Here is a 57671-nt window from a genome sequence, read left to right on the forward strand (position 1 = left end):
TAACTTCCACTACAGAATACAGATTGAATTCAATATTCGGGTCCAAAAAAGAGGCCCAATTCGTAAGTGAATTGAACCTCTCAAATTCTCCCCATCAACACCGGTTGACAAAGAGCCTATAAAACTACCAGCAGCCATTCTGTGGTGTTCTCCGCTGGCATTTTTGACTGACGAGGACAGCGCGTTTCCACTTAATTTTAGACACAAAAAAACCGTCACCCACAACAGGCAACGGTTCGTTTTTGAGTACGTAATTACTTCAAAGTAACGGTACCACCAACGGCTTCAAGTTTTTCCTTGATGTCGTTAGCTTCGTCTTCAGAAACGCCTTCCTTGATGACAGATGGTACGTTGTCAACAAGACCCTTAGCGTCCTTCAAACCTAAACCAGTGATTTCACGGACAGCCTTGATAGCCTTAACCTTGGCGTCACCAGATTCAGTTAATTCAACGTCGAATGAATCCTTGGCAGCAGCGTCGCCACCAGCAGCACCGGCTGCAGCAACTGGGGCAGCAGCGGATACGCCGAATTCGTCTTCGATACCCTTAACTAAGTCGTTAAGGTCAGTAATGGATGCTTCTTTAAGAGAAGCGATGATAGCATCTTTATCAAAAGCCATGTTATTTTCCTCCAATAATTGGGTTTTATATTTATGTTTCAATCAGGGACTTAGGCTGCGTCGCCTTCGTCACCCTTGTCAGCAATCGCCTTAACAGCGTAAGCCACGTTCCGTACTGGTGCTTGTAAGACATTAGCCAGCATAGAGAGCAGGTCTTCACGGCTAGGCAACGTTGCGTAGGTGTTGATTTCGTCGATAGACATGATCTTGTCTTCGATGTAACCACCCTTGATTTCAAGGGCGTCAACACTATCTGCAAACTTCTTCAAAACCTTAGCTGGGGCGATTGGATCCTCGTCAGAGAAAGCAACGGCAGTAGGACCAGCGAAGAGTTCGTTTAAACCTTCGTAGCCAGCCTTTTCTGCAGCCCGAACCAAAATCTTGTTCTTGATGACGCTCATTTGAACGCCGGCTTCACGCAATTGCTTCCGTAAGTCCGTTACTTGTTCAACGGTTAAACCACGGTAGTCAACGACGATAGCACTGGTGGCGTTGTTGAACTTTTCAACAACCTCATCAACCTTTTTAGCTTTAATTGCAATAGCTTGTTCACTCAAATTGTTCACCTCCCGGAGTAGTTTGGTGGGATAAAAAAATCCCTATGCCACCAAGACATAAGGAGTCAAAAGTTTAAGTAAACTTCTGCCTCGGCAGGAAATTAAGACCATTAGGCCACCTGAGTCTTAGGTAGATCTATTAAATACAACTTCAATAGTATACAATACTTCGACATTGCTGTCAATGCATTGCTAGGGATTTTTTTAGTTTTGCTTTAACTTAGGCTAATAAAGAAGCCAAGTCAACGTTGACACTAGGGCCAAACGTTGAAGCAATTGAAACGTGTTGTACGTAAGTCCCACGCACAGCGGCTGGGCGAATACGAACAATCGTTTCGGCAATGGTCTTCAAGTTGCCGGCAAGCTTGTCAGCATCAAAGGAAACCTTACCAAAAGGAACAGCGACGTTACCGTCACGGTCAGTCCGGTAGGTAACTTGACCATTCTTAGCATCGGAAACGGCCTTTTCGACGTTCATCGTCACCGTACCCGTCTTAGGGTTAGGCATTAAGCCCTTAGGACCTAAGACCCGACCTAAACGACCAACTTGGGCCATCATGTCTGGCGTTGCAATGGCAACGTCAAAGTCTAACCAGCCGTCTTGGATACGTTCAACTAAGTCTTGGTCGCCAACAACGTCAGCACCGGCAGCTTGAGCAGCCTTAGCTTGATCACCCTTAGCGAATACGATTACCGTGGTTTCCTTACCGGTACCATTTGGCAATACTAATGCGCCACGGAGTTGTTGGTCCGCTTGCTTCGTATCAACGTTAAGCTTGAAAGCAACTTCAACAGTTGCATCGAACTTAGCGAAATCCATCTTCTTAACTAAATCAACAGCTTCGCCCATGGCGTAGACCTTGTCAGCCTCGACCATCTTGGCAGCGTTTTGATAATTCTTACCTCGTTTGTGAGCCATTTTTGTGTATTCCTCCTTGCAAATGTGGTTGTAACGGATAAACCTCCCACTTGACACATTTCATTTTCGTGAAGTGTCCGACTATCCGAAAACTGAGCTTAACCTTCGACCGTGAAGCCCATGCTCCGGGCAGTACCTTCAATCATGCGCATAGCTGCTTCAACGTCAGCTGCGTTTAGATCTTGCATTTTAGTTTCAGCGATTTGCTTAACTTGATCCTTGGTTACAGTAGCAACCTTCTTCGTGTTAGGTTCGCCGGAACCACTTTCAACACCAGCAGCCTTCTTCAACAGCGTTGCTGCTGGCGGAGTCTTGGTGATGAAATCAAAGGAACGATCTTCATAGACACTGATCACAACAGGAATGATCATACCAGCTTGGTCAGCGGTACGAGCGTTGAATTCCTTAGTGAAGCCCATGATGTTGATACCTGCTTGACCTAAAGCTGGTCCAACTGGGGGAGCTGGGGTTGCTTTACCCGCAGGAATTTGTAATTTAACGACATTAGCTACTTTTTTAGCCACGAGACAATACCTCCTTGAGTCCGTGTGTGGTAAGTGGGGCTGTTAGTTTGCCCCTCCCACTTTGTGCATATGCGTCACGCATACCTGAGAATCATACCACATTTTACTAACCGCAACAAGTTATTTTCTGAAAACATTGGCGAAACTGGTCCGTGACCAGCCGCGGCACTACTTCAGAATGGGGTCGACTTGGTCGAAGTTCAGTTCCGTGCTGGTTTCCCGGCCGAACATGTCGATGTTGACCTTCAACTTCATCTTTTCGTTGTCAACTTCGGTAATCTTACCGACTAAGCCACTGAAGGCGCCGTCCACGATGGTGACAGAATCGCCAGGGGCCACGTCCAGATCGGCGTGCCGCGCAGAAATCCCCACGCGCCGCAAAATCCGTTCGACTTCATCTGGCAACAGCGGCGTTGGCTTACTCCCTTGCCCATGGGATCCCAAGAACCCGGTCACACCTGGCGTGTTCCGCACGATGTACCAAGCTTGGTCACTCATGACCATTTCCACTAAGACGTAGCCAGGGAAGGTCTTTTCCATCGTGACCTTGTCCTTACCGTTCTTAACTTCGTGTTCCTCTTCTTCCGGCACAACCACGCGGAAGATGTTGTCTTGCATTCCCATTGATTCGGCCCGGGATTCCAAGTTTGCCATAACCTTGTTCTCGTACCCTGCGTAGGTGTGAAGAACGTACCATTGCTTTTCAGCTGACTCAACCATGTTTGGTGCACTCCTTTTAATATCATTGACTTTTCGAGCAAAATAAAAAAACTCCGCGTACACGAAGTTCCCTGTTACCAACTAATATAGCATATTTTACGTGATTTGACTACCGACAATTCCACTAGGCGAGGAACTTTAAGCCATATTGAACGACCCAGTCAACGACCGCAAAGAAGATTGCGAACAAAACTGAGATGCCAATTACAGTACCGGTATCGTGCCGGGTCTGCTTAACGCCGGGCCAAGAAACTTGTTTCATTTCGGCACCGACCGATTTGAAGAAACGGATTAAACGCATGGTGTTGCCTCCCTAAAATTAGTGTTTGTCATTGTTGTCAAAATTAACGGGTCTCACGATGTAAGGTGTGTTTCCCACAGTATTTACAGAACTTCATAACCTCTAGTCGCTTCGTGCGGGTCGCACTCGCGGTGATGGTGTAATTCCGCGACCCACAAACTGAACAAGCTAAAGCAATCTTTCGTTGAGCCATTTTGCCACCACCTTCTATTAAAACCTAGCGCTACTCATACTGTAGTAGCTTACCATCGTTTGCCCCCGCCGTCAATCATTCCGCGAGCAGTTCCCGCAACTTGGCCTGGCTGCGGTGCGACGCGGCCTGAACTTGCGGGACGGTCAAATTTTGTTCCTGACTGATGGCGTGCAACGATTGCCCGGTCAAAATGCCGTGAAAGACGCTGTGTTCGACCGCCGATAGCCGCGGCAAGACCTGATACACGGCCTCCTTGGCCTCCAACTGCTCGCGCAAGAGCCACCGCTGATCCGGTAGCGTGTCCGCAAAGTAAGCCGCCTCGGCCTCCAGGGACAACGATTCCCGCGCTAACCGCCGCTTTAAGGCCTGGCTTTGGCGAATCAAATCAAAGACTCGGTGACGCAACCGTAGCCGGTAAAATGCCCCAAAGCTGCGTGACAGGTCGTCTTTGAAGCGCTGCACCGTGCTGCAGAGCACCAACAGGGCCTCTTGGTCCCAGTCTTCCTGATCGAAGCCGGGGATAAAGTACTGTTTTTGTAGTCGCTGGAGCACGGGGTGGTAACGCTCAAATAAGATCAGCAATGCGGGGGAATCCAGGTCGCGGCGGAGCAAGTCAATCAGGTCGTCATCGGACATATCAAACACGGGTAACGCCTCCCTTTTCGTAGTCCTTTCAGTCTACGGGAGACCCGCGCCCTGCCATAGCGAACGCTCGTTTAACCGGAAATTTATTTTGTTATAAACCGGTTGGTTCTGGCGACATCGTGTTAACTGGTCGCCTGCCGTTGCGTGAAATTCTAGGCCGGAACGCTGGGGGAGGACGCCCCGAGCCAAAGCCCGGTCTCGGCGCTTGCTTTGAGCCAGAAGACCACTGTCTCAAAGTCACCAATTTGCCAGCAAAACCCACTGGCAAATTCCCCGGCTGAGCCTAGATTTCACTCCACTCTCGGCTACGGTGGTGATTGCCAGTAACCACTTGTTTAAAGATTTCCAGCTTGACCTCCCAGTTAAATCTGCGGCGATGGCAGCTGCTTTACCATCACTTGTGGACATGCATTACTGAGGGGGAGCTGCATTGGCGGGACTGGCAAACCCCTCGGCTGAGCGCAGATTTTACGCCACTTTCGGCTACGGTGGTGGTTGCCAGTGACCACTTGTTTAAAGATTTCCAGCTTGACCCCCAGTTAAATCTGCGGCGATGGCAACTGCTTTACCATCACTTGTGGACATGCATTACTGAGGGGGAGCTGCATTGGCAGGACTGGTAAATTCTTCGGCTGAGCCTGGATTTCACGCCACTTTCGGCTCCGAGGATGGTTGCCAATAACCATTACCAGCGGTGGTTCCTGATAACCATAGACAACTGGCTAGGTAACGTTCCAGCCCATATTGGACGGACGGCAAGGCCACCCCAGTGTATGCAAAAAAAGCCTGGGAGCTTCCCAGGCTTTCAGACGTTACCCTTAAATAACCGAAACGTGCGCCAACGGGCAGCCGGCTTCGCTTAACACCGCTCGCCGGCTAATCGCCCTTGGGCCCACGCTTTTTCTTTGCCTTAGACCGCTTGGCCGCCTTTTCCGGTTGCGCCATCATTTGGTCACGCAACTTTTCCAGCTTGTAGAGCTGTTGGTCGTTCCATGGCGACTTGCGGACGATGCCGCGATCCGCGAATTCACGGGCCGTTTGCTTCACTTCGTTTTGGGCGCGCTCGATGTCTCTCAGGAGTTCGCCCGCCGGAATCCGCAAGGCCCCTTCCGAAAAGATGGTCCACTGCTCGGCTTGGTCACTGGTGGCTACCGTCACTTGGGTGAAGCGCGTCTGCCGTTCCTTCGCTAATTTTTCAATATAACTATCCGCCGTCTCGTCACGATTGGTCCAGACGACCTCCAAGTCGAACTGCTTGTAACTCTTGGAGATGCCCGGCACGTACATCGCGTCAAAGACCACGGTGATTTTGGCATCACGTAATTTCTTATAATTGGCCAGCATGTTCAGCAACTCGTCGCGGGCCTCGGGTAACCGGTCCGTTAACTTGAGCCGATTGAGTTTGGGCCAGTTGCCAATCATGTTATAGGCATCAACAATTAAAATGTCCTCTTTCATTGACTTGCTCCCTCGCTCATGCCGTTAGCTCAGTGTTGCACGGGATGCCGTGAGCTAAACCCTTGATACATCAACAGGCCCGCGGCCACACTGGCGTTTAAGCTTTGGACTTGGCCGACCATCGGGATCGTCAACATCTCATCGACCGTTTCCTTCAAGAGTCGGGAAATGCCCTTGCCTTCATTGCCGATGATGAGCGCACTGGCGCCCTTGGCGTTCCAGTCGCGGTAATCGGTCCCGGCCATGTCGGTCCCGAAGACCCACAAGCCGCGGTCCTTCAGTTCCTTGACCGTGTTGACCAGGTTGGTGACCCGCGCAACGGGTACCCGTTCAATGGCTCCAGTCGAGGTCTTGGCCACCACGGACGTCAAGCCGACCGCTCGGCGCTTGGGGATAATGATCCCGTGCACGCCACTGGCATCGGCCGTCCGCAAGATGGAGCCCAGATTGTGGGGATCTTCGACGCCGTCCAGGATCAAGAAGAACGGTGCTTCGCCGGCCTTGTCGGCGTTGGCGAAGAGGTCATCGATCGTGGCATAGGCAAAGGCCGCCACGCCCAGTGCGACGCCTTGGTGATTTTGGTGGTCCGTCAAGAGGTCTAATTTTTGCTTAGGCACCTCGGAGATGACCAAATGGCGCTTCTTGGCCAACTGGCGAATCTCGTCGATGGCCTCGGCCTTGAGCCCGCTTTGCAAGAAGACCTTGTTGATGGCCTGTTGGCTGCGCAGAGCGGCGACGGCTGGGTGCCGACCGATCACAAAGTCGCTGCTGGTTTCCGTGTTTGCTTGATTTTCTGTCATTATTCAGTCCGCCCCGCTTCTACTTGTTCAATGCACCACTGGCCGAGTTCATCCACCCGGTCTTGCTGTCCGCTCAACGCCAGATAGCCCATCAAGGCTTCAAACCCGGTGGAGATGCGGTAGGTCACGACATCCGTGTTCTTGGCGTGGGTGTAGCTCTTGGCATTGCGCCCGCGCTTGAACATGGTCCATTCGTCCTCACTCAAAATCCCGTCTTGTTCCATCAGGTCGATCAACGCCGCTTGGGCTTTGGCCGAGACGTAATGGGTCGCCTTCTTTTGCAAATGATTGGGCTTGGCTAAACCAGCCGCAATCAGGTGCCGCCGAATGATGACCTCGTAAGCGGCATCCCCCATGTAGGCCAGTGCCACCCCGTTTAATTGTTGATAATCTACTTCAGTTGTCATTAATTTCCCTTTCGCCAACGCGTCCCTTGGGGCGTGTCTTCCAAAATAATTCCTTGATTCTTCAATTGTTCCCGAATCTCATCACTGCGTTCAAAGTTGCGGGCCTTACGTGCAGCCAACCGCTCGTCGATCAGGCCTTGAATCCGGTCGTCATCTAATTCAGCGGCGGCCGTCAGCTTCACGCCAAAGACGCTCAACAATTCCGCCAGCGTTTGCCGCATGAATTTCAACGTACCGGCAAAGACCACGGGCCGTTCCGCGTAAACGTTGCCGAGCCGGGAGAGTTCGAAGACTTCCGCGACCCCATTTTGCACATTAAAGTCGTCATCCATGGCGTCGATGTAGTCGGCCACGATTTGCCGCGTTTCTTGTTCCACCTTGGGATCATTGCCGGCTTCGGCATCCTTGAGCCGGTAGCCCATGTTGTCATAGGCCGTCTGTAGGCGTTCCAGGTTACGTTCCGCAGTGTCCAGGTTTTGCTGGGTGTATTGAATCGGCCGGCGATACTGCGTCGTGGCCATGAAGAAGCGCAGCGTTTGGGGATTGACGGTCTTCAAAATGTCGTGGACCGTCACGAAGTTCCCCAGCGACTTGCTCATCTTCTCATCATCATCCCCCACCGTGACGAAGCCGTTGTGCAGCCAGTAGTGGACAAATGGCTTGCCGGTCTTGGCCTCACTTTGGGCAATTTCGTTTTGGTGGTGTGGGAAGATCAGGTCTTCGCCACCGCCGTGGATGTCAAAGGTATCGCCCAGATAGTGCGTCGACATGACCGAGCACTCAATGTGCCAGCCCGGCCGCCCGGCACCCCATGGGGAAGGCCAGGAGATTTCCCCCGGCTTGGCGCCCTTCCACAGGGCGAAGTCAACGGGATCTTCCTTACGCGCCGTCTCCTCATCGTTGGTGTGCTGCGAAGCGCCCTCTTCCAAATCATCCAGGTTCAAATGGGCCAATTCCCCATAGTGTGCAAACTTGTGGGCGCGGTAGTACACGTCCCCATCGACCGGATAGGCATAGCCCTTATCGATCAGGTCCTGGACAAAGGCCACGATTTCGGGGATGTGGTCCGTCGCCCGCGGATTGACCGTGGCGGGTTCAATGTTTAGCGCCGCCGTATCTTCCTTGAAAGCCGCAATAAACTTGTCCCCTAATTCCGGCACCGTGATGCCTTCCTTGCGGGCTTCGTTAATCATTTTATCATCGACGTCGGTGAAATTAGACACGTATTTCACCTGGTAGCCTCGGTATTCAAAGTACCGGCGAATAGTGTCAAAGGCAATGGCACTACGCGCATTCCCAATATGAATGTAATTGTAAACGGTCGGGCCACACACGTACATGTTGACCACTCCCGGAGTAATGGGTTCGAATGTTTCTTTTTGGCGAGTCATGGTATTAAAAACTTTGAGCATGCCGAAGCTCCTTTCGCTTCATTAGTTAAATTCAGCCTGGGCCCTAACCAACACCGACCAGGCCACCCGACTAAATGAGTTAGGTCCATTGTAGCATATTCCGGCGACAACAAAGAAGCCGAATGAAGCGCCAATTGGCCCTCATCCGGCTTCTTTACCAAATCATTAGCCTTCTAATTGGGCTAAGGTCTGGTGAATGTGTTGTAAGGCGGTCTCCCGTCCCACTAATTCAATGGATTCTGGTAATTCTGGCCCGTGCATTTCGTGGGTCACCGCAATTCGAATCGGCATCCATAATTGCCGACCCTTGATGCCCGTCTTGGCTTGAACAGCCTTGATCACGTGGAAGATTTCCACGGAGTCAAAGAGGTCGAGCTTTTCGATCTGCGCAGCGAATTCCTTCAAAACGACGGGTGCCGTTTCGTTATTGATTTCATCAAAGGCTTCCCCGCTGACTTGGTCGGGTTCTTCAAAGAAGACCGAGGCCATGTCGTTGATTTGCGCCATGTAGCTCATTTGCCGCTTGTACAGGTTGATCAGTTGACGTGCCCATTCAATCGTTTGGTTGTCTGGGTTAGCCGGAATGTTGCCAGCCTTGATCAATTGCTTCAAGGCCAGGTCCATGATCGTACTGTCATCGGCATCCTTGACGTAACGGTTGTTCAACCATTCCAGCTTATCACTGTCAAAGGTGGCTGGTGAAGAACTCAACCGCGTTTCATCATACATCTTGATGAATTGCTTACGGTTAAAGATTTCGTCTTCACCCACTGGTGACCAGCCCAACAACAGAATGAAGTTGAACATGGCTTCTGGCAGGTAACCCAATTCGCGGTATTGTTCGATGAATTGTAAGACGGATTCGTCACGCTTGGATAACTTCTTACCGGTATCCTTGCTGATGATCAAGCTCATGTGCCCAAACTTAGGGGCTTCCCAGCCGAATGCTTGGTAGATCATCAATTGCTTAGGCGTGTTGGCCACGTGGTCATCGCCCCGGAAGACGTGACTGATGGCCATCTTGTGGTCGTCAACAACCACGGCAAAGTTGTAGGTTGGCATGCCATCGCGCTTGGCAATGACGAAGTCTCCCCCGATGGTATCGGAGTTGAAAGAAACGTGGCCCTTGACCATGTCGTCCCATTCAAAGACTTCATCCTTTGGCACGCGGAACCGAATCACTGGCTTTAAGCCTTTAGCCTTGGCGTCAGCGATGGCCGCAGCCTTTTCATCTTCGGTCATCCCAGCGTATTCGTATTCGTAGTGTGGCATTTCTTTGCGGGCTTTTTGCGCTTCCCGGTCGGCTTGCAGTTCTTCTTCTGTCCGGTAAGATTCGTAAGCCTTGCCTTCGTCCAACAGTTGTTGGATCAGTGGGGTGTAAATGTCACGGCGTTCAGACTGACGGTAAGGACCGTAGTCGCCACCGACGTCAGGACCTTCGTCCCAATCCAAACCAAGCCACTTTAAGTTTTCTAATTGGCTCCGTTCACCATCAGCAATGTTCCGTTTCGTATCCGTATCCTCGATCCGAATGATGAACTTACCCTTGTTGTGACGGGCAAATAAATAGTTAAAAATGGCTGTCCGGGCATTACCAATGTGTAAATGACCGGTTGGGCTCGGTGCGTACCGAACCCGAATTGAATTTTTCGCCAAAACGTTTGCGCCTCTTTCTAAAAGTTTTATTCATAATCAATAGTCAATTATGACAGAATGTCTTAATTTTACAATGCTCAAGCGGAAAAAGAAAGGACTCACTCCTAATCCGCTGGAAAAATTTGTTTTTGGGGGACTTTCTGGCGGCAATACGGGCTTGTGCTGGCCGCCTAGACAACTGGCGTCTTTGAAATGCGACCTTCGGCTCAAAACGAGGTGTCGAGACCGCTCGTTGGCTCGATCCGCCCCAGCGTTCCAATCCATATTTGGCGAACGGTAGGCGGTCAGTTTCCGCTGTGAAGCTGTCAACGAGCAATCTTAACGCCACGAGTCGCATGATAACAATGATTCCAACTGATTTTCGTCCTTCAACCTTCCGTTAATAAAAAGAGCCTGGACAACACTTGGTCCAGACTCTTGCGTGTTAACTTTAAATAACTGAAACGTGCGCCAACAGGCAGCTAGCCAATCGCCTTTCGGCCCACTCTCTTAGGCGTTAACGCGATGACTTCGAATTCTTTCCCGTCGTGGCGTTGCCCTTGTTCGCTTTCTTTTGGTCTTCGATGTTCTTCGTTGAATGCAGCGGCTTGGCGAAGATCATACGACCAGCATCCGTTTGAATGGCACTGGTGACGACCACATCCAATTGCTTGTTGATGAAGTAACGACCGTCTTCGACCACGACCATGGTGCCGTCGTCGAGGTAGGCCACCCCTTGTTGCCGTTCCGTCCCGTTTTTCACGACCATTACGTGGAGATTTTCTCCCGGAATGACCCGTGGCTTCAAGGCGTTGGCTAAAGAGTTGATGTTTAAGACCTGGACGTTTTGGAACTGGATGACCTTGTTCAAGTTGTAATCATTGGTCACGATGACCCCGCCGTTTTGCTTGGCCAAGGCAATCAATTTACTATCGACCTCGGGGATGTCTTCGAAGTCGCCTTCGTACATCTCGATGGGCATGATGTGTTCATTTTGTAACTTGTTCAAGATGTCCAGCCCGCGCCGACCCCGGACGCGTTTGATGGAGTCGCTGGAATCCGCAATGTACTGCAACTCGTACAGGACAAAGTTGGGCACCAGCAGCGTGCCTTCCAGAAAGCCCGTCTTGGCCAAATCGTAAATCCGTCCGTCAATTAAGATGTTGGTATCCAAAATCTTATAATGGTGGAAATTCGGTTCGGTCTCCTTGTCCAAGACCTTCTTGTCAGCCTCTTCTTCGGCCTTTTTACCCCGCGGTTGGAACAGCTTGCGCCACTCTTCTAACCGAATCTTGCTCAAGCGGGCCCCAATGCGGAAGCCAAAGTAGCCAAACAGAAGCATCAAGATCCACGGAATCACCGTGCCAATGAAGAAGGATGGCACGTGAAACAGAAATTGTGAAATCAATAAGGCTAACGCCAGCCCCACGATGGTGAGTAAACTCCCAAAGATAATGGTCATGGGGTTTTGCTTGTTCAGGTAAGTCTCAATCCGATTGATCAACCGCAAAATCACGCCCGCGAAGAGTAATCCGAGAATGAGGAAAATAATGGCTCCAAGCAAAATATTCACGAAGACGTTGTCAATCAAGCGGTTGGTCATCCCCATCAAGAGCCAGAGCCGGGAGAAGTACGCCGCTCCCATGACTCCACCTAAGATGGCGAAGATAATTAAAACAACCGTTTTTTTACGCATATTTGTTCACCTCCCTTCAAGGTCCCTGACGCTACACGCCGAGGGCTAATTTTAACGTCTGCCGTAACGTGGACACGCCAACGACTTCGATGCCGTCTGGTGCGGTCCAGCCCTGCAGATTATTCTTAGGAACAAAGATCCGTTTAAAACCGAGTTTCTTGGCCTCGGCGACCCGGGATTCGACCCGGTTGACCCGCCGGATTTCCCCGGTCAAGCCAACTTCTCCGACGAAACAATCGGTCGGCGCGGTCGCGGTATCCCGGTAACTGGAGGCAATCGCCAGCGCAATGGCCAGGTCAATGGCAGGTTCATCTAGCTTAACGCCCCCGGCCGCCTTCAAGAAAGCATCCTGGTTTTGGAGCATCAGATTGGCCCGTTTTTCCAGCACCGCCATCAGTAGTGAGACCCGGTTGCGGTCCAGCCCACTCGAGGTACGTTGCGCGTTACCGAAGACCGACGGCGTGATCAACGCCTGGACTTCGACCAAGATGGGCCGCGTGCCTTCCATCGACACGACGATGGCCGAACCGGTCGCATCCTTAAGCCGTTCCTCCAGGAAAATTTCCGACGGATTGGCGACTTCATAGAGACCGCCCTCGCGCATTTCAAAAATGCCCAGCTCATTGGTCGAGCCAAAGCGGTTCTTGACCGCCCGTAAGATCCGGTAGGTGTGGTGCAAATCGCCTTCAAAGTACAGCACGGTATCCACCATGTGTTCCAAGATCTTGGGTCCGGCAATCGCGCCACCCTTGGTCACGTGACCGACCACAAAGATGGTGATGCCGTTGGTCTTGGCAATCTGCATCAATTCACCGGTCACGGCGCGAATCTGCGAGACCGACCCAATGGCCGACTCGATCCCCGGGGCCTGCATGGTCTGCACGGAGTCAATGACCACGTAGTCCGGCTGCATCTGCTCGATGTTGGCCCGGATGCTGGCCATGTCCGTTTCCGGATACAGGTACAAATTGTCGCTGTTGACGACTAACCGGTCCGCGCGCATCTTGATCTGTGAGGCACTTTCTTCCCCGGAAACGTAGAGAACCTTGCCCCCCGTTTCGCTCAACTGACCAGATACCTGTAACAGCAGCGTGGATTTCCCAATGCCGGGATCCCCACCGATTAAAATCAAGGAACCGGCCACGATACCGCCACCCAAGACCCGGTTCAACTCTTCCATCTGGGTCTTGGTCCGTGTCTCCGTTGAATGTTTAATGTCTTTCATCAATTGGGGGCGGGACTGTTCGCTACCAATTGCGGTCCGCGTCGATTGCGGCTTGGCCTTAGCGGCAGTTGGTGTCACAACTTCTTCCACCATGGTGTTCCACTCGCCACAATTTGGGCAACGTCCCAGATAGCGCGGTGAACTGTAATCACAATTTTGACAAACATAAGTTGTTCTTGGTTTAGCCACGAAGATCCCCCTTTTTCTTAGTCTGAATACCTTTATTTTAGCATATCTAGCGGGCAATCCCCCACTAGTCTGTCAGGTCTATTTCTAAAGTTTTAGTTACGGTCCGAGGAGCCAAAGCCGCCGGTCCGTTGCTGTTGTGGTGCCTGCTCGTCATCCGCCAGCAGATAAGGCATGAACAGCCCTTGGGCGATGCGCTGACCTTTTTTAATGACCTGATCTTTTAGCCCCACGTTAATTAATTGAACGAAAATTTCACCCTCATTCTTTTCGTTGTTGTAGTAATCCGCGTCGATCACGCCAATACCATTGGGTAAAATCAAGCTGTGCTTCAACGGATTGCTGGAACGGTTGGCCAGAATCAACACCTCGCCCGGCTGCATGTAGGCCTTGATCCCCGTGGGAACCAACCAAGGCTTGAGGTCACTTTGCCCCGCCAACAGCTCTTCGGTGGTCAGCTCATCTTGGTGCCGCAACCGCTTGAAGGCGTGCAACAAGTCATGGTGCCAAATGGAAGGCAACGTGAAATCCGCCGCACACTCAAAGTCGTAGCCAGCGGCCTGTTTCGTGGTTCGGTACGGCAGCTTGATCCCCTGGTTGGCATATTTACTGACAATTTCAAATCCGCGTTGCATGACAAGCACTCCCTCGATAATATTTTACACTGTTATTTGTTAAAGCGAACGGCTAGTGACGCATTCAAATGGTTGACCACCTACCGACTGGTCTAGGCGGCAACCGTGAGTGTTTCATTTTACCATGAATCTGCCCAGACGCAATCCCTAAATTTACTGGTGAGCCGGTCGTTAAGCTGCACCGGTGGCCAAAACGATTTGCCGCCAGGTCCCTACTCGACAAGCAGGCAAATACCCGATTGGCCTAGGTCGCCACAGCCGCCGTTTACATTAACCTCTCTAAGCATAAGCAACCTGCCCGCAGATTACCAGCAAAAGTATGTTCGCCAGCCACATTTTTTCTGGGCAAAAGGAGTTGACAATCCCTCGCCGATAGACCAGAATTAAAAGTGAGACTGGTCATGAAAGGAGTTCACCCATGACGATTACGGAACAGCCTGGCCAATTACAAGTGGTGCAAGATGAACAGCTGTTGGCGCGCCTGCATTATTTGCGGTTGAGCAACACTAGCTGGGTGTTGGAACAAATCTTCGTCCGGCCCTCACAGTCTGCCACCACGTTAGCTGACCAGCTGATAAAACGTTTTACCGAACTGGCAACTGCCGCGCAGGTCACGGTTAAATTGCTCGATCCGTACGCCAAGCGATACTTCAGCCAGCATCCCGCCGACCAAGCACTCTTGGCGGATCATCAGTTACCCGTCACCGGTGACGCGGCGGTCAAACCAGTCGCCTTACACCTACACACAGAAGAGGAGTAGTTCACATGGATCAAAACGCATTGAAAGCTTTAGTGGGTCAAGAAGCCGTTAAGTACGTTCAAGACGGTATGATTTTAGGAATTGGAACTGGGTCGACCGTTCGCTACATGATCGACGCTTTGGGCGAACGCGTGAAAAACGAAGGCTTGAACATTGTCGGGGTCGCCACGTCCGACCGTTCTGCCAAGCAAGCCGAATCACTGGGCATCACCATCAAGCAATTGGATGAAGTCGACCACCTTGATTTGACCATTGACGGTGCCGATGAAATCGACGACAACTTCCAAGGTATCAAGGGTGGCGGGGCCGCTCACCTCTGGGAAAAGATCGTCGCCATCAACTCCACCAAGAACATGTGGATCGTCGACGAAAGTAAAATGGTCCACCACCTGGGCAAGTTCCCGTTGCCTTTGGAAGTCATTCCCTTTGGCTCCAGCCACGTCCTGGAAAAGCTGGACAAGATGGGCTTCAACCCTAGCTTCCGCATGAAAGAAGACGGTAGCCACGTGCTGACTGACTCCAAGAACTACATCATCGACCTGCATCTGGGTCGCATCGACCACCCCCACGAACTCGCCAACACCTTAAATGGTATCGTTGGCGTCGTGGAACACGGCCTGTTCTTAGACACGGTCAACACGGTCATCGTCGGCCGCCAAGACGGTCCGGAAGTCTTGAACGCCCGCGACTAAATTAAATTAAACTGATTTCTGGCGAGAGTGGGAGGTTTTGTCCCAAGCTCGCTTTTTTGTGTTCAGCTCCCACTACGCGGTCAATAAACCTGAACAACCACCGCCAGCGACAGCCAGCACCTCCCCTGTCACCCGGCTTACCCAGTAACTAACAAGCGTCAACCATGAAACCATTCGCACAGTAGTGTATCATATAAATATAAGTGATTTTAAAAATCTTAAATGAGCGAGGTAATTTCATGGAAACGACACAGTTAAGTAACGGCGTCACCATCCCCATGTTAGGATTCGGCACCTACTTAATCGACAGTAAGGACGTTCCGGCCGCCATCAAGACGGCGTTGGACGCGGGTTATCGGCATTTAGATTGTGCCCACATTTACGGCAATGAACCTGCCGTGGGTGCGGCCATCAAGGCTTCCGACGTCGACCGGTCCGACTTGTTTATCACGTCCAAAGTCTGGAACGCCGATCAAGGCTACGACAAGACGCTGGCCGCTTTCGATCAGACGTTGAACGACCTGCAATTGGACTACCTGGACCTCTACCTGATTCACTGGCCCAACGAAGAGAACTTTGACCTGACGTTAGACACCTGGCGCGCCCTGGAAACCCTGTATAAGCAAAAGAAAGTTCGCGCTATTGGGGTCTCCAACTTTTCCCAAGACCAACTGAAACAGGTCTTTGCCATGGCGACCGTTAAGCCCATGGTCAACCAGATCGAACGCCACCCGTACAAGGTGCAAGCCGAGCTGGGAAAATTCGACACGGACAACGGCATCGTCAATGAAGGCTACTCCCCAATTGGCCACGGCCATCTGATCCTCGAAGACCCGGTCATCACCAAACTGGCCGACAAGTATGGCAAGTCCCCGGCCCAAATCGTCTTACGGTGGCAAGTCGACACCGGCTTCGTGGTCTTCCCCAAGTCTTCCAAGCCAGCGCGGGTACGGGAAAACTTTGAAATTTCCGGCTTCAACCTGACCGCCGAAGAAATTGCGGCAATCAACGCCTTGGATCAAGACAAACACTTGAACTACGACTAATCTAATGAGAGAGATTGTTAACCAATTGGCCGACAATCTCTTTTTACTTAAGTATTAACGGTGAACCGGAAGACTGGCCGACGAGGCGTATCATCACGAGCCTGGGAGATCTTGTCCCAGGCTCGTGATGAAAAATCCCCAACTTTTCGTTTCCCTATACAAAAAATGAGAAGATTGGAGTACAATGAGAGAATAAGATAGGAGAGTGACGTCATTGAGTAAAGAAATCACGGCGGATCAAACCGCCCGTTATCAACAAGCTTTAGCTGCTGACCCCACCGCAAAGGTTTTGGAACGTGCTGTCAGCCACCAAGGTATCTTAGCAACCTCTGCCGATTACGCTTCTGAAACCGACATGACTCCCGTGTTCTCCATTGATTTGGACACTGGGAAAGTTGCCAACCAAAAGCAAAGTGGCCGTTGCTGGATGTTTGCCGCATTGAACACGATGCGTCATCACTTAGCCGACCTGTTTCATTTGAGCGATTTCGAATTATCGCAGAACTACACGAACTTCTGGGATAAATTTGAAAAAGCCAACTACTTCTACGAAAATGTGTTGGCCACTGCTGACCAACCAACGTCTAGCCGCAAGGTGGCCTTCTTAATGGCGACCCCGCAACAAGACGGTGGGCAATGGGACATGCTGTGTGCCATCATTCAAAAATACGGGATCGTGCCCAAGTCGGTCATGCCCGAAACCTACAACAGCTCCAAGTCTAGCGAACTGAACAGCACGCTGAACTTAAAACTGCGCAAGGACGCTATGACTCTGCGGAAGTTGGTCGCTGACAAGGCCAGTGATGCGGATATCGCCGCTGCCAAGGATAAGATGCTGGGTGAAGTTTACCGCTTACTGAGCTTCTCCTTGGGCCAACCAGTCGACAAATTTGACTTCGAATACCGCGACGATGACAAGAACTACCACATCGACAAGGGCTTGACGCCAAAGTCATTCTTCGACAAGTATGTGGATTGGGACTTAAACGATTACGTTTCCATCATCAACGCCCCAACCGCTGACAAGCCATACAACCACACCTACACGGTAGAAATGCTGGGTAACGTGGTCAGTGGCCGTCAAGTCAAGCACTTGAACGTTTCGATGAAGGACTTCAAACAATTGGCCATTAAGCAGCTGCAAGCCGGTCAATCCGTTTGGTTCGGCTGTGATGTCGGTCAATCTTCCGAACGGCAAAAGGGCATCATGGACACCAAGTACTACGACAAGGATGCCCTCTTCAACATCGACTTCTCCACGACCAAGGCTGAACGCCTGGACTACGGGGAAAGCTTGATGACCCACGCCATGGTCTTGACTGGTGTGGACTTGGTCGACGGTCAACCAACCAAGTGGAAGGTTGAAAACTCATGGGGCGAAAAGGTCGGTACCAAGGGCTACTTCGTCATGAGCGACGCCTGGATGGACGAATATTGCTACCAAGTCGTCGTCAACAAGCAATTCCTGCCTGACGACCTGAAGCACATCCAAGAAACGGAAGAACCAACGGTCTTAGCCCCTTGGGATCCAATGGGTGCTTTGGCTTAACATGAATTTTGCGTAAACGAAAAGGTATCGGAATCCTTGAGAGGTTCCGGTACCTTTTTTATGTTCAATACTGCCCTAGTCACTTGCTTTGACCACACCAATAACCTCTGGAGATGAAGTTAGCTTAGTTTTCGCGAGCGGCGTGATCCTTTGAATGGGCATTGTTTTGACCATAGTAAGCGTTAGCCCCATGCTTACGTAAGTAGTGCTTGTCTAACAAGTATTGTGGTAATTCGCGGTTAGCCCGCGTCAATTGTAACGTGTGATAGTCCTCTTCGGCCACAACTTCTAAGACCTTGGCGTTGTAAACTGCCTTGTCTGGGGTTGGTCCCCAAGCAAACGGTCCGTGTTGACTAACCAATGCAGCAGGAATTGCCTCATAATCCAGTCCCCGTTCGTTAAAGGTCTTAACGATGGTTTTCCCCGTGTTGCCTTCGTAATCTTCTTCGATTTCTTGCTTAGTCAGTGCATCCGCTGCGGGCACATCCCCATAAAAAGTATCCGCATGCGTCGTATTCATTGCTGGTACATCCATCTTAGCACCAGCAAATGAGACAGCCCAAGGGGAATGCGTGTGCACAATGCCACCGATCTTAGGAAAATGATTGTACAGGTACGTATGCGTTGGCGTATCGCTGGATGGGTTCATCTCCCCTTCAACAACTTTACCGTCCAAGTTCACAACTACCATGTCAGCTGGCTTCAAATCGTTGTAGTCGACACCCGATGGCTTGATGACATACAGGCCTTTTTCCCGGTCGATTCCGGAAACATTGCCCCAAGTAAATGAGACCAGACCCAGTTCTGGCAAACGCATGTTAGCGTCATAGACTTCTTGTTTTAATTTTTCAAGCATGTGATCATTCTCCTTTTAATTGGTGACTTTAACGGGTTCCTGCGTGATGCCAACCTTTTCAAATAGCTGGTCAAAGAAACGCTTAGCCGCCTTGACTTCTTCAACAGCATCATCAGTCGTTCCGGTCCACATTTCAATGGTGTAGCTTCCTGAATAATTTAGCCGTTCAAGCAAGCGTAAGCATCCCTCAAAATCCACGCAGCCTTCTCCAAATGGGACTTCCTTGAACTTCCCTTTAAAGGTTGGCGTAACCGGCAATGTATCTTTCAAGTGAACTGCCGCAACATGTTCGATGTTGTTTTCCAAATCCTCAACAACGTTATTTTCTGGCCAAGCTGAAATGTTACCTAAATCAGGGTACCCTTGCAAAAATGGACTCTTAATCATTGACTTATAATGCGCAATCTTAGTCATTGAGTTAATGAACGGGTCATCCATCGTTTCAATAGATAGCGTGACTAATTTTTCAGCGGCCATGTGCACACACTTCGCCAGATTTTCAGTGAAGTATTCTCGTGACTGGACAGTTTTCTTTTCGTAGTAAACATCGTATCCTGCCATTTGGATGTTACGGATACCCAAGTCCACTGCCAAGTCAATCGCCTTTTGCATCATTTCCAAAGCTTTGGCACGAACTTTGGAATCGGCTGATCCCAGTGGAAAACGACGGTGGCCGGACAACATCATGGTATTGATTCGGCTATTGGTCCGCCACATAGCTTCCCGAAAGGCCGTCCGCTCTTCCTTGGTCCAATCTAACCGGGCCAGACGTTCGTCACTTTCATCAATTGAGAATTCCAAAAAGTTAAAGCCCAATTCATGAACTAAATTAAACTTTTCTTCCCAAGTTAAATCTTGCGGTAATGCTTTTTCATAAATTCCTAGTGCATTCACTGTCACTTTGCTACACCCTCCTGAAAGTTCTTCAAGTCCTGCCAATGGCCATCTAACGCGGTTAACAAGCTGACGTAAGATCGGTACTTTTGGTCATACAATGCCACCTGATCAGGCTGTGGTTCATAACGCACCTTGACCCGCGACATCTGAGCAACCGCTGTTTCTAGGTCTGGGTATTGACCAACCCCTACAGCAGAAGTGATGGCACCGCCCAAGCCGCCTAATTCATTAGCCGTGACCAATTCAACTGGCAAATTCAAAATATTCGCAAACATTTGCACCCAACTAGGTGAATTGGTCCCACCGCCGGACATCCGAACGACCTGTGGTTGATGACCTAAGACCTTCAACAACTTCTCAACGTGGTATCGGTGGGCAAAGGCAATCCCTTCATAGACTGCCCGAATCATTTCTGATTTGGTTGTCGCACTGCGCAGTCCAATAAATGCCCCCGAAGCGTCAGGGTCCGCATTACTGCCGTACAAAAACGGGAAGTAAATCAATTTAGAAAATGTCGCATCCGTGTTCTCCAAGAAGACTTCCAAGTTGTCATAAATCGACTTGCCACTGGCCTCGGCATCTCGTTGCTCCGCTGTCATTAACATCTTAATGACGATAGCTAAGTTACCAGCTGAAGTGGGGCTGGAAGCTTCAATTAGCTTCTTCCCAGTAGGAAAGATAGAGTTCATCAGCCCACTATCTTCCGGTGCCATTTTGTCATTGGGAAAGATATTCATGTTCCATGTTCCGGCAATCAGGCTGAACTTATCGTTGTCTAAAACACCCGTTGCAATCGCACAGGCATCAATATCAAACATCCCTCCAAAGACGGGGGTTCCTGCTTGAATACCCGTGAGTTGCTGAGCTTCCTCAGAAACATGACCACAGAGATCCGTTGCCTGTACCAGTCGGGGCATCTTCTGTGTTATCTCCGGAATTCCGAAGAAGTCAAACAGCCGTGAATCATAAGTCTGCGTATCCAGATTAATCAAATTATTACCAGAGACATCGCCAATTTCCTGGCAAATCTCGCCGGTCAACAAGAAGCGCACGAAGTCCTTATTCGACAAAACTGTCCCAATCTTCTGATAACGCTGCGGATCATTATCCTTCAGCCATCGCAAGATAACTGGCGCTTGGCTAGCCATTACGTGTTGGTGACTAATGTCAAAGATTTCATGAACCCGTTGTTCGAATCCGATCGCCAGTTTCTCAGCGCGGTCATCTGCTGAGAGAATGCCGTTCATAAAAATCTGATGCTGCTGATCCAAGACGTACAAACCCTTACCATGCCCTACCGTCGAAATCCCCGTGATTTCATCACCGTTAAGTTGGGCTTTGTGTAATGCAGACTGAATGGCAACGCCTAGATCTTTTCGCAGTTCATTTAAATCAATTTCATGAAAGCCAGGATGCGGCTCCTGATTCTTCGTCGGAAATGCTGTAACCGCTACCTGGTTACCCTGCTCATCAAAGATTGCTACCTTTGTATTTGTTCCGCCGTTATCAATCGTTAAAAAGTGGTTTGCCATGGTTACAGCCTCCTAATCGATGTCGATGGCGTAAATAGCGACTTGATTGGCTTCACGGTTAGCGGACAACAGGTAAGTCTGACCATTCTTTTCGTAAACAGTTACGTTACTTGGGCCAACTTGTTGGTCGATCAATTGTGCATCCAGGTGATCACTGGTGATCAATTCCAGATTTTGCTTACCAGATCGCCACCCAAAGATGAAGTAGTCTCGGTTGCCTAACTTACCACCCCAAATGGCATGGCCAAACGGGGTGTCCGCTTCGCTGCGCGCGATAGAGTTGAAGTGATCATCTGACACGCGTAGATATGGGCCGTGGAAACCTTCAATCGTCAAGTATTCTTCTCGACCATCTTGGTTAATATCAGCACTGAAAATATCTGAAGTTTCAATGTCTGACAATTGTTCTAACTGCCAATCAGCTGTTGCCGTGGGTGGCGTTAATTTGAAAATCCCTTGAACGCCGGTAATCAGCGAATAGCCGTTCATCCGCTTGTAACCATGGTTCTTTGTCAATGTGAAGTCAGGCAGAGCCCGCAAATTATCCACTCGAGCAGCATCATCGTCATAGTCACCGACCCAAACCTTGCCAGGATCCGTCCAGTCGTCAGTATCCTTTTTGGAGTTGGCAATAGAGCAGCCCACGTACCAGTAACCTTTACCATCGGCCTTAGGAAGAATGTCAAAACGGTGGATGTATGGGAAGTCCCCAACGATCGTTTGATCCCAGTCCTGACCGTTAAAGGTTTCCTTGACGATCCGGCAAGCCGCTGAATTAAAACCAGGATAGAACTTCTGGGTGGCCAAAAAGTTTAATGTCCCAGGAATTTGAACCATCGTCATGGTTCCTCCAACATCGGGCCAGACGGTCGTTCGTTGATAATCATTATTCAAATCGTAGGCGTAACAAGGCTTGTTTTCTTCCGAAGCCACCACAATAAAGTCGTGGTCGCCCTGCTGTAACCGCATAATGGCGTAACAGTGATCTAACTCATCTTTGAAAATCTTTTCGAACTTCAATGTATTTCCTCCAGATTCTTTGTTAACCGGTTAACCAAAACTGTAAAGCAGAACCACTCCTGTAACAGAGTGGTTCACTTGGACCAGTTTCAATTAACTATCTTCATTGAGACGATGCTTACTTAGGCGTTCACGTGATTCAAAGGCTTGCCGTCGCGGATGAATGAGATCAAGTTGCGAGAAGCTTCTTGAGCAATCGCAACTCGCGCTTCTAAAGTCCCAGTCCCAGCGTGAGGCGACATGATGACGTTGTCCAAAGCGCGTAAGTCAGCAGAAACGTTTGGTTCATTTTCAAAGACGTCTAAGCCAGCACCAGCGATTTGGCCGGTCTTTAAGGCAGTAACTAAATCAGCTTCCTTGATCAGAACACCCCGAGCAGCATTGACAATGTAGGCCGTGTTCTTCATCTTACTGAAGACATCTGCGTTGAAGATACCTGTCGTTGATGGCAGAGCTGGTGCATGCAACGTAATCACATCCGCAGTCTTAACCAACGTGTCAAAGTCAACGTAAGTCACGTCTAATTTGGCTTCCAAGTCGCTGTCAAGCCGACGAACATCGTTGTAAATAACCTTCATGCCCAAAGCTTGGCAGAAGCGACCAACTTCGGAACCAATCCGGCCCATACCGTAAATCCCCAAAGTCTTGCCTTGTAGGCTCATACCCATGTACTTTTCTTCGGAAACGTCCATCCAATCGCCACGACGGACAACCTTGTCATAAAAGTATAACCGACGAACCGTAGCCAGTAACAATGCAAAGGTCATTTCAGCAGTTGGTACCCGAACACCCATTGGGCAGTTAGAAACGACAATGCCTTTTTCCTTAGCATAAGCAATGTCAATATGGTCAAAACCAACACCGTTAGCTGTAATAATCTTCAAGTTCTTACCGGCATCAATCAATTCACGGTCAGCCTTAGTTCCCATCAACAGTAAACCATCAAATTGGGCAAGGTTGGCTAAAATCCATTCACGTGTTTCCTTTTCTGGATCATAAGTCACGTCGAAGACTTCTCGTAATTCAGTCAATCCGGCTTCTGGAATGATTCCCGTAACTAATACTTTTGCTTTACTCATAAGATATACGCTCCTTAAAGTGTCTTGTCTTTGACAACGGTTACAAATGCATCACGGTGTCAAGCCATTAAGTTATTCGCTTAACTTTCCACTAAAAACTTATTGTTTCCGGTGGTTCGCTAAGCCCAATGCTTGTTAATTCGGTCTAAAAATCAGTAAACTGAATAATTTGGTGGTAATTCAATCAAACTTAATTTAGAATGTGGTTAAGCGGTTAACTAACTTTACAAGAAGAATTCTAAAGCTATTATGCTGGTTTGTCAACCGTTGATTTAAAACTTGTTGTTAGGATTGTTAGCGATTGCATTGGTTAGCGGCCAATCTGCAACCGTTTTAATTTACTTTCTGCTATCATTATCGACCCCCAAGATCGATAACCATGCTAAACTAACAGTAAAGACTACTCAGTGTGAAAGATGTTTGCATCTTAGAAGGAGTTTATCGTGGATAAATTTACAATCAAGGACATTGCCAAACTAGGAGAAGTTTCCACGGCAACGGTCTCGAATTACTTAAATGGCAATTATGCCAAAATGTCTCAAAATACCCGTGATAAGCTAGCGGGCATCATCAACAAAACCGATTACCACCCGAGCACGACTGCCCGCAGTCTGGCTAAAAATGAAAACAAAACGATTGGCGTTTCCGTTGCCGACATTACCAACCCCTTTACCTCTCCGGTTATTTCTGGGATCTCAGAACGTTGTGCGGCTTACGGCTATAAGATGGTCTTCACCAATTCCAACAACGACGAGCAACGAGAAATTGAAAATATCAACCGTCTGCGAGCTGAAGAAGTTGCCGGCTTAATCATTGATCCGGTAAATCCCGACAGCAACGTCTACAATCAGCTTTCCAACGCCACTACGGTAATCGTCGACCGCCAAGCCCGCCGTAGTGTCATTGATTCTATTGTGACTGATAACCGCGACGCCGTTAAAAGTATGGTCACACAAATGGTTAATCAGAAGTATGACGAACTCTATTTCGTTACGTGGCCACTTGAAGGCATCAGTACCCGGTTAAATCGCTACGATGGTTTTAAATTAGCCACTGGTTACCTGGATGACACCCACCTCATCACGATTCCATACGGTGACTCACCCAAAGAAATGACGCTTTTTGTCGATCACTTAAAATCCGTCTTTAATGATAAGAAAAAGAAAATCGGCTTCTTTACTATGAACTCTCGGGTCTTACAAAAGATGTTGATCACAGCTCAGCGTTTAAAGTACACCTACCCCGATGACTTCGGCGTCGCAACCTATGAGGAATTCGATTGGATGCAGCTCATGAAGCCTGGAATCAGTTGCATTCGCCAGGACTCTTTTGCCATTGGTTGTGCTGCCATGGATCTGATCAAGGAGAAACTCGATCACCATTTTTCCAGTGAACCAGCAGCAAAGGTTAAAATTATTCCAACTAAACAGGTTATCCGCCAAAGTTTTTAATTTTTAACTTAATAGCCCCTATTAAGCCCGTCATAACGGTCGTTAATGCACCCAGCGATCATAATGACGGGTTTTTGTGTTATCTTAAAGATCAATCCGAATATAATTTGTGAAATAAAAAAATGATCATATTTTTTGCTTGCAGAAGATCACAGTCAAAACCCACCACCAACAGGTAATTGCCACTCGGAAGGGACGTTTTACACCTTAACAGACTTTGTGATTTTTTCATTAGCCCCTTGCTTTATTTTTTGTAATCGTTTACACTTACGTTGCTTGATGGTGGTTAAGCGATTAACTATATTTTAGAAATTTTGCTATTGTTTGTAATAAGCCCGTCATAACGGCAATTGATGTATTGCCTTTTTATTTAGAGTTTTAGTTAATCGCTTAACTAAAACTTGAGGAGGAATCGACTTGCTCTACGTAAACTTAGCATCCTTTGATGCGCAAGATTATCAGCGTCTTCAGGAAGCTGTTAACTTCCTACAACAAACTGATTTAACGAAAACACCGCTTGGACGCAGTCACCAAGATGGTGAACGCTTCTACGTTCAAACGCTTGAATATGAAACCGAATCCATTGAAAATTTTGATTTTGAAATTCATCAACACCGACTGGATCTACACTATATCGTATCCGGTGAGGAACGCATCGACGTTTCACCAGATACTAATTTTGTGGGTCTCTCCCCTTACAATCCGGATAGGGACCTTCAATATGTACAACGTCCAGCAACATTCAACCAAGTCTTATTGCATCAAGGTGACTTCGTCTTAATTGGCATGCACGAACCTCATCGGACCAATGGCTTGATTGATCAGCCCACTCATGTTAGAAAAATCGTTTTGAAATTAGGTAGATAGGAGCATTATCATGGAAAATTCTACAGCCACAAGTAGTCACTGGACATTCCGCCAAGTGATGGTTATCGCTGGCATTTGGTTTGCCTTCTTAATTAGTTTTATTACTCGGTTGTCCTGGTCGACAATCATGCCTTCTGCAATTGATTCGTTACACTTTACTGTTCAACAAGGTAACTCCTACCTGACTGCCTTCTACATTGGTTATGCCATCACCGTTTTACCCGGTGGGATGCTGGCCGACAAGTTTGGCTACAAGAAGTTACTGCTCGCTGCCGTTTTAGGTAACTTAGTTGTGATGGGGGCCATGGTCTTCATGCAAGGTTACTGGGATGGCTTAGCTCTTCGGTTCATCTTAGGGTTAGTCAGTGGTCCTGACTTGTCAGCTTGTTTAGGAATCATCACTGAATGGTTTGATGGTAAGAAACGGGCAACTGCAACTGGTATCTTTAACACGTGTACTTCTTTTGGGTTGACCGTTATCAACCTGTACGCCCCAACGGTTATGGTTCACTACGGTTGGCGTGCTGCTTTGGGTGTGACTGCTTTCTTCCCACTGGCTGCTTTGATTTTCGCCTTCTTTGCCCTTCGTGGTAACCCACCATTCCCACAACAATTTGGTGTCAAAGAAGCCGACGGCAAAATTGAGACCGAATCGTCTATGTCACGGTTGAAGAAAGCTATTAACAACCGTAGTGTGTGGATGTTAGCTATCACTGGTTTATTCGCTACTGGTGCTAAGTGGGGTGTTACCAACTGGGCCAACTTGTTCATCGTCAAGAATTTAAAATTTGACGTTGTGACTGCTGGTACTGCCATGTCTATCTTTGGGATTACTTCCGTGGTTTCCATGGTCGTTGCTGGTTGGATTTCTGACCACTCAAAATGGTCACGTCACGTCTGGGCCGCTATCTTTATGGCCATCTTCACCCCAACTATTATTGGGTTTGCTCTGACGCCACAAGGTAGTCTCGGCATGTTGTACTTCTGGACTGGTGCAATGGGTGTTGGTGCCTTCATGTTTAGTACCATTACCAACAACCTTTCCGTTGAAGTTGCACCAGCAGACCAACGAGGAACGGTTTCCGGTTTCATCAACGTTTTCAACCAAGTAGGTTCTTTCTTGGCCCCTGTCCTGTTAGGACAACTCTTAGCTTCAACGGGTAGTTATGTATCTTCATACTTAATTATCTCTGTCTTCCCGATTATCGCGGTCGTCGCTTTACTCTTTGTTCGTGAATCCGACGCCGATAAAAACAAATAATTTATTTTAAAGGAGAAATTACTCATGGAATTTGGACTTAGCAAGAACCACCAACGCAACGAAAAGGTACAACAACGGATTCAAACAGCTTTAGACTGGCTTGATGCACGCTCTACTGAAGAATTACTGGCTGAACCCATTGGTCCTAAAGTGATCGCTGATGGCGTTGAATTACGTTTCCAAGAATACGATACCCGCGACTACGCTGGTATGACTTACGAAACTCACCGCGAACACATTGATATTCACTACATGATCAAGGGTGCTGAATGGGTTCGTTGGGCAGATGATGGGGATGCTGAACCCGTTAGCCCTTACGACCCTGAAGAAGAAATCCAACGTTTCGGTCACCCTGCTTTCCATAGCAAGGCTCTCTTAACAGATCGCCATTACGCTATCTTTGACCCAACTGACTTACACGCTGCCCACGGGATGGTCGACGGTAAGGTTGGTCACAACCACAAGCTCTGCGTTAAGATTGCGTTGAACTAATTCATTACTGAAATTAAAAAGAAGCATGCTGTCCCAGTACCTTGCTGAGATAACATGCTTCTTTTTTGATCCAACTTTCGTATCGGTTGTCACTAGTGATGCCGGTGCAACCGCGCCTGCTGCCGCTGATACCCATCCAAGATCAGCATCAAGTCGATCAACAAGAACAGCCCACCCAAGAACAGATTGAAGGTGACGTAGGCGATTTGTACGGCTGAAAACGCCAGGATTGGCGCCAGTTGCCACCACATGCTCTCTAGTATCGGGAAGCGACGGTGCCAATGCTTTTGGACCAGCGGCACGACGATCACCGCTAGGATCACCATCAGGGCCAGGCTGATCTGATACAGCCCCGTCAGGCTGTGATCAATGCGAATATCCAACATGGACTCACCTCCCTACGAAATCGTCGACGCGGTGACCACCTGTTTAAACGTCGCCTTGGCAATGTCTTCGGTCGACCAGGTTGGCCACATGGTCTTCTTGTAAAAATTGTTCGACATGAAGATGACGCCGGTCCGGCCATCGGTGCTGACCAAGAAGGTATCCTCATAGAAGTTGCCGACCCCGTGACCGTAGTAGCCTTGGTCCGCAAAATGGTACATTCCCCCGGTATACTTCGGCGTGGCGACGCCGGGTTCTAACAGCTTTTCGGCACTCGAAGCGTGGCTAAACCGCTTGCCCTGGACGATGGCCTGGACCGTCTTGAACACGTTGCTAGGACTCATGGTAGCGTTGCCCGTCCCCAGCCGCGAGCTAACATCCTTGGCCGCTGGCGTTTCCGGATCCGTGTAGCTCCCCGGTGTTTGGCCATTATAGCCGACCGACAAGGCGGCATTTTGCGCGCGCAACTGCACGAAGCTGGTGGCATTGAGGTTTAACGGCGTCACGATTTGTTGGTAAAACTGGTGGTAGTACGATTGGTTCGTCACCTGATTTAAAATGGCCGCCAACATGACGTAGCAAATCGGTTGATAGTTAAAGTGATTCAGCTGCGACGTGTCGACGCGGACGTGTTTGACCGCGTACCGGTAGACTTGGTGTTCACCCAGGTCCTTGTCCGGCTTCATGTCCCCCAGCAAGCCACCTTCCATGTTGAGCATCTGGCGAATCGTGACCCGGTCGCCGTGCTTGACCTGCGGATAAAATTGGTGCAGCGTGTCCGTCATCTTGAGCTTGCCCTGTTCGATGGCCCGCATAACCAGCAGGCCCGTCATCGACTTTTGCAGCGAGTTGATGAGATACTGCGTCTTTGGCGTATTGCGCTGCTTCTTCGCTTTATTGGCCCACCCAAAGGATTTCTGATAAATCACTTGGTCATCTTTCACCACCAAGGCGGTCCCGGAAAATTTCTTGGCCGTCAGCTGCTGGGTCAAATTAGCCGTAAACGTCGGGTTGGCGCTGCCGGCGGTCCGGTCCAGTGCCGTTGTCTGGTGGTGCCGCTGTTGTCGACTCACCTGCGCATTGCGTTGAATCAGCCGGTGGGTCTGCTTTACGGTCGTCGGTGTCACCGTTAACTGGCGCCGCTGCTCCACGTGGTACCACTGCACGGCCCCGTAGCCGACCAATCCCAACAAGATCACCAGTAGCAGCCAGCGCCCCCAGTGAGGATGGGATTGCGCGGCGTGTTGTTGTCTTCGTGTTTCTTTCATTTTGTCAAAGCCCCTGTCTTGTCAAACTTACCCTTTAGATTATACGAGACTCCCGGCAAAATACCAACCGTCAGTCAATGGTCTTCGTTGCCGCGGCCTGGTGAAAACTGGCCACGATTCGTCTACCGTTTGCCCAAGAATTGACGCTAGCCATCGCCAGTATCCAACCAGACAAAAGCCACCAATCCACTCGCCGTAACGAGTCATTGGTGGCTAACTTATTATTGATTAAAGGTTAATTGCATTGTGCTCATGACGTCAAAAGTCGTCGTTTACAGTCACATAATGCGAACTGGCCGCCTACCATTACGGCAATTAGGTGCAACCTTCTGTTACTGACACCTATCGCAACACCTTCGCCCGGTCAATCTGCTTGAACGTTTGGATGCCCAGGTCTTCCGTGGACCAGGCCGGATACATTGTCTTTTTCACGAAGTTGTTGGACAGGAGCACGACGCCGGTCCGGCCGTTCTTGCTGATGACGAAGGTGCTCTCGTAATCGTCGCCCATACCGTGGCCATAGTAGCCCAGCTGGTCGAGGTGGTACATCCCACCGGTGTAGTGCAGCGTGGTGTTCCCCGCCTCGTGGAGCACCTGGGCCCCCGCTGGCGTCGACAGCAACGACCCCTGAACGATGGCACGTTCGGCGCGGAAGACATCCCCCGCGCTCATTGTCGCGTTCCCGGTGGCGATTTGAATCGCCATGCTGGCCGCCGATGGCTTGTGTGGTTCACTGTAGTCGCCCGGCATCGTCCCGGCATACCCGGTCGTCATACCCTTGGTGGTCGACCGCAGCTGGGCAAAGCCAGTGTGATTCAGGTTCAGTGGCGTAACCAATTGTTGATAAAATAAATCATAATACGACTTGTGCGTGACTTGATGTAAAATGCCCGCCAGCAACGTAAAGCAAATCTGCTGGTAGTCGAATTTACCAATCTTGCTGGTGTCGATCCGAGCATTTTGACTGACGTATTGGTAAGCCTCATTTTCCGTCAGGGTCCGCCCGGGCTTTAGCTCGCCGGTAATGCCGGCCGTCATGTTCAGCATTTGGCGAATCGTGACCTCACTGCTGTGAGCAATGCCCGGATAGTACTGGTTCAATCGGTCCGTGAGCTGTAATTGCCCGGCCTGGACCGCCTTCATCAGCAGCATCCCCGTCATCGACTTTTGGACAGAGTTGATCAAGAATTGCGACGTGACCTTGTTCTTGCGGTGCTTCTTGGCGTTGGCCTGACCAAAAGCACGTTGGTAGACGACCTGGTCATTTTTCACGACCAGCGCCGTGCCGACAAACTTCTTGGCCTTCAGCTCTCGCGTAAAGCGTTTGCTAAATTTCGGTGTGACTTGGCCCCGATTGGTCCGATCAAAGGCCGTCTTGGCCGGGTCGCGTTGCTGCTTACTGGCAGCGGCGTCCTTGGCAATCGTGGCGTGCGTTTGCTTGGCGTGTTGATGATTGCTGGTCGCCACCTCTTTTTGGTCCTGCTGGTCGATCTCGTGCATCCCCCAGATGACGCCACCAATCCCCAGAATGATGACGAACAATACCGCCCAATGGCGCAAATTTCGTGTATTCACTTTTCTCTCCCCCAATTAGCTAACTGGTTAACCCCTTACACTACTCATCCGACTGGCTAGCTTGCCCCCGCAATCGTCAGTCCTTCATTTTTGATTATACGAAAAAGCCGACCAAAGACAATAAAAGTCTTCGTCGGCTAGGGGAACTTATTATTTACTTTAAAAACTCACAGGGTTTGCTTGCGCAAGACGTTTAGCCGGTCATCAAAGTCGTAACGAATTGGTTCACCGTTGGCAACTTCCACCTGACTAATATCCGCATCCGCCACATGGTCCAGGTACTTGATCAACGCCCGTAACGTGCTGCCATGGGCGACGACCAGCTGATTGTGCCCGTCCAATAACCGCGGGGCAATCTGGTCGTTCCAGTAGGGTAACAGCCGATGGTAGGCCATTTCCAAGCTTTCCCCCCGTGGTTCGACGTGCGGCCCGAACTGGTCATAGCGCCGGTCCTGGCTGACGTGGTCCAACAGTGGCGGCACGGTCTTAAAGCTCCGCCGCCAAATCTTGATCTGCTTTTCCCCCACGCGCGCCTTGACCGCTGCCTTGTTCTGCCCCCGCAGTGCGCCGTAGTGGCGTTCGTTGAGCCGCCAGGACTTGTATTCCGGAATGTACAGTTGGTCGATGGCCGCTAAGACAATGTTGGACGTCACGATGGCTCGCTGGAGCATCGACGTGTGCAGGGCCCCAAATTGCAAGCCCGTGGCCGCGACCAACTGCCCAGCGGCCGCCGCCTGTTGCCGTCCCTTTGCCGTCAGGGGCACATCACTCCACCCGGTAAAAATGTTATCTCGGTTCGCGACACTCTCGCCGTGCCGTAAAATGACCAGCGTTGCCATTGATCATGCTCCCTTTCTCTCTTATCAATTCTCACTGACCATCATACCATAGGTTTTGGCTGGGACCCGGTCATTTGTGTCAGTTTTCACTTATTTTTCTGATAAAAATGAAAAGAGTAAACCAAAAGACGACTAGTGATCATCAAGGCTGATAACTGAATGCCCCTGGATTTAAATCGTTTGACCATCCGGTTCAAGTGGAACTAGGACGTCTTTTCCTCTTGCGTTACATAGCGCAGGTAACTAGTCCTGCCAACGCCCCAGCTGTCCCATTCTCAGCTTTCTGTTCCCTTAATCACTTATAGTCAAACTGAGAGAGCGGATAGGTCATAATGTGCTTGTACGCTCGCGTACTAAACGTCACATGTCCATTACGATACACCGTCGTTTTTGCTGTACCATCATAGCCATAAGTAATCACTGTCACCAGCTTCTTCTTATTGGTCGCATGAAAGTTTACCCGCGTTTCATCAACCCGGGTATACGCATGAGCGGCCTGGTAATGAGTCCGTAATCGTTTACGATTCGTAATCACTTTCCACGGCTTCCGACGATACGTATAAACTGTCAGCTTAGTCGCACGTCCTTGTCGAAAGCTAATCTTGGAAATGCGATTGTCCATCCCCGTTACTAAAACCTTACTGATGTGATGCTGGTGATTTCGCAATATATAGGCATGCTGTGGCATTGATAGACTCTCATTCGTGGTAACACGATTTCCCGTCGAGCGAGCACTTTGCACTCTTTTTCGCAACGATTCATATTTTTGGGGTGCTAAGAATTGTTCTCCTGGATCCCGATACTTGCCAGCAATCAGAGTTTTAGGCGTCTTCTATGTCCACCCTAATTGCTTGCCCTTTGCTGTCTCCAAATAAAGGAAATGAACACCATTATACTTTGTCACTTCCTTGGTGGCATAGAGTTGTTGTGCAGCCAGCCGGTCAAACACACCTGAAACGTACGTGTAATGCACCGTGTAGATTGGTCGGTTCCAAATTCGATGTAAGTTAGGATTGGCAACATAATATGGCCGCTTATAGGTCTTAACGGAATGAACTGTCTGTATCCGCTTCATATCGCTAGCTTTAACGTAACCCACGTTAGCAAAGTCTTAAAAGTTACTAATTGTTTTTGGTCCATCGATTCCTTCAAAACCACCCAACTCATACGCAACTAGATGGTAAAATATCCCCTTGGTAGTTGTAACCTTCTCGATAACCCCAAGCACTTCTCCTGCTTCGGTAACGGCATCTGACAGCTCTCCTGCTTTCGTCCCAAATGACTTCAGACTCCGATAGAAAATAACCTTTTTGTTGGCCATCTTGTAAGCAACGTATACATCTGGCTTCACGCTGCTTTTGATGCGCCCAACTTTAGGATTGGTAAAAAGACCGGTATTGGACGCTACACTAAAACTCCCCGCGATAACGAACACCCCTAAAAGCAGGGCCAAGCATATCTTTTTCTTCAATTTAAACTTCCCCACCAATAGTTGTGTTACCACTTCCTCTAACCGTTCAAGCCACAAGTTTCGCTAGTTCTGATAGACCATCGCCTTAGTATCATAACCGGCGATTCCTACACGAACTAGCTTGTGAGATTTTTTGAACAAAGCGGACTTCAACAGCTTACTTCTCCCCTAGTCAAAATCTGCAATCGGAAAAGTAATCGCACCGTCTCTATCCAATCATCAATATCCCAAATATCCCAATAAAGTCGAATTATTATATTTCTTATATTGTGCCTCCCTTAACCTAATTTCAAGATAATATACAAAATCATTTCAAAAGTTGACTGCTTTAATGGTCGACTATTTAGTGCCCCGTTCCATGTCAATTAAATTCATATCCCATACCTTTACCAACGAAATGCAATCGCGTTTGATAACTCTGTTTACGTATCCTTAAGAAAAAATTAGCCCTTCTCTCTATGCAAAAAAGTACGCTACCGGAGTGGCGCGTACTTTTCATTAACAAAATTCTTTATTTCTGCGTTTGCCCCAACAACGACACGTCATAAGCTGACTACTTAAAATCCGCCAACGGATAACTCATAATATCTTTTGGCATAACGGTCTTAAAGCCAACCTTACCATTCCGATAAATCCAAATGGTTGCGTAACTGTCAGTTCCATAAGTCCGCACACGAACCAGCTTCTTGCTCTGATGCTTGTAAAAGTGCACGGTTGACCATGAGGCTTCGACAAAGTCATGGGAAACGGTAAAATGGGTTCGTAATTTTTTCTTATTGGTGATGGTCTTCCAAGGCTTGCGCCAATACTCAAAGGTCCGTACCTTGACCGCCTTACCACGCTTGAAATCGATACGGATTGGCCGATTATCCATTCCCATCGTCAGTACTCGCAAAGTATGCTTTCGCTTATTCCGAATCTGATAAACCCGTTGTGGCAGTGCCGTACTATCGCTCACGTCCACCCGTGTCCCCGCCGACTTACGGCTTTGCTTTTTCACCACCATTTTTTCATGAGCCTTGGGCTTAAGGAGCTGCTGACCAGGATCACGATAATAGCCGGCAATCAGCGTCTTGGGTGACTTGTATACCCAGCCTAATGGCCGCTTAGCCGTACTTAAGTAAACGTAGTGACTGCCATTGTATTTAACCAATTCTTTGGTTGCATACAGCTGCGTTCTTGCCAAACGGTCGAATACGTGCGTCACGTAGGTGTAATGCTTAGTATTGGCCGGCGCCGACCAGATACGGTGCTCATAGGGATTGCCCACGTAATATGGTTGTTTCTGCGAATAACGCCATTCAGATTTTACCGTTGAAAAAGGCTTTAACCCATCTGCTTTCACAAAGCCATAATTTGTGATTTCAGTCGTATCACCTGAATTTTCCGGACTATTTTTATTCTCAAAGCCATTAGGATAAAACATGACAACGCGATAGTACACACCAGTTGTGGTTTCATATTTTTTAATTGCTCCAAAAATACTACCCCGTGCGGTGATATTATCAGAAATAATGCCATCTTTTGTGCCATACTCCTTTAAACTGCGATAAAACACTGTTTTCTTGTTGGCTACTTTATAGCCGATATCGGGGTCCATTTTCTCTGTCGAAATGACCTTACCAACTGGCGATGCCTTTGAAGATGAACTGGACTTCACCGAACTAGTCCTGGCTTTTGATGTTGAAGACGCCTCCGTCTTTTTCGACGGCTGTGCAGTGCAGCCAACTTCAACGGTCCCTAAGAAAATACATAAGGCAACTACGAACTTTTTTCTAAGCATAGTACCATTCCTTCCCCTAACTAACTTTTCCAACCGACTTGATACTTTCTGCCTGACGATTCATAATCATATACCCCTTTCCATCACTAGTAATTCCCATCCCCTCAGATTCACGATAATTTCTTCTGGTCAGAACTGTAAAGTGCATGGTCTTAGACTTCATCGAAACTTTCTTGTTCAGTTTATTGACTGGCAAAGTCATAAATGAGCTATCATAGTTAAAGAATAAACGGTTATTCCGGCCGTCGTAAGATAGTCCTTGGCTGGTTGTACCAATAGCGTTAGAAATTTGATCTACGGCATGGATCTTAGCTGAATGCCTTGATAACTTTCCCTTATAAACTTGAACAGTCCTGCCATAGTAATACTTACGGCTAGATTCGTGCCTGCTCGGTTTATAGTTTTTGGGGCGTCTACGCTCCTTTTGAACCTTTGTTCGTTTCCTTTTGCTCATTTTTCTAACCTTACTGCCCGTATCTCTACCCAACATCTTAGTAAAATAAAAATTACCTTTCTTATCAAAAGTTAAATCATGTAGCTGCAAATATCCTTTAGTTTTATCAGTGAATGGCCAACGAATCTTAAGCCCAAAAATCTTAATCCATGATTTCTTCCGGATACGTAGGAAAAGTTTCCATTGCTTAATAGGTCTCAACTTGGACATACTAAGCTTTTGAATCGTAATAGAATGTTTCTTGCCCCTATCTCTTGCTAGCGAGTAAGCGGCATTATACAAATGCTTATCCTTAGGATTGTACGCAAAGCTTTGGCCATGACCAGTTTTAAATAATGGGCCAATTGTTACCGCAGAGTAAATTCGAAAGTAACTAGGTTTCAAATGTTTCTTAGCCAGTCTTCTAAGTTTTCTCTTTCTAGATTTACTAGTTGAAGAAACATACATGTACTTACTGCTCTTAACTAACGCCTTAACAACACGATCATGTTTTCCGCTCTTGTTGACATACTTTGCTAATGTGTGCAAATTATAACGGATAATTCAACCTTTTCTGGCATTTCCATAAGTTTTCTTTGCCGCCCTTTTCTTCTTTGCATTAGACATCAGGATGTACATCTTGGCCTGCTTATTCTTGCCAATAATTGCAACTCCTTGAGGTTGGGACGACTTCTTTAATCCCTTAATCTTATAGTACTCCATTCTCTTTGTTTTTCCGTCTGCTAAAAATGCAAATCGCTTAAAAACAAATTGATGTCCCTTCTCAGCAATAACTCGACTACCATAATACTTTCTCCCCTTCGATGAAAGTCTTGCACGTGCATATCTCCCCTTATTTGCCCGCGGACGATACCACTTCTTCGTGATAACCTTGGTGTTAATCTTATGAGCCTTGTTCTTTCCAATATTAACCGTTGCGTGGACGGTCTTAACTCTGGAAGCATCTGCACCAACGGGGGCGATTAATACAAAAACCATTACCAATAAAATTATACGTAACCACATCTTCTTATTCATCTCGTCTACCCCTTAGAAATTCACCAACACCTGCAAAAAAGCTTACTAAAATTCCAAGTGAAGCCAGCATGGTCGTCTTATGACTTGTTTGTTCACTCGTTTGCGGTAGTGCTGTCCCCAATTTATTATTACTCCTTAAAGACACCCCACGCTTAGACCTTTTTGCCGAATCATTCCTCTGAACAACAGCCAACTCATTTTGAACACTATTCTTCAAATAAGTAACTGTTGCACTATGATGTACCAACCAATCGGCTTGCCTTTCTTCCGAAAGCAACACAAAACTAGAGTCAAGTTTTGTGCTTGGATTCAGATGATAGATAATCTTCCTCTGAACTTTTCCAGTACTATCAGTAGTTGTCACCTGGAGTTCGCCATTCTTTAAGCGTTGTAAGAATAGTTTCTCTAACACTTTGCCGCTATCTTTGGAACTAGCCTCAGGTTCATCATCATAGTCCTGTTCATGGTACTGACCATAGTTAAGTGATCTCAGCGACATAATTTGATGATGCCTGATTTTTCCTACCTCAGTACGAACTAAGACTCCGTCAGAAGTTAAATCCTGTACGTAAATTTTTCCATTCCCCGTCTTGTTAGTTATTACTAACTGACTAGTCAGAGCGCCATAAGCATTACCACTAAACGTCCAACATGTTTTTCCAACCTTAATGGTTACCACCCTGGAGAGAGAGAACTTGGCCTTATTGTAGACAGTTTTTCCCTTTGAACTTCGAATTATGATTCGAACATGCTTTGGATCTGTAACATCGTAGCTGGTCGTATATCCATTTGGCCATTTCTGTACGGCCTGACGATAATCCGTTTCACCATCAAAATAATTAGTCATCGAACTAAGACCCTTCACAGCACTTTTCATTGTCGTAAACTGTTCGACCCAGCCACCATCTGCACTAATAGTTGCCTTATCAGCCACAGGCAACGACTTACTATTCACATGAGCAATCGTGATCACTCCAGAATTTGATACGGATACACGAATCTTTTCACCAGTGTTACTGGTTACAGTGACAGACTTCCCTTTAGCTACCGTTGCTTGCTGCTGAAAAGTACTAATATCAGCATCGTCATCGAGTGTTCCCACTAAATACTTGCCACTTGGTTTAATGAGAACAGTAGTATTATTCTCATTAACATCTGGATGGATTTGCATGACTCCAATCAACTTATCTAAGCCATTAAAAACTGGGATTGTTTCTGAACCATCGTAGCTCAAATACGGCTGGTTCCAGGCCTGCTTATACCGCAACGTAATTGTCCGGTTCTGCGCATAGGTCCCCGTCAACAGTGACTTCGCCCCCGAATAGATCTCACTCCACTGCGGAACGTTCAACACGGATAACTGGTAAGGGTCGTTATACAGGCCCTGAATGGTCCGCTTCAGCCCCAGTTCTTGATCCAAGTCATTGTCATAGTTATCAATATCGCGAATCTTGATGGTAATCGTCTTCGCCTGGTAGTGGAAAATGATGGCCGCCGGATGATCCGTGTACGTGCCAGTGACGTGCTCCACCGACTTCAGGTCGTACCCGGTCAATGTGCGCTGCAAGTGATTGGCATCATACGAGGTGGCCAACCGTCCCGTTAGACTGGTGGCAGGCGAAATTTCTTTGCCCCGTTGATCCACGAATTTGACTGGAATGGTGACTGTCAGTGGCGCGTATTCATAGATGGCCGGTTGATTCTCATCGGTGAAGGTCCCGCTGGTGCGGACCTGGCCGACCAATCGGTAATTGTCAAGCGTGAGCGCACTGGTCGTATAGGGCGTCCCGTAGATCAGCCGCTGCCGCTGGTCGGGGGCAACTGACGTGGTGGTGCCTTGAATGTAGTAATGCGTCACTAAGTAATGCTTCTTATCGACCAACGTTGTGACCGCGTTGGTCGCCTGCGTCTCCCCATCAATCGTGGTTACCGCGTGAAAGTTCAGCTGCTGCACCTGATCCGTCTGGGGCACGCTCATGGTCAATTGCAAGGTGTACCGGTGACCGTAAAAGTCGCTGTTCTGCAGGGCATCCGCAGTGGCGGTCACTTTAAAGGCCGGCCCACTACTGGCGTTGGTGAAGAACTGGGTGACGTCATTGCCCAGTTCATCGACGACCTTAAAGCCCGTAATCGTCGCATTCGGTGGCAACGTACCCGTTAGGGCCACACTGCCATAGTAGAACTGCGCCCATTCGTCCGGAATGACCTGGTTCAGATTGTACGTGTAGGCCGATTCACCATCCTTGACGGTATCCCGTAAGACGGTCGTCTCATCACTGTCACTCACGGTCAAAGTGGGCGTGACCGTAGCCGTGGCCAATGGCTTTTGTGGAATATAGTTGACACCCCACGCCGTCATTTTAGTGGGAACAGAACCGTCTAAGCCATCGCTGTAGCGAAAGGTCAAGGCACTCTGATTCGTATAGGTAAACGTCAACATGGAATACTGACCATCAGACGGTGTATTCCCCGAGTCTGGCGACACCAGCGTCAAGTAGCCATTGTTTTCCGTATAGCGGAGCCAGTTGTCCGTCTGCCCACTCAGCGGGTCCGGCCCCTCGGGAATGTAGACGTTGTCAATGTTGGCCCACTGGCTATCCGTGATACTAACGGTTTGGTTGCCGTCGATATCGGTCAGAGTCAAAAGCCCCGTCACGTTTTCGGCAGCTCCGGAATCGCTGCGGACGAACTGATACGTCACATCACCCCAACCGGCTCCCCGAAAGTTGGAATAGATCATCGTGGTGTACGTTTCCACGTACGCAGGATCCGTTTCCGATAGCCGGCCCCAATCCGTATAGAGAATGTTCATGTCCAGGCTGTGGCCCGCGGCATCAAAGCCCACGTTCGTGTACTTAAACCCCACTGCGCCCTTGGTCGCCGTAGTCAAGTCTGCGGCAATCGTATGTTTCTTGGTCACAGGTTTCTCCGCTCCAATCACCGACACCGTCGTCGTGCCACTCCCGTTGAACTTCGGAATGAACGCGTACTTACCTGCCAACTTCTGAGTGCCATCGGGCGTCACCGCCTTGGGGTTCTTCGCAATGGGCGTCGCACTGGCATAATCGGTCTACGTGGTCGGATCGTTAGCCGAGGACTCCGTCGACTTTTCGCCAGTAGTGTGCGGAGCTGTGGCGTCGGTTGGTTCATCATTGTGCGTTGTGTCCTGTGCTTCATCGGTGTCCTGTTGGGGTGTCCTCGTCTCAGGCTGCTGGGTTTCAGGAACCGCATCCTACTTTGAATCGGCTGGTTGCTGGTCCGGATTGTCCGGTTGGGCTGGCGTTTTGGGCTGACTCACTGGCGTTGCGGTAGCCGGCTTATTTTTGCCCAAAACCACGCTGTTCGCTGGTTGAGCAGCTGCCTGTTGGGTAAGTGATGCCGCGTCTTGCGCCGGTGCGAGATCAGACTCATCACCCGTGGCAGCCTTGGCTGACGTCATTCCTAGACTAACGCTCAGTAAGACCGTTCCCGTTAGCAGTCCGTAGTTTAGCGACTTTGTACATTTTTTTTACGTGAAGACTATTCTGGTTATTTACCTTTGTTCTCCCGTTGCTCATCTGTTGAGCCCCCTACTAAAATAGTGTTTCGACCCCCTGGTAACCGACAATTGACTGATAGTTCACTGAATTTACTGACATAACCACCCTCACGGATTCGTCTGGATGGGGTCAATCAATATTGCTCTTTTATTCACATGAATTCATCCGTGACATCCCTTGATTCACGACTATCCCCGCACGCATCAGCCTGATCGCCAATTCTTTCTAAGCATCAGTATCCCAATAAAGTCGAATTATTACATTTCTTATATTGCGCCTCCCTTAAACTAATTGCAAGATAATATGACAAAAATATTTCAAAAGTTGACTGTTATATTGCTGGCTACTTTTATACCAATTTTTTTATCAGTTGGCACTCATGCCCCATATCTTTACAAACGAAATGCAATCGCGTTTGATAACCCTGTTTACGGATTCTTAAGAAAAAAATAGCCTTTTTCTCTAAGCGCAAAAAGTCCCTTCATTCAGCTAATCATGCCAAACAAAGGGACTCACAATTAATATTAATTTAATCCACAGAAGACTCCGAATGCGCGGCTAACTTGTGCGCGGCCACCGCATCGTCTGCTTCTTGGAATTCGCTGGCGTCTTCTTCTGCCAATGCAGATTCGCGCGCCTTGACCCGGTTCCCCATAAAGGTGATAACCGACCCAATTAAGATGATGACGATCCCGATGATGGTGTTGGTCAAGATCTTTTCGTGAATCAGCAGGGCCGCCATGATGGGTGCCAGCCCGGGCTTAATGAAGAAGACCAATGAGGCCGTCGACACGTCGGAGCGTTCCATGGCCAGGAAGTAAAAGGCGAACCCTCCACCAGTCACGCAGACCCCAATGAAGAACAGGATCCAGAAGTACTGGAGGCTAACGTTTTGCAAAATCGGCATGGCCGCAAATTGACGCGTCCAGCTGACCTGGCGCAACCCACCGGCTACGGCTGGCACGTGCGTCAGCAACATGATGGCCAACAACTCGGCTGATCCCGCCAAGAAGGTAAAGCAGGTCATGATGATGCCGTTGAAATGGTGCCGCACGGATCCCCACCGCGAGACGATACTGTACAGACCAAACGTTAACGCGGACCCAATCGCCAGCGCTAAGCCGACGGGATTGGTCAAATGCGCGGGATTAACGATAACCACTAACCCGATAATCGACACGATTACGGCGATCAAGTTAGCGCGACCCAGCCGTTCGTGCAAGATCAGATACGAGAAGATCAGCGCAAAGACGGGGTTGCAGCTGAACAGCACGGCCACCGTGGAGGCCTCGTCCACGCTGATGGCCAGCTGATACAAAGTCATGCTGACGATGACACAGACCAGCCCGGTCAACGCAAACAGCGCCCAATCGCGCCCGGTCAACCGGTGACTTTGCTTATGTAAGGCCCGCAAGGCAATTGGCAAGAGAATCAATCCCCCAATGAAGAAGCGAATCAGATTCAACTGGATGGGATTAAAGGCGTTGCCCGCGGACTTCAAAGCGATTTCCATAGAACTAAACATTAACGTTGAAAATACGATGTACAACAGTGTTTTTCTCAAAACGAAAAATTGTTCCTCCTTAAGGGTACTTTCAAATCAATCAGGCAACGTGCTGGACGATGACCATCAGGATCGGAATCACCACTAAACTTAGGAGGGTCGTTTCGGTTACCATGATGGCCGCGTAATCCGCATCGGCGCGGTACAATTTGGCCACGACGGGTGCGTTGGTCATAACGGGCATCGCTGCTTGTAAAATAAAGACTTGTTTCATTAATATTGGCATACTGGTGGGCAACACCAACAGCCCCATCAACACGGGCGCCACGATGAAGCGTCCCAGCAAGATGCCAAGGCTGTCGCGGTCCACGTGGATATTTTGCAATCCCGCCCCGGCAATGGCCGTCCCGATAAAAATCATCGACAGCGGAATCGTCAAGCCACCAATATATTGGAAGTCTTGCATGATCCACCCCGGCAATTGAATGTCGAGTAAGACCAAGATGACCCCCACGATGAAGCCCAACAGTGGCGGGGAGAAGATTTTTTTGAGCGTTTGCTTCAGGTCAAACTTGGCATTTCCCTGGCCGTCGCGCTGAATCAAGTACACGCCCAGCGTCCAGAAAAAGGTCGTGTTGGCCATGTAGTAGACCAGCACGAACGGCAAACTCTTCGGGCCAAACAGCGCCTCGTTGACCGGCAAGCCCACGAAGACGGTGTTCGAGTTCAGAAACATCGACTCAAACAGCCCGCGGTGCCCCGGCTTGATGCGAAACGCATGAAAGGCCACAATTGATAGACCAAACATGATCAGCATCGAGATCACCGGGAACCGGAGATCCGGCAACGTCCGTTTCAACGTCTCCGCCGAGAACTTCGCGGTGATGGTACTGATCATATAGGCCGGCAGCGCAATCTGCGTCACGAGGCGCGCAATTAACTTAGGTGCCTGGTCGTCAAACCAGCCCCGCCGCGATAACACGTAGCCGAGACCAATCATGACTAAAATGATTAAGACACCCGAAACACTTCGAATAAAGACAGCCATCTGCCGACCTCCCCACGAAACATTACCAAAAATTAGTTTTTCTTAAGCAACGCTTCTTATTATAGCACGTTCCTACCAGCCCCCATCTCCGCAACCGGTTACAAACAGCGGTGTTAGCCACTTTTACTTACCTTGACAACTTGTGAAAACCGCGTTTATTCGGTCTAGACAGCCCGACAATTGCGCCAAATTGTCCGGGGGAAACATTTACGAATGGCCATTTTTATGGTCTAATGAATTAATTGAGTCTACAGATAGAAATTCCAGGGGAATTAACCAATCTGTATCACTGGGGCCCCGCGAGCAAGTCGTGGTGCGGCCCCAATGCGAAAAGTGGTCAAGATTTTAATGAGGATGAGGAAATAATTATGCCAAATGATAATGAACCAAAACGGCAACATACACCTGAGGATTTCGAACAGGTCTACGATCGCCGCGCTGACCGTAACTCCCACTTCAAGACGCCTAAGGTCCACCCCCACCGGCCGGTCATGTGGACCATCGTCATCGCGCTACTGGTCTTATTGGGCGGTGGCTTGGCCTATGGGTATCAAGCGTGGAACTCAGCCAAGAAGACCTTTAGTCAAACCTACGAGGCCTCTAATGCCGCTAAGAGTCGTAATGTGGCGGCCGTCTTGAAGTCCAACAAGCCCTTCTCGATTCTGTTGATGGGCACGGATACCGGAGCGCTCGGCCGTTCCGATGTCGGTCGGACCGATACCATGATGGTTGCGACCATCAATCCCACGCGCGAAACGGCCTACCTGACCAGTATTCCTCGAGATACACGGGTCACGGTCGGTTCTGGGGTCAACGCCTCGATCCAAAAGATCAACGCCGCCTACACGATTGGCGGACCCAAGACTGCGGTCAAGACGGTGGAGAATTTGCTAGACGTGCCGATTGACTTCTACGCCATCGTGAACATGGGAGGCCTCGAAAAGATGGTCAACGCGGTTGGCGGCGTCGACGTGAAGCCTACGCTGACGTTCCAATACGGTGCGGCCAACGTCGTCAAGGGCAAGAAGACCCACTTAAACGGCAAGCAAGCCCTCGACTATTCCCGGATGCGTCACGAAGATCCGCTGGGTGACTACGGTCGGCAAAAACGCCAACGAGAAGTCTTACAGAAGTTGGTCGTCAAGGCGGCTGGCCTGTCGTCCATCACCCGTTACCAAACGATTCTGAAATCGTTAAACGGTAACCTGAAGACCGATCTGACCTTCGATGACCTGATGCAGATTCGCGCCAAGTACGGCGACGCTTCTCACCACATCAAGTCTGAAACCCTCCAGGGACAAGACGCCATGATCGACGGCCTCTCCTACCAGGTGCCAACCACGACCGAACTAAAACGCGTCTCGAATCACATTCGCAAGACGCTGGACTTGGCCAATACCAAGAAATTCACCACGGATGCCGACACCAGCACTACGGATACCGGCTACACAACCGACACCACCACTGGTAACAGCGGCTACGGGTATTAAACAAACATTGAACTTGGCGTCACTCACGAAATCGTGGGTGGCGCTTTTTTACAACACCAGTTGGCACTATTGTTGTCATGCGACTCATGGCCTTAGGGTTAGTTGTTGACCGTTTCATAGTAGAAGCTGGCCGCCTACCGTTCACCAAATATGGGTTGGAACGCTGGGGACGGGTCGAGTCCAAGAGCGGTCTCAAAGTGGCCCCATGGCCGAAACGTGCGCCAACAGGTAACCGCCTGTTGGCCCACTCTCCCCTGCCAGTTGAAAACTCTACTTGCTTTTTTCTGGCAGATACAGTAAAGTTGGCGAAGCTACTCGGGCTTAAAGTTAACCGTGACCCCTGACTTATCAATCGTTAACCAACTCACACTTTCCGGGATGCGCTCATTTTGTCCGTCCCGGCTGACCGTGATAATCACGAAAGAGTTCGTGGTCCGCACGGACGATGGGCAACTGAATTAACTTATTTTTCAACCCACTTATTCGGTGATAACCAGCGCCCCGAACCGTTTTCCGGGCTACGCCGTTATCACACTGAACGATATATGGCGTTGTACTTTTTTAGAATTGCGGTAAAATGAACTTAAACTTACGAGTAGAGAGGCAAAAGGAGTGGATCGGTTATGTATCGTTTCTTTGTTCAACCACAAATCAATCAAGATGACCACCGCGTCTTTGGCTACGAAGTTCTGTTGCGCAAGCAGGAAGACGATAATTGGATCCTCCCCCGCCACTTCACGGATATTTCCGTAGCCGATCAGGCGAAGTTGCTTGAGGAGACGGCCGCGTCATTGAAGACCGCCGTGAATAATCAGGTACTCGCGTTTAATCTCAATAATCAACAATTACGGCATCCCCTAACGTTGGGAACAATCATCGCGCTCAAAAAGCGCATCGCCCCCGCCGCATTGACCATCGAGCTAACGGAGGCGCCCACGCTGGAGGAAATGAAGCAGTTCAGCCTGGCCGTCCATCAATACGGCATCGGCCTGGTCCTCGACGATGTCGGTACTGGGTCCAACACCTACCAAAACGTGCGGGACCTGTTGCCATTCGTCGATGAGATCAAATTCGCCATGCAAAACCTGCGGATGAGCGGCGAGGGGGATCTGATTCCTGCCAGCTTAGCCTTCTGGGCGCAGATTGCACGCGAATATCGGCTCCGCTTGATTTTAGAAGGCGTCGAAAACGCTGACGATCAGGCCTTGGCCAAGCAATACGGCATCACGTTACATCAAGGCTATTTATACGGTAAACCAAGTTTAGTTTAACCATACTGGACGTCCTTGCTAGTTTCTTAGCGAGGTAGCGCCCAGTTTTTTTAGCCAGATTGGCCTAACTGTTATATTTTAATGTAATCATAGATGCATAGCGTTAACATGTATTTAAAGAAGGTATCACCCGATACCTAGATGGGAAGGCGTTTAGCAATGACCTGGTCTCAATGGTTTGTCACCCCTGCAGTTACCAGCTTGTTTTTTCTGCTGGGCGTATTGACCCTCTATTGGTTTTTAACCAACCAAATTATTCGCTTCTATAAAAAACGGGGCAAGCACCCCGATGCCGTGAAAATCCGCACCAACGTGGGCGTCATCTACATGGTGCTCCTCAACGTGGGCGTCCAGCTGGCGGTCAACGGCACAGCTCACAGCTGGGTCTTTATTAATTTTCAAATATTTGCGATCGTCTTCGTCAGTTATTTCCTCAAGCTGAACATTCGGCTCTGGGAGCTGGTGGCCGCCGTGTTCCTGTTCATGGGCATCAACGGCACCTTCACCTACTTCCTATCTTGGCTCTACGCCATCGTGCTGGTCGGCCTGTTCTACGTGATGAGCATCGTCCGCGAACACCGGCACCATAGCTGGGTGGACTACCTGGACTACACGCTAGCCTCGCTGGTCGGTTCAATGATCTTGTGGGGCGTGATTGGCAAACGCCTGAGCCTCTCCACGCCATTAGTGTTGTGGGAAATTCTCTTCAGCTTCTTCATTCTAACGATCATGTACATTTACGTGGACTCGTTGATGAGCGGCGCGGCCACCCTGGCACAACTGACCTACACCACCAACTACGACGAACTGACGAAGGTGAAAAACTATTTTTCCTTTAAAAATGACTTCAATGAACTGTTTCAACGTAGTAAAATTACCGGCCACCCGTTAACGCTGATGCTGTTTGACATCGACCATTTCAAACACGTCAACGACACCTACGGCCACTTGACCGGCGACTATGTGCTCAGCCACACGGCGGCGCTGATCAGCCAGCACTTACAAGAAATCGACCCGCACCTCCATCTCTACCGCACGGGGGGCGAGGAATTTACGATTCTCTTCCAGGATTACACCACAGACCAAGCCAGGGCCCACGTCCAAGCTATTGCGGACGGCATCCGGGCGGCTGATTTCCAGCACAACGGCCAACACATCCACGTCAGCATTTCCGTGGGCGTCACCCAACTACAAACGGCCGACCAGGGCCAACTGGACGTCTACCGGCGCGCGGATCAAAACCTGTATTTCTCGAAGCGCAACGGTCGTGACCAGGTGACGTTTGGCTAGCACCCCTCGCTAAGACGTACAAACAGTTTCATGCAAACAAGTGACCAACTAGCAAAAAGCGCTTGTCTCCCGCTCAATGGCGGTGGGACAAGCGTTTTTTATTATAAAATGAAAGTTGAAAGCCAGAAATCAGCTGGAACTACTGTTATCATGCACTTCATGACGTCAAAAATAGTCGATTTCAGCCTCACAATGCGAACTGGCCGCCTACCGTTCGCCAAATATGGGTTGAAACGCTGGGGCGGACGGGTCGAGAAACACGTCTATATCTGCCACATAGCCGAAACGTGCGCCAACAGGCAACTGGTTCCGCTTAACACTGCTAGGCAAATAATCCAAGACCGGGATTATCCGCCTAGCACCGTTAATGCTCGCCAGTTAACCGCCTGTCGTCACACTCTAGAACAGGCCCCACCCTAGCCTGACGCAGGCGTATGGTCTCGCCAATTTTAGGTGTCAGAACACCGTCCCTAACGCAAGATTCCCAGACTGTAGCCAGCTAAGCCCAGGATAAAGAGCCCCAGCAATAGCCACAGCGGCTTGACGTGACGCCGCAACAGCCAGACACACCCTAGCGTCAGGAGTAAGGGAATCAGTCCCGGCAACAGTTGATCCATCAGCGATTGCAGTGACAAGGCGGCGTGGTGGTTAGTGGCCACGATGGGGGCTAATTTGACTCGCGTCCACCGCGGAATGATGGCCCCCATCACGAACATCCCCACAATGGAGGCACCCAAGGTCAGCTTTTGCAAGACGCCACTGCTGAGCGCCGTCACCACCTTTAGTCCCTGGCGGTAGCCCCACCGTTGTGCGCCCCAGCGAAAGGCCAGTCGCGCCAGGTTCCAACCGATAAAGAAGACCAGTGGCCCGACGATGCCAAAGCCGCTCAACGCCAAGCTAGCGGCAAACGCGCTCAGAATCGGCCGCCAAGTCCCCCACCAAATGGGGTCAGCCACGCCCGCCAGCGAGCCCATCATGCCGATCTTGACGGCACTGATGTCGGCTGAGGAGACGGGTTTACCGTTGGCGCGGTCCTCTTCCAGCGACAAGGTGACCCCGGTGATCAGTGACTGCATGTACGGCATGGTATTGAACAGCTCCAAATGCCGGGCGGCTGCCTGTCCCGCTTCCGTTTTGTCCGGGTACAGTCGGCGAATCGCCGGAATCATTAGGTAACAGAAGCCCAAATTTTGTAGCCGCGGATAATTCCAGGCGGCCTGCTCCCACCCCGACCGGCCGAAGACCCACAGCTGATCGGTCAGCGTCAATTGTCGTGGTGTCTCATTTTTCTCTGTCATCAACGCATCCTCCTAAAGATCATCTAATTCCCGGTCCAGGTCATCTTCGGCCGCTGGCGGCGTGGGCCCATTACCCGATTGCGACTCATGTGGTGCCTGTAAGCGCAGGTACAAAATAGCCAGAGCCACGCCAATCAATCCCAGCGCCACCAGGCTGAGGTGACTGTCGGTCCCCAGCGCAAAGCCAATGCAGAAAAACGGCCACAGTTGGCGCGTCGCCATCATGTTGATGACGATGGCAAAGCTAACGATGACCAACAAGCCAGCCGCCACGTGCAGACCCCCGCGAATCGTTGCCGGTAACACGTGAAAGCTCAAGCGGATCCACGCCGCCGGTAACGCCATCAAGAGCGCCGTGGGAATCATGACTCGCAATCCCTGCAGGACCACGCTGCCCCGGTGTAACCACTCGATTTTATGTAGATTACCCGCCGCGGCCGCCACGTCGGCTTGGGCCACTAACGGAATGATTAGATGCCGTAGCCCGCGCGTCAGGCCCTGGCCAATCAACGCCAACGGGATGGCTAAAATCACGCCAGCTGCCACCGGCAAGTGCGCCGGGCCACTGACCCACCAGGCTGCCACAACGGCCGCCAACGCCGGGTCAGGCGCCACCGCCGCCCCGATATTCATCCACCCTAACGTCACGAGTTGTAGGGAGGCGCCCAGGGCGATACCACTCACGAGGTTGCCCGTCGCTAGGCCGACCAAGGTACAAGCGACGATGGGTTGGTGAAATTCCCACTCATCGACGACCCCCTCAATTCCCGCCAAGAAGGCGATCAGTAAAATTCCCCAGATGCTCATCCGTTGTTGACTTCCTTTCCATCAATAGATCTCACCGCAAAAACACCCCGCTCAGGTGGGGGTGACCACCGAGTGAGGTGTTACGACAAACCCTTTTTAGCTGCTAACTTCAAAAACGCCTGTTTGCGATCCGTGGGTACCGTCTGCGTGTAAACGGCGACGCCCGCTGCCTCGAGTCGCTGGGCCGCGGCCACGTCGGCGGCATCAGCGGCCACGCTCGGCGTGAGCATGACCTTGCCAGCGGTGTACGCCAGGTTACCAATGTTGACGCCCGTAGCGGCTAAATCAACGCCCTGGGCGGCCAAATCGGCCATTTCGGCGACCGTTTCCGTTAAGATAATCGGTTGAAACCCATCGAAACGGGCATCTTGATAAATCTGCGCCATCTTGGCTAACGTAATCACATTGGCCTTGGCCTCGGCCGGCGCCGCTTGCGTGATCAAGACCTTGCGTAACTGGTCTTGAGCCACGGCGTCCGAGACGACTAAGATGCGATTGGGTTGGACCGTTTTCGTCCACACCGTGGCAATCTGGCCGTGCAACAACCGGTTGTCGACCCGGGCCAATTTAATTGTCATCGTCATAGTAAGTCATCATCTCCCGTATCCGTGCGCAAATCCAGGTGCCGAATCCCGCCCTGAGCGGCGCGTTCCAAGTGAGGAATCACGTCGGTCAAGGTTTGGTTTTGAATCGACAAGGCCTCGATCAGCATCGGCAGATTCAACCCCGCCACCAGGCCATACCGGTCGGGGTGTTGGGCCACGACCCGGCTGGCGGCGTTAAATGGTGAACCGCCCCACAGGTCGACTAAAAACAACAACTCGTCGACGGGTTGCATGTCGTCGATGGCCGCTTGGTAATGGTTCGCCAGGTCCTCGACACTTTCATCGGCTGCTAAGGTTACAGCCATCACTTTAGCTGTTTTACCGAAAATCATTTCGGCGCTCTGTAAAATACCACGGGCAAAATCACCGTGGCTCGTGACGATTATGGCGAGCATTCTGCCACCCCTTCATCAATTCCGCTAATTTTAAAACTCTAAATTGCGTCTGCATTTAATATAGCATAAAAAACCGTTTCCAGCTAGCTCCCCGTAAAAGCCAACCGCCTTACAATAAGTCCAGCATGGCGGCGGGCGTGATGAAGCTGACGTCCGGCTTGAAATCCGTCGGCGTCCGGCCATTCCAGGCTGCGAAACCAAAGGTCACGTGCGCCGCAGCGGAAGCGTCCGCATCGTAGACCGTATCCCCTACGTAAACCGTGTTTTCGGGGGTCGCGCCCAAACGTTGCATCGCCAGTAAGATGCCATCTGGTGCAGGCTTGCCGTGGGCAATGTCTTCGGCCACGACGGCTTGACTAAAGTAACTGTCGAGCCCCGCACTGACCACGTCCCGATCGTATTCGTAGCGTTGTTTAGACGTCATGATGGCTAAACCGGCGCCGGCTGCCCGTAAGTCGGCCAGGGCCTGTTTGACCCCAGCATAGACCGCCACGGTGCCGCGATAGTCCTGCGTCCGTGGCCCCCATTCGGCCAAAATGTCATCCACATCGGCCAACTTCAAGCGAATCAAGGCATCACGACTGGGAATCCCAAACGTTTTCGCCAATTCGGCGTATTCCCGGTCAATGCCGCGGTCATGCAAGACCGCTTGGAGAGACTTCATGTACATGGCTTCGGTGTCTAAGAGGGTCCCATCAATATCAAAAATAAAGTTTTTCATTTAAGCTGGTCTCCTTAGTTTTTTAACAATTTCCAAGAAAAAAGGTGCGGCCATCGCTGACCACACCCTAGTTTATCATGCTTTTGTAGCGGACTCTAATTTTGGAGACGCTGAAACCGATTTAATCGTCGTCATTTCTTCGGGAACTGACGCCAGTGCTTCGGGATCTTCACCAGCGGCCACTTCTTCGGCACGCTGTAAGTTCCGTAATTGCTTGACGGCCCGAATCCAGGATGGCACCAGGATGGCACAGGAGCCCAACCAGGCCAACGGTTCAGCCGAAACGGCTCCGGCATAACCCAAAGCTTCGACCATGAACAAGGCCGCAAAGACCCGCATGGTCAACTCACCGACCCCCGCCAAGGTTGGCAATACCCGCCGGCCCAGGCCTTGAAGCGTGTTCCGAATGATAAACAGGACACTTAACAAAAGGTAGGTGCTACCGATGATGTTGAAGTAGGTCTGCGACAACTGAATGACGTGTTCGTCGGCGGTCCCAATGATCAGCGTGACGATAGGCTTACCGAAGAGGATCACCAAGCCACCGGCAAAGACGGCAAAGCTTCCAGACAACCACAGCGTCTTCTTAACACCTTCCATGATCCGGCCGTACTTGCCAGCCCCAAAGTTTTGGGCGGCAAACGTCGCCATGGTCACCCCAAATGAAGACATCGGCAGTGAACACAGTTGATCGACCTTGGAGGCCGCCGTCGAAGCGGCCACCGAATCTGTGCCCAGGGAGTTCAAAGCGGCCTGCATGACCATCGTCCCAATCGCGATGATGGACAGTTGAAAGCCCATTGGCATCCCCGTGGAGAAGTGTTGCCACAACTCGTCAAAGCCAAATTTGAAGTCTTCGCGGGAGATGTGCAGTAATGGAATAGAGCGGGCAATGTAGCCCACGCACAGCAAGGAAGCCACGACTTGAGAAATCACTGTTGCCCAGCCGGCACCAGCCACGCCCATGTGGAAGACTAAAATGAATAATAATTCTAAAATTACGTTCACGACGGTCCCAATCACCAGGAAGATCAGTGGTGTCCGGGAATCTCCGAGCGCCCGAATGATGTTGGACAACAGGTTAAAGGCCATGGACGCAAAGATCCCAGCAAAAATGGTACTGATGAAGATCCGCGCATTGGCAAAGATCGACGCCGGCGTTTGCATCAATTTCAAGATAGGGTCGACGAAGGTCAAGGATAAGACCGTCAACACAATCGTCATTAAAATAGAAATGATGATGCTCGCGGCAAAGGACCGCCGCACACCCTTGTAGTCTCGTGCCCCGAATCGGGTAGCGGTAATGATGGCCAGCCCGGCCGTCAAGCCTTGGGCGAAGCCAATAATTAAGAAATTAATGGAACCGGTCGCACCAACGGCCGCCAGCGCCTTCACGCCAAGGGTTTGCCCCACGACCACGGTATCAGAGACGTTATATAATTGCTGGAACAAGTTACCAATCAATAATGGAATCGTGAAAAAGAAAATAAGTTTGAGGGAATTACCCTTGGTTAAGTCGCTCATGCGCCGACCTCCTTCAGAATTTTTGGTCAATCAAAATGACACAAGACAACTACTATAACGCGTTGACACGCGCTTGTCACCAAATTTGTTTGGCAATTTAACAAGTTGTCAATTTAATTTCCAATCTTACGCTTCTCTTAAGGTTTTTTGAAGCCCCATTTTCGATGAAAACGATTGCGTGGCGAAAATGTTATCTGTTTGTCATGTTTGGGGGGCAATGGATGTGGGAACCGGCCTTCATCATCCTCCGTCAGCTCACGATTCTGCCCTGCAGGGGATGTACAAGTCCCCACCCTTTGCGGTATTCTAGTAGTCAGGGGAAATTATAAAGACACGTTTACATTCGGAGGAGTTAACTTGAAAAAGACTTGTATCACGACACTCATTGCTACTTCACTGGCGTTAACCACGCTGAGCGCTTGCGGTAATCACAAAAATACGGCATCTTCAGCCAGCTCGAAAGCGACTAGCAGTCTGGTTGCCAAGAAGCACAAAACCTCATCGCAGAAACCGGCCCAGCATCACCAACACCAAGCCGCCCAGTCCCATTCAACGACTAAAGCTCAGTCGGCGGCGACGAAGACTTCCTCGACGGATCACCGAACCGCGCGTACGGTGACGCCAGCAGCACCCAAACAGACGCCGCGGCACCGACACACGACTGCCGCTTCGCACAGCAGCACTTACACGCAGTCGTCGCGGGCCCCACAGTCCAGCAGTCACGCGCAGTCATCCGTGAACACGGACCCCAATACGCTGACCGGGTTCATCAATCAGTATGGGATGTCACCCGTCGCCTACAAGATTGACCACGGCATGTCGGAAAAGGCGGCCCTCGCGTCCACTCCCAATTCCATGAAATCATCTGGCGAAATCCAGCGGCAGCACGAATTGGGCATCAAATAAGCCGACTGTGACCTCAACAATCAGTAGTAGCCAATAATCAGCTTAAGAAGACATGCCTCAGTTGACAGTCATCGCCACCATGCGCTGACCAAATACTGAAGTCATTAAAAGCTGTTTATTCATTAGGGGGTTGTTGTTGTGAAAACAACAAAATTAGTTTCTGGTATCATCATGATTGTCTTGGCCGTCTTCATCTTCTTTCAATCTATGGCGGTCGGCGTCGGGGACGCACTTGCAGGTGGCAAACACGTGTCAGGAACCGCTGGCATGTTTGTCGCCATCCTATACTTAGCTTCCGGTATTGTTTACTTAGCAACTCGGAAAGCGGAGAAAATGGGCGGTGATATCGCCACACTCGTGATGATGCTCATTGCTTGGTTGATTGGATTATCCGACGTTGGCTTCTACTCAGACCTGATGATCTGGGCATGGCTGGCGTTGATTATCGGTGTCGGTTTCTTCGGCCGGCACCTCAGCGCCAATCACAAAGCCAAGCACGTTGAGCACCAGGCTTAGTTCACCCACAGAGTCCATGAAAAAATGGTGTTGATGGCAAAATCCATCAACACCATTTTTGTATCAATTACCATTCGAATAAATTCAGCGGTTTATCGCTTACGTGTCTGGCGACACAGTCGTCTAACGTTATAAGTGACTCCTAAAAAAGCACTCACTAGGAATGTGCTTTAGCTTAATCATTATCTATGAATGCTCAATGATCTTTGAAATATCTGAAATTTTGACGTCGAAAATCGGGAAATCACTCTGGTGCGGATTCTCCTCAAGCGTTACCCACTTTGGATAAATGTCTACAACGGTTCCAGTTCTCCCGTCAGTAGTTTGAACCACATCAAACATATTTACTTCACCATGATTCATGATTTACCACCTCGTATCTTCTTGTCCAAATCCAGATTTACATAGAGTGTAGTGAGCCTAGTTACATCCCTCAGAACTGGCTTCGTTTTCCCATTTCTCCCCGTAATCATAACATTAACTTCATACCGATAACCACCATGACCTGCCACAATCTCTAGCAAGAATCGTCCTCGCACGGGTTGAATTTGGGTCGCAATTTGGGTAGGTAAAAGAATGAAACATTGAAAGGAAAAGAGCCCCGACGAACGTAATGCCGATTTGACAACCATCCTACTAGTTATCAACATCATGCAGGGCATTGCAGTAATCGCCGAAGCTCTCATTCCACACAAGTAACATGGTAAGGGTTGAAAGACCCTTACTTGTTGTACCCAGATTATAACACGGAGGCTTCAATATGAGTAAGAAAATAACTAAATTGCTTTATGTAGCTATCATTGTCAGTTCATTATCTCTAATTCTCAGTCTTCTCCGCCTGTTCAAATTACTGTGAAGTGATAGAAATGGCAGAACATATCAATCTAAACAATCCCGAAATCATGACTTCTAAAGACGTTGCCTTACGTTGGGGTATGGCTCCCGACTATGTACGACAAGTTTTGCGGAGCAATCCAAGCCGGTTTCCAGAAGGAACTGTGCGCGTATTTGCACGCCAAATATTGGTTACCCGTGAAGGAATGGAAGCCGTAACTGGTCATAAGGAGATTGTTCCTAATGACTAGCGTCGCCAATTATTAATCTGCTGATTTTAAATGCTTCATAAACTGGGGTATACTAACAACAAGGATGGTAGGAACATAATTGGGAGGTAATTCAATTGAAAACAATCGGAATTAAGGGAGCTACCCTACTCATGCTACTGGGTGCTGTCGCTGGAAGTCTAGCTGTCACCAACGCCAGCGCTATGAGCAAAAGCGCAAAGCAATATTTAACGTCGGCCAAGAAAGCAGATCAAAAGTCGTCCAAAACTAGCAAGAAAATAGATAAGGCGTTTGACAAGGTAGGTATGAGAAACCTTTCTGCTTTAATGGCGGATGGCAGCAATGGTGTTGTTCCAGGCAGTCCTGAAACCAATATTTTCTATACGACAAAGAAAGTTTCTCTCTCAAACGGAACCAGCAAAAAGGTAACGCTTGGAAAGGGTTCGGTTGTTTCTGGCACGGTTTACCAAAAGGGAACATTTACTGTCAGTTCTTTAAACTTGAGCAAGAAGAATCAGAAGAAAGTATTTAAAGGGTTGAGTACTAAGTATCCTGGAAGTGGTCTTTCGACCGTCAACGGCACACCATTAACTAAGTACACCAAAAATACCGCATTCGCCCACAATGGCGTTCGCAACCTTCCCGACTTACAGCAGAAGGGCTTACAATCATATTTCGATACGGACAAAGCAAATAATCCATTTATCACAGTTACATCAGACAACTACTTGAACTACTACACTACCAGCTACAAGAAGGGAAATACTGCGAATTACAGTAAGATTTCTCAATCTGTTAAAATCAAAAAGTTCACACGTGGCTCTTCTAACTACACCTATTATCTAGCCAAGCCGTTAAAAGGTTTTGGCACTAAGAAAGTCAAAGTAGGTAAGAAGACACTCTATAAGTTAAAGATGTCACTGGGCCATGTATTTATGGCGGCTGATAACTTTAACCATGACGCTGATACCTTTAGAATTACTGTTAATGTTGGCAATAAACAATTCTATGTAACCCTAGGTGATGTCGCAGAATCATATGCATACGCATTGCAAGGACACAATTATGGTTCGTTTAGCACAAGTGAAGCAAAATCTTATATTGAAAGTTTGCAGTAATAAAAAAAGCGGAACAAGCTGCCTTTTGGCGCACGTTTCAGCTATATAAAGGTGACGCGAACGGGCCTGGGAGGTTTTATCCCAGGCCCGTTTTTGTATCAATTACCATTCGAATAAATTCGGCGGCTTGTCGCTCACGTGTCTGGCGACACAGTCGTCTAACGTTATAAGTGACTCCTAAAAGAAAGGAATGACTTCATAATCGGGGAAAGTATCAAACTTTGCCATGTCGTAAAGTTTTTTATTCAAATGTCCACGATAATTTTTCGGGTAGTCATCAATAATGTCGTCTAAAAATTTCAAGCCATGATGTAACCGGCTATACAGTACTTGGCCTTTTTTCCATCCTCAGCCTGGTACAGATAATTTACAACATCCCCATCGTCAGATTGCAGCCAAAGTCTAATCATGAAGTCGTCCCTCCTGTCTCAATTCTTCGCCGTAATTATACAACTTATTAATTTCATTATGTGCTTTTTCATACAGCGAATTTATTTTGCTAGAATATCCGTTTCCAGTAATCAATTAAAATCTTCCAAATTAAACAAAAAAGCCTCAACCAAAATGGTCAAGACTTTCTGTAAACCTCTGATGCGGCCAAGAAGATTCGAACTTCCACCCGGATTACCCGGACAAGATCCTTAATCTTGCGCGTCTGCCAATTCCGCCATGGCCGCATTAACTCACAAGAAATAGTATACCAAATGATTTCGCACCTGACAATATTTTTTGCAAGTTAATTCAAAAAAGTTTTCTTTATGCATCGGTGAGGACGGTCGCGCCGTCCGGATCGAGGTCGATGATGCGCAGACTGCCGGCCAAGTCGCGCTTTTCCAACTTGGCTCGCAATAAGGTCAACTGCGCCGCCGTGCCAAAGGTGACCACGGTTGGACCGGCCCCACTCAGATACGTACCGACGATGCCCAGTTCGTGGGCCGCATCGCGAATTTGATTCAATTCAGGGACCAGCTGGGAACGGGCTTGCTCATGGAATTCGTCCCGTTCGATCATCTGGGAGGCCAACTCCCAATCTTTGGTCAACAGTGCGGCCACCAACACGTTGGCCACGCTGCTGGCGTGGACCGCCGTTGCCAATGGCAAATCCTTCGGCAAGGCCTCACGACTCTTACGGGCCAGTAACTTTTGCCCAGGGATGAAGACCAAGACCCGCAGATCTGGCAGCGGTAACTTGATGGCCTTGGCCGTGTCGCCATCGGTGGTAGCAACGGCGGCCTGCCCCATCAAGGCGGGGGCCACGTTGTCCACAGCGCCGCCTAATTTGACCGCCCAGTTCAGCTGCTCGGGGATGGTCATGTCCATGTTGCCCAATTCGTTGGCAATCTTGATACCGGCAATGATGGCGCTGGTCGAACTCCCCAGGCCGCGAGATACCGGAATATCCGACATGACCGTCAGCTGGTGCGCTGGCAACTCAGGGTTGACCTGCAGGGCCGTTTGGACCATCAGGTTGTGCTCATCGCGAGGAATCTCCGTCCCCAGCGCATGGTTGACCCGCCACTGTTCCGTTTTTTCCTCAATGATGACCGTTAAGTACAAGTGTAATGCCGCCCCAATCGAATCAATGCCGGGGCCTAAGTTCGCCGCCGTGGCGGGAACCCGAATAATTGTTTTACCCATCCTATCAACCTCCTAAGCTTGCGGCCGCGTCACGGCGACCACCGTTTTTTGCCATTGTAAATGCCCGTGACACCGACCGCAGACCATCTTGGTGACGTCGATGCGTCGTGCCCGGTAGTATTTCTGCTGGCAGCGCGTGCAAACGTACAACTGCCATTGCCGCGGCCGTGGTCGCGCGTTCGGTGGCGCCGGGGCAAAGCGTAAACCGCCCACCTGCCGCAACAGCTGCTTAAAGGCCGCCGTGCGGTGCTGGCCCGATTGTCCGGCCAGATTCAAATGATAGTGGCACAGCTCGTGTTTGATGACGCCCACCAACACGGCGCGGTCGTGTTCCGTAATCATTTTCGGATTGATTTCCAAATTATGATCGCCCAACCGGTAACGGCCACCCGTCGTTCGCAAGCGGGCATTGAACATCGCGTGGTGGCGGAACGGTTTGCCAAAACTCTCTAGGGAAATGCGCTCGACCAGCCGCTGTAATTCTTGATTAGTCATGTTGTTCAGCTCGCATCGTTAATTGGATTCGGTGACGATTCTCGTCGACGCTTAAGACCCAGACCGTGACGACGTCGCCAATCGTGACGACCGTGCTGGGGTCACTGACGTAGTGGTCGGCCAGTTGTGAAATGTGGACCAGGCCGTCTTGTTTCACGCCGATGTCCACGAAGGCGCCAAAATCGACCACGTTGCGGACGGTCCCTTGCAGCTCCA

General features: G+C 49.6%; 58 protein-coding genes, 1 tRNA gene and 1 other annotated feature (1 of these 60 running past the window's edge). Of the genes, 15 read left to right on the forward strand and 44 right to left on the reverse strand.

Going from position 1 to position 57671, the window contains the following annotated elements; translation table 11 throughout:
- Nucleotides 1-254 precede the first annotated feature (254 nt).
- From rplL to EGT51_RS08105, 16 genes are all read right to left on the reverse strand, one after another.
- A complete protein-coding gene (gene rplL / locus EGT51_RS08030) occupies nucleotides 255-620 on the reverse strand; it encodes a 50S ribosomal protein L7/L12 (protein ID WP_125575618.1) in 366 nt (121 codons plus the stop codon).
- Between the two features lie 50 nt (nucleotides 621-670).
- Nucleotides 671-1177 (reverse strand): 50S ribosomal protein L10, encoded by a 507-nt coding sequence (gene rplJ / locus EGT51_RS08035; protein WP_135368201.1) that lies wholly within the window; start codon nucleotides 1175-1177, stop codon nucleotides 671-673.
- 24 nt (nucleotides 1178-1201) lie between these two features.
- Nucleotides 1202-1326 (reverse strand) — a sequence feature (ribosomal protein L10 leader region).
- Between the two features lie 71 nt (nucleotides 1327-1397).
- Complete coding sequence (gene rplA / locus EGT51_RS08040; RefSeq protein WP_135368202.1) at nucleotides 1398-2096, reverse strand: 50S ribosomal protein L1; 699 nt, start codon at nucleotides 2094-2096, stop codon at nucleotides 1398-1400.
- A 98-nt stretch (nucleotides 2097-2194) separates the two neighbouring features.
- Nucleotides 2195-2620, reverse strand: a complete 426-nt coding sequence (gene rplK / locus EGT51_RS08045) for a 50S ribosomal protein L11 (RefSeq protein WP_020088139.1) — start codon at nucleotides 2618-2620, stop codon at nucleotides 2195-2197.
- Between the two features lie 168 nt (nucleotides 2621-2788).
- Nucleotides 2789-3340 (reverse strand): transcription termination/antitermination protein NusG, encoded by a 552-nt coding sequence (gene nusG, locus EGT51_RS08050; protein ID WP_125575615.1) that lies wholly within the window; start codon nucleotides 3338-3340, stop codon nucleotides 2789-2791.
- 124 nt (nucleotides 3341-3464) lie between these two features.
- Nucleotides 3465-3641, reverse strand: a complete 177-nt coding sequence (gene secE / locus EGT51_RS08055) for a preprotein translocase subunit SecE (RefSeq protein ID WP_135368203.1) — start codon at nucleotides 3639-3641, stop codon at nucleotides 3465-3467.
- Between the two features lie 43 nt (nucleotides 3642-3684).
- Nucleotides 3685-3834: a 50S ribosomal protein L33 gene (gene rpmG, locus EGT51_RS08060; RefSeq protein ID WP_082153174.1), complete on the reverse strand. Its 150-nt coding sequence runs from the start codon at nucleotides 3832-3834 to the stop codon at nucleotides 3685-3687.
- A gap of 75 nt (nucleotides 3835-3909) precedes the next feature.
- Nucleotides 3910-4470: a sigma-70 family RNA polymerase sigma factor gene (locus EGT51_RS08065; RefSeq protein WP_225428703.1), complete on the reverse strand. Its 561-nt coding sequence runs from the start codon at nucleotides 4468-4470 to the stop codon at nucleotides 3910-3912.
- 885 nt (nucleotides 4471-5355) lie between these two features.
- On the reverse strand, nucleotides 5356-5937 hold the full coding sequence (locus EGT51_RS08070) for an NYN domain-containing protein (protein WP_135368205.1): 582 nt from the start codon (nucleotides 5935-5937) through the stop codon (nucleotides 5356-5358).
- Between the two features lie 29 nt (nucleotides 5938-5966).
- Nucleotides 5967-6737: a 23S rRNA (guanosine(2251)-2'-O)-methyltransferase RlmB gene (rlmB, locus tag EGT51_RS08075; protein ID WP_135368206.1), complete on the reverse strand. Its 771-nt coding sequence runs from the start codon at nucleotides 6735-6737 to the stop codon at nucleotides 5967-5969.
- On the reverse strand, nucleotides 6737-7144 hold the full coding sequence (locus tag EGT51_RS08080; protein ID WP_135368207.1) for a Mini-ribonuclease 3: 408 nt from the start codon (nucleotides 7142-7144) through the stop codon (nucleotides 6737-6739). The genes rlmB and EGT51_RS08080 overlap by 1 nt, the downstream gene beginning before the upstream one ends.
- The gene (cysS, locus tag EGT51_RS08085; protein ID WP_135368208.1) at nucleotides 7144-8556 is read right to left on the reverse strand and encodes a cysteine--tRNA ligase; all 1413 of its coding nucleotides are present in this window, start codon (nucleotides 8554-8556) and stop codon (nucleotides 7144-7146) included. Before cysS ends, EGT51_RS08080 begins: the two co-directional genes overlap by 1 nt.
- 165 nt (nucleotides 8557-8721) lie before the next feature.
- The gene (gltX, locus tag EGT51_RS08090) at nucleotides 8722-10212 is read right to left on the reverse strand and encodes a glutamate--tRNA ligase (RefSeq protein WP_135368209.1); all 1491 of its coding nucleotides are present in this window, start codon (nucleotides 10210-10212) and stop codon (nucleotides 8722-8724) included.
- A gap of 496 nt (nucleotides 10213-10708) precedes the next feature.
- A complete protein-coding gene (locus EGT51_RS08095) occupies nucleotides 10709-11887 on the reverse strand; it encodes a PIN/TRAM domain-containing protein (protein ID WP_135368210.1) in 1179 nt (392 codons plus the stop codon).
- A gap of 31 nt (nucleotides 11888-11918) precedes the next feature.
- The gene (radA, locus tag EGT51_RS08100; RefSeq protein ID WP_135368211.1) at nucleotides 11919-13301 is read right to left on the reverse strand and encodes a DNA repair protein RadA; all 1383 of its coding nucleotides are present in this window, start codon (nucleotides 13299-13301) and stop codon (nucleotides 11919-11921) included.
- 92 nt (nucleotides 13302-13393) lie between these two features.
- Nucleotides 13394-13933 (reverse strand): dCTP deaminase/dUTPase family protein, encoded by a 540-nt coding sequence (locus tag EGT51_RS08105; RefSeq protein ID WP_135368212.1) that lies wholly within the window; start codon nucleotides 13931-13933, stop codon nucleotides 13394-13396.
- Nucleotides 13934-14351: 418 nt separating this feature from the next.
- On the opposite strand from EGT51_RS08105, the gene EGT51_RS08110 reads away from it, so the two are divergent.
- From EGT51_RS08110 to EGT51_RS08125, 4 genes are all read left to right on the forward strand, one after another.
- Entirely contained in the window at nucleotides 14352-14693 is a 342-nt protein-coding gene (locus EGT51_RS08110) for an N-acetyltransferase (protein WP_135368213.1), read from the forward strand.
- Between the two features lie 5 nt (nucleotides 14694-14698).
- A complete protein-coding gene (rpiA, locus tag EGT51_RS08115; protein ID WP_135368214.1) occupies nucleotides 14699-15385 on the forward strand; it encodes a ribose-5-phosphate isomerase RpiA in 687 nt (228 codons plus the stop codon).
- A 239-nt stretch (nucleotides 15386-15624) separates the two neighbouring features.
- Complete coding sequence (locus EGT51_RS08120; RefSeq protein WP_135368215.1) at nucleotides 15625-16431, forward strand: aldo/keto reductase; 807 nt, start codon at nucleotides 15625-15627, stop codon at nucleotides 16429-16431.
- A 214-nt stretch (nucleotides 16432-16645) separates the two neighbouring features.
- Nucleotides 16646-17980, forward strand: a complete 1335-nt coding sequence (locus EGT51_RS08125) for a C1 family peptidase (RefSeq protein ID WP_135368216.1) — start codon at nucleotides 16646-16648, stop codon at nucleotides 17978-17980.
- A gap of 124 nt (nucleotides 17981-18104) precedes the next feature.
- On the opposite strand, the gene EGT51_RS08130 is transcribed toward EGT51_RS08125, so the two are convergent.
- The 5 genes from EGT51_RS08130 to EGT51_RS08150 all read right to left on the reverse strand — a co-directional run bounded on the left by EGT51_RS08130 (nucleotide 18105) and on the right by EGT51_RS08150 (nucleotide 23364).
- Nucleotides 18105-18836 (reverse strand): L-ribulose-5-phosphate 4-epimerase, encoded by a 732-nt coding sequence (locus tag EGT51_RS08130; RefSeq protein ID WP_135368217.1) that lies wholly within the window; start codon nucleotides 18834-18836, stop codon nucleotides 18105-18107.
- A 15-nt stretch (nucleotides 18837-18851) separates the two neighbouring features.
- Nucleotides 18852-19736 carry an L-ribulose-5-phosphate 3-epimerase gene (locus EGT51_RS08135; RefSeq protein WP_135368267.1) on the reverse strand — a complete coding sequence of 295 codons (885 nt, stop codon included), beginning with the start codon at nucleotides 19734-19736 and terminating at the stop codon, nucleotides 18852-18854.
- The gene (locus tag EGT51_RS08140) at nucleotides 19733-21265 is read right to left on the reverse strand and encodes an FGGY-family carbohydrate kinase (RefSeq protein WP_135368218.1); all 1533 of its coding nucleotides are present in this window, start codon (nucleotides 21263-21265) and stop codon (nucleotides 19733-19735) included. Before EGT51_RS08140 ends, EGT51_RS08135 begins: the two co-directional genes overlap by 4 nt.
- Nucleotides 21266-21277: 12 nt before the next feature.
- The gene (locus EGT51_RS08145) at nucleotides 21278-22285 is read right to left on the reverse strand and encodes a hypothetical protein (RefSeq protein ID WP_135368219.1); all 1008 of its coding nucleotides are present in this window, start codon (nucleotides 22283-22285) and stop codon (nucleotides 21278-21280) included.
- 122 nt (nucleotides 22286-22407) lie between these two features.
- A complete protein-coding gene (locus tag EGT51_RS08150) occupies nucleotides 22408-23364 on the reverse strand; it encodes an NAD(P)-dependent oxidoreductase (protein ID WP_135368220.1) in 957 nt (318 codons plus the stop codon).
- 443 nt (nucleotides 23365-23807) lie between these two features.
- Between EGT51_RS08150 and EGT51_RS08155 the strand changes: the two genes are divergently transcribed.
- The 4 genes from EGT51_RS08155 to EGT51_RS08170 all read left to right on the forward strand — a co-directional run bounded on the left by EGT51_RS08155 (nucleotide 23808) and on the right by EGT51_RS08170 (nucleotide 27435).
- Entirely contained in the window at nucleotides 23808-24815 is a 1008-nt protein-coding gene (locus EGT51_RS08155) for a LacI family DNA-binding transcriptional regulator (protein ID WP_135368221.1), read from the forward strand.
- Between the two features lie 417 nt (nucleotides 24816-25232).
- A complete protein-coding gene (locus EGT51_RS08160; protein WP_135368222.1) occupies nucleotides 25233-25682 on the forward strand; it encodes a YhcH/YjgK/YiaL family protein in 450 nt (149 codons plus the stop codon).
- A 10-nt stretch (nucleotides 25683-25692) separates the two neighbouring features.
- A complete protein-coding gene (locus tag EGT51_RS08165) occupies nucleotides 25693-26943 on the forward strand; it encodes an MFS transporter (protein WP_135368223.1) in 1251 nt (416 codons plus the stop codon).
- Nucleotides 26944-26967: 24 nt separating this feature from the next.
- Nucleotides 26968-27435 (forward strand): YhcH/YjgK/YiaL family protein, encoded by a 468-nt coding sequence (locus EGT51_RS08170; protein ID WP_135368224.1) that lies wholly within the window; start codon nucleotides 26968-26970, stop codon nucleotides 27433-27435.
- Nucleotides 27436-27527: 92 nt separating this feature from the next.
- Here the strand turns inward: EGT51_RS08170 and EGT51_RS08175 are convergent, their stop codons facing one another.
- From EGT51_RS08175 to EGT51_RS08230, 12 genes are all read right to left on the reverse strand, one after another.
- A complete protein-coding gene (locus EGT51_RS08175; protein ID WP_135368225.1) occupies nucleotides 27528-27821 on the reverse strand; it encodes a hypothetical protein in 294 nt (97 codons plus the stop codon).
- Nucleotides 27822-27833: 12 nt separating this feature from the next.
- Nucleotides 27834-29087, reverse strand: coding sequence for a serine hydrolase domain-containing protein (locus EGT51_RS08180; protein WP_135368226.1), 1254 nt, complete (start codon nucleotides 29085-29087; stop codon nucleotides 27834-27836).
- Between the two features lie 342 nt (nucleotides 29088-29429).
- Complete coding sequence (locus EGT51_RS08185; protein ID WP_135368227.1) at nucleotides 29430-30662, reverse strand: serine hydrolase domain-containing protein; 1233 nt, start codon at nucleotides 30660-30662, stop codon at nucleotides 29430-29432.
- A 167-nt stretch (nucleotides 30663-30829) separates the two neighbouring features.
- Complete coding sequence (locus EGT51_RS08190; protein ID WP_135368228.1) at nucleotides 30830-31501, reverse strand: 2,3-bisphosphoglycerate-dependent phosphoglycerate mutase; 672 nt, start codon at nucleotides 31499-31501, stop codon at nucleotides 30830-30832.
- Nucleotides 31502-32612: 1111 nt separating this feature from the next.
- Nucleotides 32613-32972: a hypothetical protein gene (locus tag EGT51_RS08195; RefSeq protein ID WP_135368229.1), complete on the reverse strand. Its 360-nt coding sequence runs from the start codon at nucleotides 32970-32972 to the stop codon at nucleotides 32613-32615.
- Nucleotides 32973-33525: 553 nt separating this feature from the next.
- Complete coding sequence (locus EGT51_RS08200) at nucleotides 33526-34755, reverse strand: hypothetical protein (protein WP_135368230.1); 1230 nt, start codon at nucleotides 34753-34755, stop codon at nucleotides 33526-33528.
- 16 nt (nucleotides 34756-34771) lie between these two features.
- Nucleotides 34772-35656 carry a hypothetical protein gene (locus EGT51_RS08205; protein ID WP_135368231.1) on the reverse strand — a complete coding sequence of 295 codons (885 nt, stop codon included), beginning with the start codon at nucleotides 35654-35656 and terminating at the stop codon, nucleotides 34772-34774.
- Nucleotides 35657-35752: 96 nt separating this feature from the next.
- Nucleotides 35753-36226 (reverse strand): hypothetical protein, encoded by a 474-nt coding sequence (locus EGT51_RS08210; RefSeq protein ID WP_135368232.1) that lies wholly within the window; start codon nucleotides 36224-36226, stop codon nucleotides 35753-35755.
- The gene (locus tag EGT51_RS08215; RefSeq protein WP_135368233.1) at nucleotides 36219-39251 is read right to left on the reverse strand and encodes a MucBP domain-containing protein; all 3033 of its coding nucleotides are present in this window, start codon (nucleotides 39249-39251) and stop codon (nucleotides 36219-36221) included. The genes EGT51_RS08210 and EGT51_RS08215 overlap by 8 nt, the downstream gene beginning before the upstream one ends.
- Before the next feature lie 207 nt (nucleotides 39252-39458).
- Nucleotides 39459-39665, reverse strand: a complete 207-nt coding sequence (locus tag EGT51_RS08220) for a hypothetical protein (RefSeq protein ID WP_135368234.1) — start codon at nucleotides 39663-39665, stop codon at nucleotides 39459-39461.
- Nucleotides 39666-40294: 629 nt separating this feature from the next.
- Nucleotides 40295-41329, reverse strand: a complete 1035-nt coding sequence (locus EGT51_RS08225; RefSeq protein ID WP_135368235.1) for a DMT family transporter — start codon at nucleotides 41327-41329, stop codon at nucleotides 40295-40297.
- A gap of 40 nt (nucleotides 41330-41369) precedes the next feature.
- Nucleotides 41370-42317, reverse strand: a complete 948-nt coding sequence (locus EGT51_RS08230) for an AEC family transporter (RefSeq protein ID WP_135368236.1) — start codon at nucleotides 42315-42317, stop codon at nucleotides 41370-41372.
- 368 nt (nucleotides 42318-42685) lie between these two features.
- Here EGT51_RS08230 and EGT51_RS08235 point away from each other — a divergent pair, with 368 nt between their 5' ends.
- From EGT51_RS08235 to EGT51_RS08245, 3 genes are all read left to right on the forward strand, one after another.
- Nucleotides 42686-43807 (forward strand): LCP family protein, encoded by a 1122-nt coding sequence (locus EGT51_RS08235; RefSeq protein ID WP_135368237.1) that lies wholly within the window; start codon nucleotides 42686-42688, stop codon nucleotides 43805-43807.
- A gap of 623 nt (nucleotides 43808-44430) precedes the next feature.
- Nucleotides 44431-45078, forward strand: a complete 648-nt coding sequence (locus tag EGT51_RS08240) for an EAL domain-containing protein (protein WP_135368238.1) — start codon at nucleotides 44431-44433, stop codon at nucleotides 45076-45078.
- Nucleotides 45079-45237: 159 nt separating this feature from the next.
- On the forward strand, nucleotides 45238-46368 hold the full coding sequence (locus tag EGT51_RS08245; protein ID WP_135368239.1) for a GGDEF domain-containing protein: 1131 nt from the start codon (nucleotides 45238-45240) through the stop codon (nucleotides 46366-46368).
- Between the two features lie 470 nt (nucleotides 46369-46838).
- On the opposite strand, the gene EGT51_RS08250 is transcribed toward EGT51_RS08245, so the two are convergent.
- From EGT51_RS08250 to EGT51_RS08275, 6 genes are all read right to left on the reverse strand, one after another.
- A complete protein-coding gene (locus tag EGT51_RS08250) occupies nucleotides 46839-47666 on the reverse strand; it encodes a PTS system mannose/fructose/sorbose family transporter subunit IID (protein ID WP_135368240.1) in 828 nt (275 codons plus the stop codon).
- Between the two features lie 12 nt (nucleotides 47667-47678).
- Nucleotides 47679-48473 carry a mannose/fructose/sorbose family PTS transporter subunit IIC gene (locus EGT51_RS08255; protein WP_135368241.1) on the reverse strand — a complete coding sequence of 265 codons (795 nt, stop codon included), beginning with the start codon at nucleotides 48471-48473 and terminating at the stop codon, nucleotides 47679-47681.
- Between the two features lie 80 nt (nucleotides 48474-48553).
- Entirely contained in the window at nucleotides 48554-49057 is a 504-nt protein-coding gene (locus EGT51_RS08260) for a PTS system mannose/fructose/N-acetylgalactosamine-transporter subunit IIB (RefSeq protein ID WP_135368242.1), read from the reverse strand.
- Nucleotides 49054-49473: a PTS sugar transporter subunit IIA gene (locus EGT51_RS08265; protein WP_135368243.1), complete on the reverse strand. Its 420-nt coding sequence runs from the start codon at nucleotides 49471-49473 to the stop codon at nucleotides 49054-49056. The genes EGT51_RS08260 and EGT51_RS08265 overlap by 4 nt, the downstream gene beginning before the upstream one ends.
- A gap of 109 nt (nucleotides 49474-49582) precedes the next feature.
- The gene (locus tag EGT51_RS08270; RefSeq protein WP_135368244.1) at nucleotides 49583-50194 is read right to left on the reverse strand and encodes an HAD family hydrolase; all 612 of its coding nucleotides are present in this window, start codon (nucleotides 50192-50194) and stop codon (nucleotides 49583-49585) included.
- Nucleotides 50195-50269: 75 nt separating this feature from the next.
- Nucleotides 50270-51718, reverse strand: a complete 1449-nt coding sequence (locus tag EGT51_RS08275; RefSeq protein WP_135368245.1) for an MATE family efflux transporter — start codon at nucleotides 51716-51718, stop codon at nucleotides 50270-50272.
- A 357-nt stretch (nucleotides 51719-52075) separates the two neighbouring features.
- Between EGT51_RS08275 and EGT51_RS08280 the strand changes: the two genes are divergently transcribed.
- Together EGT51_RS08280 and EGT51_RS08285 are read left to right on the forward strand one after the other, a co-directional pair.
- Nucleotides 52076-52624 (forward strand): hypothetical protein, encoded by a 549-nt coding sequence (locus EGT51_RS08280; RefSeq protein WP_135368246.1) that lies wholly within the window; start codon nucleotides 52076-52078, stop codon nucleotides 52622-52624.
- 138 nt (nucleotides 52625-52762) lie between these two features.
- Nucleotides 52763-53140 (forward strand): hypothetical protein, encoded by a 378-nt coding sequence (locus EGT51_RS08285; protein ID WP_135368247.1) that lies wholly within the window; start codon nucleotides 52763-52765, stop codon nucleotides 53138-53140.
- A gap of 186 nt (nucleotides 53141-53326) precedes the next feature.
- Here EGT51_RS08285 and EGT51_RS12960 read toward each other — a convergent pair whose 3' ends face one another.
- Nucleotides 53327-53503 carry a hypothetical protein gene (locus EGT51_RS12960; RefSeq protein ID WP_167850174.1) on the reverse strand — a complete coding sequence of 59 codons (177 nt, stop codon included), beginning with the start codon at nucleotides 53501-53503 and terminating at the stop codon, nucleotides 53327-53329.
- A 503-nt stretch (nucleotides 53504-54006) separates the two neighbouring features.
- Here EGT51_RS12960 and EGT51_RS08290 point away from each other — a divergent pair.
- Both EGT51_RS08290 and EGT51_RS08295 read left to right on the forward strand, forming a co-directional pair.
- Nucleotides 54007-54225, forward strand: coding sequence for a helix-turn-helix domain-containing protein (locus EGT51_RS08290; RefSeq protein ID WP_135368248.1), 219 nt, complete (start codon nucleotides 54007-54009; stop codon nucleotides 54223-54225).
- Between the two features lie 95 nt (nucleotides 54226-54320).
- Nucleotides 54321-55322 carry a hypothetical protein gene (locus EGT51_RS08295; RefSeq protein WP_135368249.1) on the forward strand — a complete coding sequence of 334 codons (1002 nt, stop codon included), beginning with the start codon at nucleotides 54321-54323 and terminating at the stop codon, nucleotides 55320-55322.
- 592 nt (nucleotides 55323-55914) lie between these two features.
- On the opposite strand, the gene EGT51_RS08300 is transcribed toward EGT51_RS08295, so the two are convergent.
- The 4 genes from EGT51_RS08300 to EGT51_RS08315 all read right to left on the reverse strand — a co-directional run.
- A tRNA-Leu gene (locus tag EGT51_RS08300) sits at nucleotides 55915-55999 on the reverse strand.
- Between the two features lie 79 nt (nucleotides 56000-56078).
- Nucleotides 56079-56960, reverse strand: coding sequence for a homoserine kinase (gene thrB, locus EGT51_RS08305; protein ID WP_135368250.1), 882 nt, complete (start codon nucleotides 56958-56960; stop codon nucleotides 56079-56081).
- Between the two features lie 12 nt (nucleotides 56961-56972).
- Nucleotides 56973-57455, reverse strand: coding sequence for a SprT family protein (locus EGT51_RS08310; RefSeq protein WP_135368251.1), 483 nt, complete (start codon nucleotides 57453-57455; stop codon nucleotides 56973-56975).
- Nucleotides 57448-57671, reverse strand: partial view of a Tex family protein gene (locus EGT51_RS08315; protein WP_135368252.1) — the final stretch only. Its footprint extends 1972 nt past the window's final position; the window shows 224 of its 2196 coding nt (coding positions 1973-2196); the start codon falls outside the window, past its right edge; it ends in the stop codon at nucleotides 57448-57450. The genes EGT51_RS08310 and EGT51_RS08315 overlap by 8 nt, the downstream gene beginning before the upstream one ends.

The sequence above is a fragment of the Levilactobacillus suantsaiihabitans genome (assembly GCF_004745505.1).
Classification (GTDB): domain Bacteria; phylum Bacillota; class Bacilli; order Lactobacillales; family Lactobacillaceae; genus Levilactobacillus; species Levilactobacillus suantsaiihabitans.

Bases quoted from the DNA above. Each gene is read 5' to 3' on its own strand.
- rplL (WP_125575618.1), bottom strand. From the start codon at position 620: ATGGCTTTTGATAAAGATGCTATCATCGCTTCTCTTAAAGAAGCATCC.
- rplA (WP_135368202.1), bottom strand. From the start codon at position 2,096: ATGGCTCACAAACGAGGTAAGAATTATCAAAACGCTGCCAAGATGGTC.
- nusG (WP_125575615.1), bottom strand. From the start codon at position 3,340: ATGGTTGAGTCAGCTGAAAAGCAATGGTACGTTCTTCACACCTACGCA.
- secE (WP_135368203.1), bottom strand. From the start codon at position 3,641: ATGCGTTTAATCCGTTTCTTCAAATCGGTCGGTGCCGAAATGAAACAA.
- rpmG (WP_082153174.1), bottom strand. From the start codon at position 3,834: ATGGCTCAACGAAAGATTGCTTTAGCTTGTTCAGTTTGTGGGTCGCGG.
- EGT51_RS08065 (WP_225428703.1), bottom strand. From the start codon at position 4,470: ATGTCCGATGACGACCTGATTGACTTGCTCCGCCGCGACCTGGATTCC.
- EGT51_RS08070 (WP_135368205.1), bottom strand. From the start codon at position 5,937: ATGAAAGAGGACATTTTAATTGTTGATGCCTATAACATGATTGGCAAC.
- rlmB (WP_135368206.1), bottom strand. From the start codon at position 6,737: ATGACAGAAAATCAAGCAAACACGGAAACCAGCAGCGACTTTGTGATC.
- EGT51_RS08080 (WP_135368207.1), bottom strand. From the start codon at position 7,144: ATGACAACTGAAGTAGATTATCAACAATTAAACGGGGTGGCACTGGCC.
- cysS (WP_135368208.1), bottom strand. From the start codon at position 8,556: ATGCTCAAAGTTTTTAATACCATGACTCGCCAAAAAGAAACATTCGAA.
- EGT51_RS08095 (WP_135368210.1), bottom strand. From the start codon at position 11,887: ATGCGTAAAAAAACGGTTGTTTTAATTATCTTCGCCATCTTAGGTGGA.
- EGT51_RS08105 (WP_135368212.1), bottom strand. From the start codon at position 13,933: ATGCAACGCGGATTTGAAATTGTCAGTAAATATGCCAACCAGGGGATC.
- EGT51_RS08110 (WP_135368213.1), top strand. From the start codon at position 14,352: ATGACGATTACGGAACAGCCTGGCCAATTACAAGTGGTGCAAGATGAA.
- rpiA (WP_135368214.1), top strand. From the start codon at position 14,699: ATGGATCAAAACGCATTGAAAGCTTTAGTGGGTCAAGAAGCCGTTAAG.
- EGT51_RS08120 (WP_135368215.1), top strand. From the start codon at position 15,625: ATGGAAACGACACAGTTAAGTAACGGCGTCACCATCCCCATGTTAGGA.
- EGT51_RS08130 (WP_135368217.1), bottom strand. From the start codon at position 18,836: ATGCTTGAAAAATTAAAACAAGAAGTCTATGACGCTAACATGCGTTTG.
- EGT51_RS08140 (WP_135368218.1), bottom strand. From the start codon at position 21,265: ATGGCAAACCACTTTTTAACGATTGATAACGGCGGAACAAATACAAAG.
- EGT51_RS08150 (WP_135368220.1), bottom strand. From the start codon at position 23,364: ATGAGTAAAGCAAAAGTATTAGTTACGGGAATCATTCCAGAAGCCGGA.
- EGT51_RS08165 (WP_135368223.1), top strand. From the start codon at position 25,693: ATGGAAAATTCTACAGCCACAAGTAGTCACTGGACATTCCGCCAAGTG.
- EGT51_RS08170 (WP_135368224.1), top strand. From the start codon at position 26,968: ATGGAATTTGGACTTAGCAAGAACCACCAACGCAACGAAAAGGTACAA.
- EGT51_RS08175 (WP_135368225.1), bottom strand. From the start codon at position 27,821: ATGTTGGATATTCGCATTGATCACAGCCTGACGGGGCTGTATCAGATC.
- EGT51_RS08180 (WP_135368226.1), bottom strand. From the start codon at position 29,087: ATGAAAGAAACACGAAGACAACAACACGCCGCGCAATCCCATCCTCAC.
- EGT51_RS08190 (WP_135368228.1), bottom strand. From the start codon at position 31,501: ATGGCAACGCTGGTCATTTTACGGCACGGCGAGAGTGTCGCGAACCGA.
- EGT51_RS08200 (WP_135368230.1), bottom strand. From the start codon at position 34,755: ATGCTTAGAAAAAAGTTCGTAGTTGCCTTATGTATTTTCTTAGGGACC.
- EGT51_RS08205 (WP_135368231.1), bottom strand. From the start codon at position 35,656: ATGTATGTTTCTTCAACTAGTAAATCTAGAAAGAGAAAACTTAGAAGA.
- EGT51_RS08210 (WP_135368232.1), bottom strand. From the start codon at position 36,226: ATGAATAAGAAGATGTGGTTACGTATAATTTTATTGGTAATGGTTTTT.
- EGT51_RS08220 (WP_135368234.1), bottom strand. From the start codon at position 39,665: ATGACGTCAGCCAAGGCTGCCACGGGTGATGAGTCTGATCTCGCACCG.
- EGT51_RS08230 (WP_135368236.1), bottom strand. From the start codon at position 42,317: ATGGCTGTCTTTATTCGAAGTGTTTCGGGTGTCTTAATCATTTTAGTC.
- EGT51_RS08235 (WP_135368237.1), top strand. From the start codon at position 42,686: ATGCCAAATGATAATGAACCAAAACGGCAACATACACCTGAGGATTTC.
- EGT51_RS08240 (WP_135368238.1), top strand. From the start codon at position 44,431: ATGTATCGTTTCTTTGTTCAACCACAAATCAATCAAGATGACCACCGC.
- EGT51_RS08245 (WP_135368239.1), top strand. From the start codon at position 45,238: ATGACCTGGTCTCAATGGTTTGTCACCCCTGCAGTTACCAGCTTGTTT.
- EGT51_RS08250 (WP_135368240.1), bottom strand. From the start codon at position 47,666: ATGACAGAGAAAAATGAGACACCACGACAATTGACGCTGACCGATCAG.
- EGT51_RS08255 (WP_135368241.1), bottom strand. From the start codon at position 48,473: ATGAGCATCTGGGGAATTTTACTGATCGCCTTCTTGGCGGGAATTGAG.
- EGT51_RS08260 (WP_135368242.1), bottom strand. From the start codon at position 49,057: ATGACGATGACAATTAAATTGGCCCGGGTCGACAACCGGTTGTTGCAC.
- EGT51_RS08265 (WP_135368243.1), bottom strand. From the start codon at position 49,473: ATGCTCGCCATAATCGTCACGAGCCACGGTGATTTTGCCCGTGGTATT.
- EGT51_RS08270 (WP_135368244.1), bottom strand. From the start codon at position 50,194: ATGAAAAACTTTATTTTTGATATTGATGGGACCCTCTTAGACACCGAA.
- EGT51_RS08275 (WP_135368245.1), bottom strand. From the start codon at position 51,718: ATGAGCGACTTAACCAAGGGTAATTCCCTCAAACTTATTTTCTTTTTC.
- EGT51_RS12960 (WP_167850174.1), bottom strand. From the start codon at position 53,503: ATGAATCATGGTGAAGTAAATATGTTTGATGTGGTTCAAACTACTGAC.
- EGT51_RS08290 (WP_135368248.1), top strand. From the start codon at position 54,007: ATGGCAGAACATATCAATCTAAACAATCCCGAAATCATGACTTCTAAA.
- thrB (WP_135368250.1), bottom strand. From the start codon at position 56,960: ATGGGTAAAACAATTATTCGGGTTCCCGCCACGGCGGCGAACTTAGGC.
- EGT51_RS08310 (WP_135368251.1), bottom strand. From the start codon at position 57,455: ATGACTAATCAAGAATTACAGCGGCTGGTCGAGCGCATTTCCCTAGAG.